Source organism: Bacillus lumedeiriae (assembly GCF_044891285.1).
In the GTDB taxonomy this organism is placed as follows: Bacteria; Bacillota; Bacilli; order Bacillales; family Domibacillaceae; genus Pseudobacillus; species Pseudobacillus lumedeiriae.
In genome coordinates, this window is sequence record NZ_JAUIYO010000019.1 from 1 (window position 1) to 47,551 (window position 47,551).

The window sequence follows — 47,551 nt, forward strand, 5'->3', positions numbered from 1 at the left end:
TCTTTTTATATAGATTTTTTCATTGCTTTTGGTGAGCGGCTAACGGTTGATCGGTCGTCAAGCGTCGTCAGTATGCTGGATAATAGTATGTTTAATCGTTTCAAAGAAATCATGCAGTTGATTCGGTAAGAAGGTTGACTGCTTTAATTTTTAAAACAAGAAATGTTACAATGGAACCGCATAAGTTGTACAATTGTATATTCAGGAAACAGAAATAGTTGTTAGTAAATGAAAGAGTATTTTTTGAGTACTTTGCCTGAATAAGATAGGAGGAGACAAGGATGGATATTGAGCTGAAAAGTTTCAAGAATTTATCCGACTTTGACAATATATTAGTAACGGATGCGAATGGGAAAGTGATCTTTTATGATTTAGCCGATCTCCAGGTGCTAAAAGAATTAGATCAAAGACCCGAAGATTTTATTGGGCAGCATGTCACGGATTCTTACAGAGATTTGACGGCTGAAAATAGTACCATCATGACGGTTTTAAAAACAGGATGGCCGATATGTGATGTGAAACAAGAAATCACAACGAAGAGAGGAAAGAGTATTGTCTCCGTCAATTCTACATACCCAATTAAGAAAGACGATAAAATTATAGGCGCTGTTGAATTTTCAAAGCATTTCTTTGAGAAAGGAAGTATCCAGCATTTAGATAAATACGCACGTCATAAGATTTATCGGAAAAACAATACGGTCTATACGATTGACGATATAATTACGGTTAATTCAAGCATGGAAGCGGTTAAAAGAAAAATCGAAAAAATCGCTAAGACGGATTCAACCGTATTGATCCATGGCAGAACAGGAACGGGAAAAGAAGTCGTTGCCCAAGCCATTCACAATTTAAGCGAAAGATACAACAAGCCTTTCATTTCTCTAAATTGCGGGGCTGTTCCGGCTAATTTATTAGAGAGCACGTTATTTGGAACGAATAAAGGAAGCTTCACTGGCTCAGAAGATATGCCCGGCTTATTCGAGCAGGCGGATGGCGGCACGTTGTTTTTAGATGAAATCAATTCTTTGGAGATCAGTCTGCAAGTCAAACTGCTGAAAGCGATTGAGGAAAAAACCATCCGAAGAATAGGCGGCAAAAAAAACATTATAGTAGATCTGCGGGTAGTTTCAGCAACAAATGAAGACCCGGACATTTTGCTTGAGGAAAAAAGGCTGAGGGAAGATCTATATTATCGTTTAGGTGTCGTTCAGATCGATTTGCCTAACCTGGCAGACCGAAAAGAAGATATTGATGTGCTGCTTGAACATTACGTTAACTTTTACAACAGCCACATGAATATTTTTATTGAGCATGTTCAGAAGGAAGTTGTAGATTGTTTTAAAACGTATGAATGGCCAGGAAACATTAGGGAATTGAAAAATGCGATAGAAACAGCTTTTAATAATGCAAATACGAATGAAATAACGCTGGAAGATATCCCGGCAAGAATCAGAAAATACAACCGCACCATCATAAGCGGTCAGCTAGAGCTTCAAGGGTGCTCTCTGCCAGAAGCCGTGGATGCGTATGAAAAAGGAATTATTGTCAGTGAATTACAAAAATCAAATGGGGTCATTGCGCAGGCTGCCAGACAGCTCGGTATTTCTAAACAATCCTTGAAATATAAAATGGACAAATATAAGTTGAGGTAAAAAGTTTTTACTAAAGAGGAGGAAATTTTCCCCCTCTTTTTGTTTTTTTCAGAAAAGATTTAAAGGTAGTGAGGATTCGACAAAATACCACAAAAGGTCTCGTTATGATTTCTTATAAAAAAATAATACTTAAAAAACCTTTTGTAATGCGCTTGTATTAGTGTTTTATTCATATTATGAAGATCGTTTTTATAAAAATGGCACGATAATTGCATTGATAAAATACAATGCTGAAATTATTATTTTAAAATTACGAATACAAGAGGGAGTGGTTCATCCCAGTAAGACTGAAGGTCCTCCTTAATAATCTATTTGCTGGAATATAAAACGTTAGAATATTTGTTTTAGGAAAGGAAGATGATAAATGAAGAAAAAGAATGGTTTATTCGTACCATCATCTCTGTATCGATGTTGATGAAGACGCATTTGAATACGGTGCCAAAATCTTTGCAAACGCTGTATTTAAGTTTTTAGCGTAAGGCATATGAGAAAAAAGCTTGAAGGAGGATTTTATGAAACCGATTTATTTTCTGGCATTAATTCCTGTCATATTTATATTTGGAGGCCCGTTTTGGGCAAATAGTATTGAACCATACATTCTAGGGATGCCATTGTTCTTCTTCTGGAACTTCTTTTCATTAATACTCGCATCTTTGGTAGCTTTTATCATTTATAAGTTTGATCCGGTGAATAAGGAGAGCGAAGAATAATGAATATAGCAATTATAATTATTTTTGGTTTCTTAGCTTTGTCACTTTACTTAGGAATCCGGGCAACACGAGGCAAAGATATGGATCTTGAACAATGGACAGTCGGCGGACGCGGGTTTGGTCCTATTTTGATCATGATTTTGTTAGCGGGTGAAATTTATTCCACATCTACTTTCTTAGGATCAAGTGGATGGGCATATGGGATTGGCGGCCCGGCTCTATATGGGATCGCATTTGCAGCTTTAGGTTATTTGTTTTCATATTGGATTTATCCAGCTGTTTGGAGTTATGGGAATAAACATAAGTTAGTGTCACAAGCTGACTTTTATGTGAAGAAGTACAACAGCCCGTTATTAGGTGTACTTGTTTCTATCGTTGGTGTTTTAGCTCTTATTCCATTTTTAATTCTTCAATTAAAAGGTTTAGGAATTATCGTTTCAACGACATCATATGGTTCGATTTCACCTACGGTTGCTATTTGGATTGGTGCGATTTCAGTTACTATTTATGTCATGATTTCTGGTGTTCATGGTTCCGTCTGGACAGCCGTTCTCAAAGATATCATGATCGCTTTAGTTGCTTTATTCCTTGGCATTTATGTTCCTCTTCATTACTTTGGAGGAATTCAGCCAATGTTTGAAGCGGTTAATGCAGCGAAGCCGAATTTTCTAACGCTTCCTCATCAGGGAATGGGCGCTTCATGGTATATCTCAACGATTGTTTTAACGACTCTGGGTTTTTATATGTGGCCACAAACATTTGGAGCTGCTTATACAGCACAAAATGCGAGAACCTTCCGTAAAAATGCGTTTATCCTTCCGCTTTACGGAGCATTATCTGTTGGAGCTATCTTTGTTGGTTATGCAGCGATTATCGTCGTTCCTGGTTTACAAGGACCGGAGATGGACCTTGCTTTACTGAAACTATCTATGGCAACGTTTGATCCTTGGTTTGTTGGAGTCATTGGAGCAGCTGGATTATTAACGGCACTTGTACCGGGTTCGATGATTTTAATGAGTTCAGCGACGCTGCTAGCTAACAATGTATACAAGCACTTTGCACCAGATGCACCAGATGCACGAATTATGAAACTTGCTAAGATTTTAGTCCCTGTTTTGGCGCTTATCGCTGTTTACTTTACCTTATCCGGAGGAAATACAATCGTTGCTTTGCTTTTAATGGGATATAACATGGTGACTCAATTATTCCCATCCTTTATTGTCAGTCTTTGGAAAAATAACTTTGTCACAAAACAAGGGGCGATTTCTGGGATCATTGCTGGTTTAGCTACGGTAGGATATACGACACTTACAAAAGCAACGATCGGTGCTCTATTCCCATCTCTGCCTCAAGTGGTTAAAGACATGAACATTGGATTGATCGCCCTTTTAATCAACGTAGTAGTCATGATTGTAGTGAGTCTTGTTACTCAAAAGTCAGTCGTTGCTGCCAAGGAAGAGTTGGAAACAGTTTAATTTTCGTTCCATTAGTAGTTACACATCGATGTAAAAAGTATTGTTCACAAGGGAAGTTGTCTCTAACCCCATTTGGAGTGAACTTCCCTTACAACATTTTTCAAAAAAATGGATGTGTTGCACTCTCGATACATTTCGTGATATAGAGAAGGACTAATGACAGAATCATCTGTCGTTCCCTTCTTTCTTATTGTATTCCTCCTGACAAAAAACCTGCTTTTTTAATATGAAAATTCAGTAAATTTAGATATTTGGCATAATAATTGCAAATGAATAGGTACATGAAGGAGGTGAATGAAGCGGATATGAACAGAAGTTTTTTAATAGAGACAAGGTGGTTATAAAAAAATGTAGAAAAAGGTGTGAGTAAAAGTGAAAAAGAGTACACGTGACAGTCTTACATTTGGTTTTGCGTTATTCGCGATTTTTTTTGGCGCAGGGAACTTGATTTTCCCGCCGTCCATCGGCTTAGCTGCCGGGGACAACTGGGGGGCGGCAATGATCGGTTTTGTTTTGACCGGGATTATCCTTCCGATTTTAGGTATTATTGCTGTTTTAAATTCCGAAGGGAAATTTGAAGTGCTCACAAATCCTATTAGTTCTTGGTTTTACAAGTTTTTTAATGTGCTAGTCATGGTAGGGATTGGAATGACGATTACGATACCGAGAACAGCGGCAACGACGCATGAGCTGGGCATTCACGCCTTATTCCCTCAAGTACCGTCGATTGCTACGATTCTTGTGTTTTTCGCTCTCAATTTTTATTTTGCGATGGATAAATCGAATTTCATTGATAAAGTAGGGAAGTTTCTGACACCGGCCTTAGTCGCTATCCTTCTTTTTATCGTAGTTAAAGGGACATTCGATCCGATTAAGGCACCGGCAGCGACAGGGCTGGAAAACCCGTTTTCTTACTCGTTTATTAACGGGTATCAAACAGGGGACCTTCTAACTGGGCTGCTTTGTGCATCTATTTTTTTCGCTGCTATTGTGGGAAAAGGCTATACTGAGAAGGCTGACCTGCGGAGAATAGCGGTTAACGGCACGGTCATCGCAGGATTGGGGTTATTAGTCGTCTATGGAGGATTACTGTACCTTGGAGCGACAGGCAGCGGAGTGTTTCCGAAAGATATTGACAGCACATCGCTTGTGATCGGGCTAGTTGATCAGCTTCTTGGCACATACGGCACCATCGCTTTATCTGTATGCGTAGCGTTAGCTTGTCTGACAACTGCTATTGGTTTGACAGCAGCATCAGCAGACTTTCTTAGCCAATTAACGAATCATAAAATCAGTTATCGCAATTTCGTCATTATTATTTCTTTAGCAGGCATTGGAGTGGCTACGCTTGGCGTCGAAAAAATTATTGACTATGCGCTGCCGCTGTTCATTGGCATTTATCCGGTATCCATTGTGCTTGTGTTTTTAGGAATATTCCGTAAATTTATTCCGAATGCAGGAGCCTATAGAGGAGCCGTCATTGTTACGATGATCATTAGTATATTCGAAACGTTAGCAATGTCGGGTATTGAGATTAAGCCTGTTACCCAATTTATTTCTTTCATTCCGCTCAGTGCAAGCGGTTTCTCATGGTTAATCCCATCGGTGATTGGTTTCATTGTTGGAACATTCATATACAAATATGGATCATCTAATAAGGATAAGATTGAAAACCGCGCCAGCTGATTTTTCGGGCTATTGTGATTCATAATTGACCCAATACGCAACAATCAGTAATGTGATGCGATCCATTTTCAGATCTAAGATCTGAAAATGGATCTTTTTGCGAAAAAGGAGGAGTAACGATTCTTCTTTTATGTCGTTTTTATCAATGCTTGTATTTTTTGGTACAATAATGATGGTCTATGTATGTGTCCATCCATCAATGTAGATGATGGGGAAGAAAAGCGGCCGTACATCATACCACTTTTTTCATTAATTTTACGTGACGTCTGGGAGGAACCATTATGTCAAAAACAATATATACAAACGGAGCCATTTATACACTCGATACGAATCAGCCGATCGTACAATCTGTCGTCGTGGAAGATGGCAAAATTATAGATATTGGATCACATGCAGATATGACTTTGCAATGGGGAAGAAATGAGGCGAAAGTGATCGACTTACAAGGAAAGATGGTGACTCCCGGCCTTGTTGACAGCCACCTTCATCTTTCAGGGGTCGCCTTTCAATATTTAGATTTGAATTTAATCGGTGTGACTTCTAAGAGAGAAATGCTGGAAAAAATAAAAGAAAGAGCGAATGCCACACCACCGGGGAAATGGCTGTTAGGCATTGGATGGGACGAGAATCTTTTTACGGACGGAACGATCCCGACTATACAAGAGTTAGATCATATTGCTCCTCATTGTCCCGTTTTCTTAAAGCGGGTTTGTCACCATGCGTTTCTCGTAAACAGTAAAGCGCTGGAAATGTGTAATTATCATCCTTCACTGGCTGTTCCAACTGGCGGAAGCATCATTCTCGATCCGGATACGAAAAAACCGACTGGATTGCTGCTGGAGTCCGCTTCCAAGCTTATTACAGAGCGCATACCAGAACGAACATATGAAGAATTAAAGGACGGACTAGAGCAAGCGATGAATCATGCGATACAGCGGGGATTAACGAGTGTTCATACGAATGATCCGCTTTATTTGGGCGGTTTTGATCAAACGTATAAAATGTATGATGAATTATTGAATAAAGAACGAAAAGGGCTGCGCTGCAACCTTCTGATCGATTATCCTTTTCTTAGCCGTCTAAAAGAAAGAGAAATGTATGCGGGATATGGAAATGATCGACTGCAAATCGGAGCAATAAAAATCTTTGCGGATGGCGCACTCGGAAGAAGAACAGCTCTGCTTTCAGCACCTTACCATGATGCACCGGGTCAATATGGGGAAGCGCAGCACAGTCAGGAAGAGCTTTACCAAATGGTAAAAGAAGCAAGAGCGTATTCGATGCCGATTGCTGTTCATACCATTGGCGATCAAGCCGTGGAAAATGTGTTGCAAGTACTCGATCAGTTTCCAAAAGTGAAGCAGCGTGACCGCATTATTCATGTATCTTTGCTGCGGGAAGATTTAATTGAGCGGCTGGCGGACCCAAATCTAGTAGCGGATATTCAGCCAAGATTTTTAGTTGGGGACTTCCCATGGGTACAAGACCGGCTTGGGGAGAAGAGAATTCAGTATTTATATGCGTGGAAATCGCTGCTTGCCGCAGGTGTATTATGCGGAGGGGGATCGGACGCACCAGTAGAGCCGGTGGATCCGCTGCTGGGGATTCATGCGGCTGTGACTCGACGCGCTCCTTCACAGTCTCATGATGGCTGGAATAAAAAAGAAAAAATCTCTATGCTTGAGGCCCTTAAGGTGTTTACGGTGGGCGGAGCTTATGCCACAAACGAAGAACACAAAAAAGGAACGATAGCAAGAGGGAAATTAGCCGATATGACGGTCTATTCGAACAACCTTTTATCGATGAATGCTCCAGATGAACTCTTAAATACCGATATTGAAATGACGGTTATCGGCGGAGAGATTGTTTATCAGAAATAAGCGTTAGAAGAGGATGCCCTGCAAAGAAGGCATCCTCTTTAGATTGTTGATCAATGCCTGCTTGTAGGGGGCAAATTAATCTTTCGGTATGGTTAAGTTAATTATTTAATCAAAAGAAGCATGAAATATCAATAAAATGAGAAACACAAGAGCCAATTTGAAATGTTGCTTTTTATCATTTCTCTTGAATCGTTTCAACCCTGTAAATAAGAGAAAAAATAAAAAAATACTAGCAAGGATTCCGGTAACATTCGTAAAGTCCCATTTAAAATCCGTTATGAATGCTAAATATCCATGCAAAGAAGCCGATCCGGTAGCTGCTAAGGCAAGAGACACATGCCACTTTCTCGTCAGCACTCCGAGAAATTGTAAGGAACTTTTTAATTGAAAGTGTCTCCATTTTATCATTTTTAATCGTTTCCACTTTAATAAAAGAAAAATGGGATAGATGGCAAAAACGGCGAAATACAAGACCATCGACGCAGATCCCAAAGACTCCATTATATCTTTATAATATTCATCTCCCTGTATCATGAACTGCGGATGATTAAAGGAAATAAGTAAAATTCCAATGAAAAATAAACAAATAGTTACGATTAAACAGGCAACGACAGTTCTTCGTTCTTTTGAATTTGGAATATAGCTTGATAAAAAGTAATGGTGTTTTCTTGTATTCTGTTTTGAATTCATCATATATACTCCCTAATCATTGAATGTAAAACGTATTGCCAGTATAGTCTACATACATGAAAATTTGATTAGAACGAGATGAATTTTGGCTAAATGTTTTTTTAGAAAATGGCTTTGTTAAACAATCTGTTGATTTCAACCCCAATCAACAAAGCGGTACAATTAATAATAGTCACTAATACATAGCCTAGAAAACAGCAACGAAGTTTATTTATTTGCATAAAATTACAGTTTCTGAAGATGATCATTAATCCCGTACTTCTGAATCTTTCTCATCAGGGTCGACTGCGGGATACCGAGTAATTTGGCTGCTTCTCTCGTTGTTTTTGCTTCTTGCAGCTTATGTTGAATGAAATCCTTTTCAATCTCGTCCAGATATTTTCTTAATGGTTTATTTACATCTTGGTTATGTTGGACTGTGAAAGAGGAGCCTTTATATTCTTGAATGTTATCGGGGAGTTCGTCAGCTTCGATTTGATCATGGTCCGACATGATTAACGCTCTTTCCACCGTGTTGGACAGTTCGCGGATATTGCCCGGCCATGAATAGGATTGCAGGACAGTGATGGCTTCCCTTGATAACGTTTTATTCATTTTATATTTTTTATTATACACATCGACATAATGCCGCAGAAGTAAAAAGATATCTTCCGGACGCTCCCGCAAGGCCGGAACTTTCATCGATAAAACATTGAGTCTGTAAAATAAATCGGCACGAAATTTGTTTTCCTCTGATAACTTTAACAAATCCTTATTCGTAGCGGCGATGATTCGCACATTCGCACTGTGAAGATATACTTCCCCAATCGGCAAATACGTTTTATCTTGAATTAATTGCAAAATCTTCACTTGCAAGTGTAAAGGAAGCTCTCCAATTTCATCCAAAAAGAGTGTACCGCCTTCGGCCACTTCTACGAGCCCGATTTTTCCTTTCCCAGATGCCCCGGTAAACGCTCCTTTCTTATAACCGAACAATTCTGATTCAAATAGACTTTCCGGAATCGCCCCGCAGTTTACTTGAATAAAAGGCTTATCATGCCGTTCACTTAATTTATGAATATAGTTGGCAAACACGTTTTTTCCACATCCGGTTTCCCCGGTAATTAATACCGAAGCATCCGAGACAGCGATTTTTTCTGCTTGACCGATCAGTTTTTTGAAGTGGGGTGTTTCGCCAATTAATGGATTTGTGCCATCGATTGTTTCGTTTTTAGTTTGTAAGTTCCGAAGCTCTTGTACATAGCGATTCAGAACAGCTTCTACTTCCGCGTGCTGCGTAGTAGAAAGCAAGTCCCGGTTAATGCTTCCCGCATGGGTCACGACCCACTTGATGCCCCCGCGTTCATCCCGAACGATATGCCCGCTGACGAGAAATTTTTGATGGTATCCTTTGATCGTTTGAATGATGGAGATCGACTCGTTTTTTTGTAAAACAAGCCGGTTCACAGAAGGAGAGAATAATCCTTGTTTTTCAAGATCCCAAACATTTTGTCCGATTAATTCCTCCCGCGTTTTTTTTAACATTTCACAGCTTGCTTGGCTCATCCAAACGGTGTTCCCCTTCGCATCTGTTATGTAAAATCCATCATTTAAAGAATCTAAAATTTCCAAAAGATTTTCTTTGTTCACGCCTATCACCGTCCAATTTCTTTTAAAGAATCAATCTTTGATCCATAAACAGATCGTAACAGAGAGAGGAAACGTATTCAATGATCCATTAATAAAAAAGTGAACCGTAAATGGATCAGAAGAAGCGATGTATAACTGAACAGTCTGACTTTTCGAGGAGAAATAGGCAAAATAAAAGGCTTTTTGATGAGAAAACATTTTTTTCTGTTGGCATAGATATTGCAATTATAGAATCGAGCATCAATTTCTTAGGGGAGTGATCACATGTATGCAGATGTAATTCTTCATAATGCTAAGTTTTATACGATGGACGAAACGGTGCCTGTAGCTAATAAACTAGCTATTAAAGATGGGAAGATTGTCGGAATCAACGATCAGGCGGAATCATTTAAAGGCGACGGTACGAAGGTTATGGATTTAGAAAATAAAGCTGTATTGCCTGGTATCATTGAAAGTCACGCTCATCCGTTAGAATATGCCGCTGAGTTATTGAAGCTTGATTTGCGGTATGAGTTCACTCCGACGATTGCCGATATTCTTCAAAAAGTGAAAGAAAAGAGTAAAGAGATTCCAAAAGGAGAATGGATTCTCGGCAATGGGTGGGATGATACGAGACTGAAAGATAAACGGTTTCCAACGATTGACGAATTAAGCGCCGCTGCTCCTGACCACCCGGTAATGTTAAAGCGTATTTGTAATCATAATGCGGTCGTCAACCGCAAGGCATTGGAAGTATGCGGACTGCTGATAAACCCTGCAGATCCTGCAGGAGGACGATTCCATAAAGATCCCGCCACGGGTCAATTTAGCGGGCTTGTCCAAGAAAACGCTGTCACGAAATTTGATGTACCAGCTTTTTCTGTAAGTGAACTGAAAAAAGCAATGGAACAAGCCCAGCAGCATTTCTTGAAATGGGGAGTAACAACCGTTCACGATATGGCCGTTAAGAAAAAGGAAATGCACATTTATCAACAAATGATCAATGAAAACACGCTTGTTTTAAAAGTGCGGCTCTGGTTATGGGCCTTAACGCAAATGGGCTGGGACGGAGTACAGGAAGAAACATTCACTATGGGAATTGAAAGTGGTTTCGGCAATGATCGTCTGAACATTCAAGGGCTCAAGTATATGCTTGACGGCAGTGTCGGCGGAAAAACAGCCGCTGTTTCAGAACCATTTGAGAACGATCCAGATAATATTGGGATTACGTATATGGATCAGGAAACAATTAATTGGCACGTTCGTAAAGCGATAGGCAACGATTTACGGGTATCTATTCATGGAATCGGTGACCGGGCGATCGAAATGGCGCTACAGGCTATTGAACAAGGCGGCGGACCGGAACAAATCAAATCCATGAGACACCGAATCGAACATGTTGTTCTTCCGACAACCGATCATTTAGAGAGAATCGCTAGAAATGATATCGTAGCTGCTTCTTCCGTAGGGTTTATTTATTCGATTGGCGACAGTTACTTAAGAAACTTGGGGGAGGAACGGACAAAGCGAATTTTCCCGCATGCTTCATTTAAAAAATATGGCATTTCTGCACCTGGAAACTCTGATATGCCGGTCTGCAGCGGGAATCCGTTATACGGGATTTATTCAGCAGCAGCCCGCAAAACAATTGAGGGGCAGCGGCTCGGCACAGAAGAAAAAATTAGTGTGGAAGATGCCATTAAAGCTTATACGATAGATGCTGCTTACAGCGGGTTTGATGAGAAAATCATCGGCAGTTTAACTGTCGGCAAATATGCTGATTTGATCGTACTTGATCAAGATCCTTTCGCTGTACGAGAGGACGACATAAAAAATATCACTGTTCAACTGACGATGGTTGAAGGAAAAGTCATGTATGAGTGTAAAGACGGCCAGGACGCCTTTTATACGAATGAAGAAGACAGAAAACTAGAATATTCAAAACTTTAAGGAGAAAGAGTTATGTTATTAATTTCACTGCCGCATGACATGGATGATCAATATGTTAAACAATTGGCCGATTTGGTTTATCCGATGGAAGTAGCCGTTGAGCCGGATTTAATGAGCCTGAATGTTCCGCTTGATAAGGTTGAAATACTCCTTACATACGGAGCGCAGGTCAATGAAACAACTTTGGAGTTAATGAAGTCACTGAAATGGATTCAAGTGTTTCAAGCGGGTGTGGAACAGATTCCGATGGAGGAACTGATGAAACGGGGGATTCTATTAACGAACATCCAAGATTTTCACAGCATCCCTCTTTCTGAGTATGTACTTAGTATGATTTTGTACTTCACCCGCGATATCCGAAAATATGAAAAGTCTCAAAGAATACAAGAGTGGAATCGGAAAGAAATGGATCAAGAAATATATGGCAAGACGGTAGCGATTTTTGGAGCGGGACGAATCGGTCAATTCATCGCGGAAAGATGCCGATTGCTGGGGATGAAAGTAATTGGGGTCAATACGAGCGGAACGATCAAGCCTCATTTTGATGAAATGTATACGATGGAACAAAAAATAGACGTGCTGCAAAACAGTGATTTCGTTGTTCTGCTTCTACCCGCAACAAAAGAGACGTATCACTGCTTTGGTAAAAAAGAATTCGAGGCGATGAAGAAAAGTGCATATTTCATCAACGTTGGCCGGGGAACATTAGTCAACGCAGAAGAACTAATCGAAAGTTTGAATAATAAAGACATTAAAGGAGCAGCGATTGATGTCACAGAACCGGAACCGCTGCCGGCCGATCATCCGCTTTGGAATGTGGAGAATTTGATCATTACACCGCATATCGCGGCGGTATCTAATCGCTTTTTTGACCGTGCCATTGAAAAGGTCGCTTTAAATTGGGAGGCATACAAACGAAATGAACAGCCTCCTTACTATATTAAGTTAGCAAAAGGATATTAATAAAATCCTTAATTCACAGATTAAAGGAGAGAGAAACCATGGGAAAAACGTATAAAGAAGAAGATGCTATCCAAGTAAAAAAATTTAAAAACTATGAGGAAGAGCGTTTGCACTGCAAACAGCGGCTGGCCGGCGCCTTCCGGATTTTGGCCCGCCGCGGATTTGATATGGGAGTAGCCGGCCATATTACTGTTCGCGATCCGGAGTTTACTGATCACTTTTGGGTGAACCCATTTACGACGAGTTTTAGCCAGATCAAAGTTTCTGACCTTCTTCTCGTCAATGATGAGGGCCGAATCGTTGAAGGGAAGAAGCCAATCAATCGGGCGGCTTTTGCGATCCATTCTCAAATTCATGCAGCGAGACCAGACGTAGCCGCGGCTGCCCATACTCATTCTCCGTATGGAAAAGTATGGTCAACGACGGGAAGACTGCTTGACCCGATTACGCAGGACAGTTGTGCATTTTATAAAGATCATGGCCTTTTTAACGATTATACCGGTGTTGTTCATGAGCTGGATGAGGGAAAGCGGATCGCGCAGGCACTGGGGGATTATAAAGCGGTCATTTTACAAAATCATGGATTGTTAACGGTCGGCCAAACAGTAGAGGCCGCGGTTTGGTGGTTCATTTTCATGGAAGAAGCGTGTAAGACACAAATCATGGCAGAACAAATCGGCAAACCGATTTTAATTGAAGAAGCCCATGCGGAGTTAACAGCTAAACAAATTGGATTCCCACTTGCAGGAGTAGGCAACTTCCATCCGTTGTACGATCAGATTTTAAAAGAAGAACCGGACTTCTTGGGGTAATCAGACGGCTCCCGGTTACTTACAAGGACTTGCTTTTTTGAATGACCGGGAGCCATAGAAAGGCGTTTGATCAATAGGATCATTCATTATTTTACTAAAGCAGCATTACAGAAGGGGACGAGAATATGATCCATTTAATTAATGAACAATTAAAAACAATAGAAGTATCTGGCATACGTGCCATTGCAAACAAAGCAGCAGCGGATCCAGATATTATTAATATGACACTGGGACAGCCGGATTTTCCTACTCCTGAAAAAATAAAATCAGCTGGAAAAAAGGCTATCGACGACAATTATACGACTTATACACACAACGCTGGTTTGCTTCAATTAAGACAAGCAGCCAGTGAGTACATGAACCGGCTGTATGGTCTTTCTTATCGCCCAGAGGATGAGGTGATTGTAACGATCGGCGCGAGTGAAGCGATTGATGCAGCCTTTCGTGCCATTTTAGAAGAAGGCAGTGAGGTTATTATCCCAGCACCGGTCTATCCGGGATATGTACCCACGATTACATTATGCGGCGCGGTACCCGTTTACATTGACACGAGGGAAACAGGCTTTAAAGTGACGGCTGCCATGATCGAGGAGAAACTCACGGAACGTACCCGCTGCATCGTTCTGTCTTATCCGTCGAATCCAACGGGATGTACACTCGATCAAGAAGAGATAGCGAAAATAGCTCATCTGTTAAAAGATAAGGATATCTTTATTTTGTCTGATGAAATCTATAGCGGACTCGTTTATGATAAAGATCATCATTCAATTGCCTCTGTTCCGGAATTGAGAGAAAAAACGATTCTAATTAATGGTCTTTCTAAATCACATTCGATGACGGGATGGAGAATCGGCTTCGTTTTCGGTCCTGCTGAGATTGCGGGTGAACTATTAAAAGTCCATCTATTTAATACGGTTTGTGCCAGCACAATCAGCCAATATGCGGCTATTGCAGCGTTAGCTGAGGAAATTGATGAAGTGGCACAAATGAAAGTAGAGTATAAAAGAAGACGGGATTACGTGTATGAACGTGCCGTTTCTATGGGGTTAGATGTAGTAAAGCCAGAGAGCGCGTTTTATTTATTTCCATCTATTAAACAGACGAATATGACCTCCCTTGACTTTGCTCTTCAATTATTGGAAGAAGCAAAAGTAGCCGTCGTACCAGGCAGTGCTTTTTCTGAGCTTGGAGAGGGCTATATCCGCCTGTCTTTTGCTTGTTCGATGGAGGAGCTGGAAGAAGGATTCAATCGGATAGAAAGATTTTTGAAAAAAATCGGTGTGCATGCAGCCGTTCATTAATCTGCCGGAGAGGTGGGGTATTTTGATCACGTGCTATAGCCGAACTGCCCGAATCCGCCGTGTAAGATGAAGTTGATTTAAAAAGATCTGGCCTCACCCTTAATATATCAGATGTGACGGATACTCATTCTCTGAACAGCAGGTATACGGTTGTGAGGCTGGACGCTTTAGCTGGGGCTTCTTATTTCCATAATGGGTGTATGGCTGCGTTTTTTATACTGAATATTTTAAATATTTTAACGGCATTTAGCTAATCAGTAACGACATTTTAGAAAGAGAAAAGAGGCGTTGTTTATGAAGCTTTATCACTTATTAGTCCTGGTTCCGCTTCTTGGAATGCTAGGCGGCATTGGGTTCGCCAATAGGGTCACACCTTATGTGTTTGGTTTGCCATTTTTGCATTTTTGGCTTGTTTTATGGGTGATTCTTACATCTTTTGTATTAATGATTATTTACCGAATGGATGAGGGTAAGAGGAAAGGGGATCATCAATGAATATTTCAATTTTTATCATAATAGGGTTTCTTCTCATTAGTATTTATTGGGCGATCCGTTCGAGCTATTCCAGTAAAGGACAGAAAATGAATATGGAACAATGGGCCCTTGGAGGAAGGGGAATGGGCACGTTAATTACATTCTTTCTTCTAGCAGGGGAGTTCTTTACGACGTTCTCTTTAACTGGACTAGCTGGAATGGCCTATTTCGGCGGGGTCTCGGCCTATTATTTTATGTGTTATATTGCGCTCGGCTGTGCGTTAGCATATTTTATCCTTCCGTTTATTCGAAAATACGCTCAGCAGAATCAGCTTATCTCGCAAGCAGACTTTTTTTCTTCAAAATATAAAAGTCCACTGTTAGGCGTTTTCGTTACCCTAGTCGGTGTGACCTCGATGATTCCTCTAATGGTCATCGCATTTAAAGGGCTTGGTCTGATTGTTTCCGAAGCTTCATACGGAAAAATATCTCCTTCTTTAGCGATTTGGGCTGGAGTCATCTCTGTTGTAGTGTATACAACCATTTCAGGTCTTCATGGTTCGTCGCGTGTGGCTTTAATCAAAGATATATTAACCTTTTCTGTGCTTGCTTTTATCGGACTTTATTTGCCTTTTCATTATCATGGCGGCATTCAGCTGATGTTTCAATCTATTCAGGAAATTAAACCGGAATTACTTATCTTGCCTGATCGGGGAATGAGTATTTCTTGGTTTGTATCGACTGTTTTATTCAGCACAGTAGGATTTTATATGTGGCCAAATGCTTTTTTATCTGTCTTTGCAGCGAAAAGTGACCAGGCTCTTCGTAAAAATGCAATTATGATGCCGTTTTATTCGCTTTTGCTGCTATTTTCATGTCTAGTGGGATTTGTAGCGGTTTTACAACTTCCTGGTTTACAAGGGGCAGCGGCGGATCTGGCTTTATTAAAACTGGCTATTCAAACATTTGATCCGTGGTTTGTTGGGATTATTGGTGCTGCTGGGTTATTATGCGCGCTCGTTCCTTGCTCAATCATTTTGATCACAGCTTCCACGATGTTGTCAAAAAATATCTTCGCCTTCTTTTTGCCGATGACAGAGACGCAACAAGCTAAATCAGCCAAATTTTTACCAATCGTTTTAGCTTTTATTGCCTTATATTTTGCTTTGCACGGAGGAAATACTTTATTAACTATTTATTTAATGGGATATAGTTTTATTACACAGTTATTTCCTGCTTTCATTTGCAGCCTATTCAAAAATAACTTTGTAACAAAACAAGGGGCTATAGCTGGAATGATAGCGGGAATGGGCACAGCGGCTTATGTCCATATCACGAACACAACAATAGGCGGCCTTTTCCCATTGATGCCACAGTTTATTAAAGATATTAACATTGGAGTGTTTGCTTTGGCGGTAAATTTTCTAGTGATGGCTACAGTGAGTGTATTGACAAAAAGGGTTCCTGCAATGGATGAACAAAGCAGTCAAGCAGGATAAATAGTTAATGGAGCTGTTCTAAAGTCATCTAACCGGTGACTTTAGAACAGCTTTTTTTAGGAATACGTTAAACAGACTTCTAGATGCTTATCCCATACCATTCTATCGACATTTCCAATTGTCACCTTTTTCAATGAAATAAATATAATGTAGTAGCAGCTTGTGTGCGTGTGCAATAGTTTATGTGCACGTATTGCAAGTTTATGCGCGCTGTCTAGTGGAGTAATCATGATTCCTCATTCGCTCCTGTCTATGTAGTCTGCAGCTCAACTCCTAAAAGTATCCATCACTCAAACCCTATTCAAGACAGGATGGTACGGGCTTTTTTCTCCTGTTCCTTCTTTTTTCACATGCGATTTTTTCTTTTAACAAAAGAATAAAACTGCGGGGGTAAAAGCCGGAGAAGTGGATATATTATATAGAAATGGGAAAAGTGAGGTTTGAACGGCGCCATACATAGAAAAGAGGAGGTGGAAAAAGAAAGATGGCACTATTATTCCTTCTTGCAGGGACACTGTTTTTGGGGCTGTATGTACGGCAAAAAAGACAGTCATCAAACTATAAAATAGATCGTGGGATGCTGATTGTAAATAACAGGTTCAATGAAGTGAACATTCCATTAACAGAGATTGTAGGAGTAGCTAAAATCGGAAAAACAACGAAGCGTTCTTCCGGATTAAAGAGGGAAATACTTTTAGGCAGACACGAATATGTTGCGGTATTTACTCGTTCAAATGTTTCTTATCTTTTAAAAGTACGAAATGCTAAAACGCTGATCCGGGGATGGAAAGAACAAAATCCACAAATGCACAAGAAAGCAAAGGTTATATGAGCGGCTTCTGCATAATAGAGAAGAAAACAGCCCATTCAAAATTAACTTGTTAGACCCTGCCACCGCCACGTATCATATACGTAAGTAGGAAACATTCGCTGCACGCATTCGATTGTGAGTGAGGGTCGGACTTTTTTTGAGTCACTTTTGTAGGATTATAAACGATAGAAAATTGGAAAGCAGCTAAGCAGTTTAGTAAAACGAGCGGGAGATGACTCGTTTTATTTTTTTGTCCACATAATTGTGTTATTTTATACTATTTTAGTTCAAAAAATATGTGCACAAGAGCGGAAATGTGGAAAAGTTTTTATTTACAAAATCGTGCAAAGCTGATAGGTTAAACATGACAAATCATATACAACGAAAAAGAGGGGTATATATGGCATTCTTTATGAATGAAGACGCAGCTGTTGAGTGTACGGCTACCGATACGGAATATTGCTGGAAAAAGAACATGATTAAAGTTGAAAACGGGTTTTTAATCAGTAAAGGTCCTATTACGAATGTACGTATTCCTATTCACCACATTGATACAGTTGTTTATTCAATGAATCCAATGAAGCCGACAATTATGCCTGGATTGAGAATTATCGGCAGAGGAGCTACGCTTGCAGAAATGGATATCCCTGGAGAATACATTGAAAGTGTTCAAGATTGGCTGCTTCGTGTCATTGACCGGCAGGCTGACGCTTAATCCCGCGGTATACCCGCGGGGATTTTTTATTTTATTAAAAGTTCCGCGAAGATTAAAGGATGATATAACGATAAAAAATAAAAGACTGTCCAAGAAAAGGTAGCTTCACCTGCTTTTGGACAATTTTTATATGATAGAGAACATTTGTTTGATATAATAGAAGCAGTTCAGAAGAAAGGATGTTTGCAAGTGAAAGGTTCATCTCATTTAGCGATTGGGGGAGCCGCAGGATTAGGCACTGCGCTTTATTTACAAACGGATCCGCTTACGACTGCTTCATTAATTGGCATTGGTGCAATCGCTGGTCTTGCGCCGGACTTAGATGTGAACGGAAAACTATCTAACCGGATTACAGTATCAAAGAAATGGCTTATTTTATTTTTTGCAATTACCGGCATATTTTTAATCGGTTACAGCTATTTAACATTAACAGGCTTCACCCAGTCGGCAGGTTTTATTGTTGGAATCTGTCTAATGGTTTTGCCGCGGCTATTTATCAAACAGCGGACGATGCTTTTTATAACAGGTGCTGTTTTAGGAAGTGCTGCTTGGTATGCGGATATTTTTTGGCTGTTGTTACTAAGTGTATTTATCATTGTTTCGTCATTTTTATCTCATCGCTCGTTAACTCATTCTTTCATAGGTGCCACGTGCTTTGCAGCAATTGCTTGGCAGTTCCAACAAAGCGTCGGGCTCGAAGGAAGTTTCCTAACGGCTACAGCTGCCTATCTAAGTCATTTAGTGGCGGATATGAAAATATGGCCGGTAAATAAAAGGGGCATTAAGTGGTTTCAGCCGTTGTTTAATAAGGAATTCTAACATTACATTGAGTGTATAGGGAATATGTGTAGTTTATCTTTTTCTATTACCTGGGCATGATAAATCAATTCAGGAATTGTTACACACTTATAACCATTTTTATCTAAGTAAGTTAATATTGTATCCAAGGCTTCTACCGTTTGGGTGCGATTACCGCCAGCATCATGAAGGAGGATAATGTCACCGGATTTTACATTTTTAGTGACATGGCTGCTAATTTTATTTGCAGATGGACGCAGCCAATCTTTAGGGTCTTGATGCCAAGACCACATGACAACTAAGTAATTTTTTTGAACGGCATTACGAATAACTGAGTCATTATATACATCACCAACTGGACGAAAAAGTGACGTCTCCTTTCCTGTAATATTTTTTATAGTTTGAGCGGTTAAGTCCAGTTCAGTTTTTAATTTTTTAGAATTAGTACTTTTATCGTAAATATGATTATATGTGTGATTGCCAACTGCATGATTCTCTTTTACAGTTCTTTTTAAAATATGGGGAAACTTATCAGCATTTTTTCCAGTGACGAAAAAGGTTGCTTTTGCATTATGCTTGGCTAAGATATCAAGGATTTGTGGAGTATACCTGGGATCTGGCCCATCATCGAAAGTGATTGCAACAAGTTTCGTTTGTGCATTCACTTCCCATACAACATGTCCGGACTTTTCAAATTTATCACGGCTGCTTGTATGGGCTTGCGTCCATACAGAAGTGGAAAAATAACTAATCAAAAGAGTACAGACAAAGAAAATAGATCTAATCAAACATAATCCCCCCCTAGATATGAGAAATAATATGAGTTAGTTTATGTATTTTAAAAAATAACAACCCCCTTTGCTTATGGTAAAAAATACATTTGTTCAATGGGAGAAGTATCCTGATTTTGTAAGGAGTCATAAGTAGATTACATTATGTGGAAAGTTCAAAAAAAGAAACCAAACTCTGCTTGCGCAAGAGGATAATCACTGCTATACTAATCCGGACACAACATTTAGTGTTTGCTTTTCATTTAAATCAATATTTAGTGTTAAATAGTAAAGAGGTGCTGTTGCAGCTTAATAGGGAATTCGGTGAAAGACCGAAGCTGTCCCCGCAACTGTAAGTGTAGACGATCGCGGCTGAACCCACTGTCTTACGACGGGAAGGAACGCGAAAGGAAGAAGCACGAGCCAGGAGACCTGCCTTTTTATAGCGTTTGATCTTCTTCGGGAGTTGGGAAGGCAGCGCGAGGAAAACGAAAATCTCTTTCATACAGACATTCTTTTTTATACATTCAGAATCAGTCTGTTCAATTTTTTATTTAAGAGTGCCTTTCTTCGCCCTGATCCCATCTTTCATTTGGAAAGATGGTTTTTTTATGGAAAAAATCACTTTCTAAACTATTTATTTGTTTAGGAGGAATAAACATGATTGAGACAGTACAGAGCATTGCGGAAGAGGTTCTTGAGGAAATTCAATCGGAATTTCCAACTATTGGACTAGCGGACTATCAGAAAAAAGTGAGAGACACGTTGCATACGAGAGAAGAGTGGACAGAAGAACAAACACAACAGCTGCTTCTCCATGCAGCGGTCGAGCGGATCACAAGCGAAGAGCCCAATTGGACATTTATAGCGGCTCGTCTGTATTTAAAACAGCTTTACAAACAAGCCGCCAAAACGCGGGGAGAAGCAGGAAGTGCGTATGGAAACTTTCTAGAGCTTATTCATTTGTTAATCAAAGATGGAGTATATGATTCGCAGTTAATCGCTGCTTATACGGAAGATGAGATCAATGAATTAGGGAAAGTGATCGATCCGGACAAAGATCAATTATTTACATACATCGGAATTGTTACGTTAAGTGAGCGGTATTTAGCTCATACGCTGAACAAACAAACGGCAGAGCTCCCACAGGAAAGATGGCTTATGATTGCGATGACTTTAATGATGAACGAACGCAGGGATCAGCGTTTACAGTACGTCAAAGAAGCGTATTGGGCACTTTCTAATTTATATATGACAACAGCTACTCCAACGCTTGCTAATGCGGGCAAGTCATACGGTCAGCTGTCCAGCTGTTTCATTGATACGGTCGACGACAGTCTGCAGGGCATTTTTGATGCGAATACAGATGCGGCAAACTTAAGCAAAAACGGTGGGGGCCTTGGCATTTATCTAGGGAAAATCCGCAGCCAGGGAAGTGATATTAAAGGGTTTAAAAATGTAAGCTCGGGTGTGATTCCTTGGATGAAGCAGCTAAATAATACAGCCGTGTCGGTTGACCAGCTCGGTCAGCGGCAAGGGGCGATCGCTGTCTACCTGGATATTTGGCATAAGGATATCTTTTCGTTCTTGGAAACTCGATTGAATAACGGAGATGAACGCCGTCGAACACATGATTTATTTACCGGTGTATCGATACCAGACATATTTATGGAAGCAGTAGACAATCGAGGAGACTGGCATTTGTTCGACCCGCATGAAGTCAGAAAAGTCATGGGTTATTCTCTTGAAGATTCATTCGATGAAAAGCAAGGAGAAGGAACGTTTAGAAAGAGATACATGGAATGTGCCTCACATCCGCAACTTAGCAAAAAAACCGTGCCGGCCATCGAGATTATGAAAGCGATCATGATTTCTCAGCTGGAAACTGGTACGCCTTACATGTTTTATCGGGATACGGTCAATCGGGCGAATCCGAATAAGCATGAAGGGATGATTTATGCAAGCAATTTATGTACAGAAATTTGCCAAAATATGAGTCCAACCGTTGTTGTAGAAGAAAAAACGGAAGATGGAAAAATCATCATTACGAAAGATCCCGGCGATTATGTGGTGTGTAATTTATCGTCCATTTCATTAGCCCGGACAGTGATGGATGGTGTACTTGAGCGATTAATTCCGATTCAAGTGAGAATGCTTGATAACGTCATTGATATTAATACGATCCCTGTTTTACAGGCGCAGCTGACGAATCAAAAATATCGGGGCATCGGGCTCGGAACATTTGGATGGCATCATATGCTCGCTTTAAAAGGATTGAGCTGGGAGTCGGAAGAAGCGGTACAGTATTGTGATGAATTATATGAACAAATTGCCTTTTTAACGATTCAGGCAAGCGCGGAGCTGGCGGAGGAAAAAGGAGAATATCCAGTCTTTCGAGGTTCGGACTGGGAGAACGGCGTGTATTTTGAACAGAGAGGATACGGAGGTTCAAAATGGCAGCAGCTGAAAGAAAAAGTAAAACAGTCTGGTATGAGAAACGGCTATTTGCTCGCGGTCGCTCCAAACTCATCTACGGCACTCATTGCCGGTTCAACAGCGGGAATTGATCCTATTTTTCGTAAAGAGTATATGGAAGAGAAGAAGAATTATAAAATACCAGTCACTGCTCCTGATTTATCAGCTCAAACGACTTGGTATTATAAGTCTGTTTATTTCATTGATCAGCATTGGAGCATTCGCCAGAATGCCAAGCGCCAGCGCCACATTGACCAAGCGGTGTCATTTAATTTATATGTGCGCAATGATATTAAAGCAAAAGCATTGCTGGAGCTGCACATCGATGCGTGGCAGTCAGGATTAAAGACAACGTATTACGTGCGGTCAACCGCGTCGGATATAGAGGAATGCGAAAGTTGCCATTCGTAAGGGGGAAAATAGGATGAAACTTGCTAAAAGAAAGATCATTGATCACAGTGCGCCTAACCGTTCAACGGCGATTATTAATGGAAGCAGCTCAAATATTTTAAACTGGGACGATGTCCGCTTTAGCTGGGCATACCCAAAATATAAAAGAATGCTGGCCAACTTTTGGACACCGTTTGAAATTAATATGACAAAAGACCGTCAGCAATTCAGTGAGCTGACACCTGATGAAAGGAATGCCTTTTTGAAAATCATCGGGCTGTTAGCTTTGCTTGACAGCATTCAAACCGACTATGCCGGCAGGGCGGCTGATTATTTAACCGATTCAAGCTTACATGCTTTAATGATTATCCTTGCCCAGCAGGAAGTCGTGCACAACCATTCCTACAGCTATGTATTATCAAGTGTGGCTGATAAGAAAACACAGGATGAAGTCTTTGACTTTTGGCGGACAGAGCCAATTCTTCAGGAACGTAATGCTTTTGTCACAAAAGGGTATGAAGCGTTTGCGAATGAACCGACTGTTGAACATTTTCTGAAGTCTATCATTTATGATGTTATACTAGAAGGCCTATTCTTTTACTCAGGGTTTGCCTTTTTCTATAATTTGGCCCGCAATCAAAAGATGATCGCGACAAGCACGATGATTAATTACATTAATCGCGATGAACAGCTTCATGTCGGATTGTTTGAAAAGATTTTTAAAGAAGTGCTGAACGAATATCCAGAGTACGATACAGAAGAGCTGCACGCGTATGGACAGGAAGCGTTTCGCCAGGCAGCCCAATTAGAAATTGAATGGGGCCGATCAATTATTGGTCATAAAATAGACGGCATTCAAATGAACGAATTGGAAAGCTATATTAAATTTATGGCAAATAAACGTGCGGAACAGCTTGGTTTTTCTGCTCCGTTTGCAGGTTACCGGACAAATCCTATGCGCTGGATCGTTGCTTATCAAGAAGTGGATCTCGGCAAAACAGATTTCTTTGAACAAAAGTCCCGAGCCTATACGAAGACGAGTGAAGCGAACGGGTTTGATGAATTGTAAATAAGATAAGCGAGAGGTTGACTCAAAAGTCCATCCCTCCACTAGCCATGTGTGGCTAGTGGAGGGACTTACACACTTTGGAGTTAACCTCTGTTTTTGTTGTTGGAAAAACAAATAAGTGGTTCTAATTTTAAAAGTTTCGGGTAAAAATAAAAACAAAGCATTGACAGATTTTTATATCTGTTATACATTATAAAAACAAAAAATATATTGTTATATAACAGAAGGAGGAGAAAGGATGGAAATGCACTGGGAAGCCTATGAACAGTACATGGAAACGTGTAAAAATTATGAAATGGAATCGATTAGCTTTTATCAATTTATTGAGCATTTAACAGAAGAACAGCTGCAGGAATATTGTAAGAATGACATTTAAATAAAGGAAGTGGTTATGACGGATACTTTAGTGGAAGCAATAAATGAACCCCCGCGGGCAAAAGTATATTCATTTGCAGGCGGGGGCTTTTTATATTATTCTGCTTCTTCCGTTTCTTCAGCAGGAAGATGTTCCCCGCAATACACCGCTACAAGATTTTCTTCCTCTTCCTCCAATTCAAAATCGAGGACATTGCCAGTGGCCCGGTCATGCAGGTGGTAATGAATGACCTTTTCCTCGTCTCCATCCACTAAATAAAGAACACGGATATAAAATCCTGCCTCTGAATACAGTTCATCGTCTTCATCCACATTTGCGTATAGTTGAAATTCAAATCTTTCCCCAGTGAGCATTCCGAATGGGTCTTCCAGCCATTCCACTGTATGATGTGTAATATTCATTTCGTTATCCGTCCTTCGAAAGTAGTATAAGTCTGATTTATTTTAACACAACTTTCCTGCAGCGGCATCATGGATTCTTTCGCCTGAAAATGGAGGTATGATTACGGGAAAATTGGTCTACACTTAGTAATGGAATTTACAGGAAGTACTTTGAATTCCATCATCGTTTATTATAATAAATGAGGGGTACACACAAAAGAAATTGAAAGAAAGCGAAGGAGCGAAAAATGAAGCTGTTGTTCAAGTATCTTATGTCTATTCTCATTGTAGCTGCGATTGCTGTGTCTCTTTGGCTTTATTATCCTACTTATCAAATTCAGCAAATGAAAGAAGAAGCCGCCCCAGCGTCTGCTCAGGCAGCGCTGTCTTATGTTGATTATTTCGGCAAACTTGATAAAGATACATTGACTCATCTAGCAATTGGTGATTCGATCATCGCTGGTTTTGGTTCAGAAAATAATGTAAGCTTCGTTAGTTATTTTTCCTATCTGTTAGGGGAACAAACAGATAAAACGGTCATTTTAGAAAACAAAGGGATACTAGGGATTAATAGCTCTGACTTAAATGCGCGTGTACAAACAGGAGAATTTGATGAACAAATAAAAAACGCGGATTTAATTACAATTAATGTCGGCGGCAATGATATTTTGCAAACTCTGGATGACGGAGACTATCAAAATGTAGTCCGCAACTTTCAGTCGATGCAAGCAACATTTACAAAGAATTTAACAGACATATCCAATAAAATAAACACAATGAATCCAGATGCGACTATCGTATTTTTAGAAATGTATAATCCGTTAAAGCAAGATCATGAATTATATTCTGTAGCTGATCAATTGCTTCCGAAATGGAACGTAAAGATATATGAAATTGCGCATCAATTCAACCATGCGATCGTACTCGAAACGACAAAAGTCATCAATGCCCATCATTTGCAATACCTTTCCGATGATGGAGTGCATCCAAACGCCCTCGGTTATGAAGCGCTCTCCGATCAAATGATGGAACAATTACAAAAGAAACCCTTTGCCAAATCAACAATCTAAAAGCAGATCGGGGCATCTGCTTTTTTTCTGCTGTTAGACATATTAACTATAAAGGAAGCGTATAGTTCATTGTATCAGGCGACAGATAGATTTTTTCATTTCGGGAGGGGACAAGTTGAAAAGGGGCTTATCTATTTGGAAACGGGCGGTAACTGTATTCACTCTCTTATCTTTTCCTTTCTTTCTGACACTTTGGCCGGTTTCACAAGCATCAGCTACTATTAATTACGGGGAAGAAGCTGCTGCAATGGCAGAAATTCTCATTGGGAGCCCGTACAAGTACGGAGGGATATCACCTGAAGGGTTTGATGCGAGTGGTTTCACTCAGTATGTCTACAAAGAAGCGGCCACAAATATGAACATCCCGAGAACAAGCGTTGCCCAATATAAAATAGGAAAGGCAGTAAAACAAACAGATCTGCAATTTGGAGATCTTGTATTTTATGCCACAGGTGCAAAGGGAAAAGTTTCTTTTGTTGCTGTTTATAATGGCAATGGTACATTGATCGGAGCAACATCCAAAGGGGTCAAAAAGATAAAAATGAGCGATAAATATTGGAAAGACCGCTACATTGGAGCGAAGCGCATAATCAAGTAAGAAAAAGCAAGATGAGGGCCTGTCACCTGCCCTCATCTTGCTTTTTTGTATTATCAATAAGTCAGTTACTAAAAGCCATCTTCTAATGGTGAAAACGGGATATGCAGTTGATTCTCTATGTTACGCAGCCTCTGATTTAATCTGTTCAAGCGTCGAGTATGGCGTTCGTCATTTTGATTGAGTCGATTAATCTCTCTATTCATTCGGTTGATTTCATTGTTGATCCGCTGAATTTCCTGATTAAGCCGGTTTAATTCTCTCATTTGCTGTCTATTTTCTTGTTCAAGTGCAGTGACCCTTCTTTCTAGTGCAGGGGGCTGTCTGTCAGCATCAAGTTCATCTTGCGGCTGGATATAAGAGTAGCCTGTATACTGACTAGTTGGCTGCGGAACAAAATTAGGATAAAAATAATATGGATTCATCTCGTTCGATCTCCTTTATTTTCATTAACAAGGTCCATCTTCCTTATACCATACGCGAAAAGCCGCAATATGGCAGGGCTAAAGCCTAATAGAGTTCCTTTATACGAAGCTGGAAAAATACGGGTGAAAAGCACATTTACAGGAGGGAAGCGTAAGATGAAATAAAAAAGAAGTGAGGGACTTTCATGAAAAACAAAATAACTATTATACAAGCTGTTTTTATGATTATGAGGGGATTGGAACTCCCTGATTCTGGAAATCATTATCATAAGTATTATCAAGCTTTGTTAGAGGAAATCAAGCGAGGAAGAATATCTGTTATGAAAAACGAGGGAAGAGACTGGGTAGATGAACAGGCAATTAATGTTTTTATACAGGAATTAATCATAAAGAGAAAACAGAAAAAAGCAGAAGAAAACCGAGCTTTTTATATTGATGAAGATGGTCAATTTCAAATAAATGATACATTCTTTTCCACAGAAATCTTTTCAACCGAAGCTGAAAAAGCGATTGTCACCATCCAATCACTTATCGCCTTTTATAAAAATAAGGAGTGCACGAGTGAACAAGCGATTCATGAGATTGCAAAGATTGTCGGTTATCAATAATGTATTTTAGTTAAATTTTAATGGTAAGAACAAACCAAGCGGAATGAAAAAGGGGGATTTCCGAATGAGGAGTCTCCTTTTTGTTCACTTTTTTATAAACTTGTATAAAATATGAAAAGAAAAAGAGAGGATAAGTGAAATGTTAATAAAATCCCCTCTTTATTTATCTGAAAATTTAGTGTATTCTTGATGTTAGATATTTATCAAATTTTGGATCTCAATATATGAGAAATTGGGGGAAAAAGAGTGAAAGAGGGAAGACATTTCGTTTGGATTTTGGATGATGAATGGAATAACCATGAATTAGAAAAAAATATTTATAAGCAGCATGGATTTGATGTCCAAATTACGCGATCAGAGAATTTAGAACGGGATCTTCCGCTCTATGCTCCATATGCGGATGGAGTAGTGGCGCAAGTTGGGTTTTCATGTGGAGCTGAGATCATCAATCAGCTGCAATCATGCAAAGTGATCTCTGTGACAGGGATTGGATACAATCACGTTGATCTAGAGGCCGCTGCCCAAAGAGGGATTGTCGTTTCTAATGTCCCAGATTATTGCTTAGAGGAAGTGTCTAATCATACAATTGCCCTTATATTAGGAGTCACACGCCGATTATCCTCGTATAATCAAAAAGTAAGAGCTGGAAAATGGGATCCAATGGATACATTGCCGATTCGTCGTTTGAGTGAAAACACGATAGGCTTGCTTGGCTTCGGGCGCATTGCTCGAATGGTTACTGAAAAGCTAAAGCCTTTCGGTGTTCGGGTCGTAGCCCACGATCAATACGTTCCGGCGGAAGTTTTTGATACATATGGAGTTATTCCTGTATCGTTGGACGAATTGCTGCAGCAATCTGATATTTTAAGTCTGCACGTGCCGCTCACACCAGAAACGAAACATTTGCTTCATTATGAGCGTCTTAAAATGCTGCCTAAAGGGGCATTTGTCATTAACACGTGCCGTGGCGGTGTGATCAATGAGAATGACTTAAAAACATTAATTGAAGAAGGGCATATAGCGGGAGCGGGACTGGATGTGCTGGAAGAAGAACCACCGTCACCAGATTATCCGCTGCTAATGATGGAGGAAGTATTTATTACTCCACACGCTTCTTATATGTCAGAAGAATCCCTCACTCAGCTAAGAGAAAGAGCATGCCAGGCTATTATAGATGGGGTCCAAGGAAATCCTCTTCCTTATGCAGTGAATCAGCCGAAAGTAAAAGTAGAATAAATATGGACTAGAGTATTTTAATAGATAGAGGTCACAGCTATTTGTAGTGGTGTGACCTCTTTTTGTTGTGTTTGGAAATCCCGGCATATGTCCATCAAATTAAAGGAGACAAAGAACGAAGAATTAATAAATTCTCCCTCTTAACTCTGATCGATTTCTTGAGTTTCTCCATTTGTTAGCTGCCGTCTAACATGTTTAAAGTAGTTAACCCTTGTTTTTTAAACACATGAATTGTTAGTATCAATAGGAAAAGTTTGAGTAAAAAAGGGGGACAAAAAGAAAGATGAATAAACCGATGGTTGCATTAGCTGCAGCGGCGATCATGCTGACAGCTTGTAATAGTAATGGAGCAGATGAAAAAAGTAACGAGGTGATAGGAAAAAGCGGACAGTCTATGTTAACAACGGATAAAGAAAAAGAAAATGAACCGCAAGAAGAGGGACAAAATCAACCTAAAGAAAGCGAACGTCAAGGAGAGTGGGCGTCATTGCCTGAATATGATGAGATTATGGGGCATGTCGATCACCAAAATTATACTTTTCAAACGGTGACAGATGACGAAGGGAAACGCATTCTGCTTCTGATTGATGAGAACAATGAAATACAATATAAAACCATATTTATTAAAAATGACAGCCGCCTTAAAATTGTTAAAATGAACGGAGGCGGGCAAATTTTTAATGGAGTTATTTAAAAAGCGAGCTTATTTTGCAAGCTCGCTTTTTGTATGTATTTATGATGAAGTTTTTAGATTTTCTTCGATGGCCTCGATAAATTTCTGTACGGCAAACCCGAGATACTTATCAGCTCTGTAAATAATGCCGATTTCCCGGGAAGGCGGGTCATCCGTGATTTTAATTAAACGTAAAGCGGGATCATTGAGCGACTTTGATAAGGGAAGCGGCTGGAGAGTGGCCCCGATATTTTCTTTCACGAAGCGGAATAGGGAAGGACCCGTTGTTGTTTCGACGACGACATTTAAGTGAAAGTCGTATTTCTGGCAGTGATCCTCTAACAGCCGCCTCCCTAAAAATTGTTTTGGATACATCACCATGGGTATGTTTTTTAATTGTGTCACGCTGATGGAATCATAATGAGCGAATTCATGATTTTCTGAAACAACTAATACATATTCTTCACGATAAAGAGGGAGCGTGACTAATCGGCTGTCCGGCATAAAGAGAAGAGTAATGCCGAGATCTACTTCATTATCAAGGACTTGTTTCGTAATTTCTACAGTAGAAGCGAAGATGTTCAATCGGATTTTTGGAAACTTTTTATAAAAATCAATCAACAATGGGGTTAAGCGGTAATCCAACTCTGCCGGCAGTACACCGACTGATACATTTCCTCCTTGATACTGACGAAGCTCCTCAATTTCCTGAAAGGCATTGTCGAGATTTTGAAACATTCCTCTGCAGTGCTTGAGAAGAACCGCACCCGCCTCTGTTAATGCAATTCGTTTTCCGATCCGGTCAAACAAAGGAGTTCCTATTTCTTGTTCGACGGCTTTAATCTGTAAACTAAGCGTAGGCTGGGAAATCCCTAGCTTTTCTGCTGCTTTTGTAAAATGCAGTTCTTCACAAAGAGTCATGAAATATTCTAATTGTCTCAGTTCCATATGAATGTTTTTCTCCTGTAATCATTTGATTTACCAATGATTATAATTGTTTTTATTGAATTGTTCAATCAAACATCTTCATGTAAGATTTCATGTATAATCCGTCAGAAAAAGGTGTGAAGAAGATGAAAAAAACTGGGACAGGCCTGATCGTGATCGCTCTATTTATGATGTCTTTAAACATTCGTCCGGCAATTAATTCGATTTCTCCCTTACTAGAAACATTACGAAGCCAGTTAGGGATCAGTGCATCAGCAGTCAGTCTGCTTACTGTTATTCCTGTACTATGTATGGGGATTTTTTCTCCAGTGGCCGCCAAATTAGGCGGGCGTTTCGGTATTGAACGGACGTTATTTGGAGCCTTGATTCTCATTGGATTAGGGACATTTTTACGTTTTTTTACAAATTCTGCTTTCTTTTTGCTTAGTACTGCCTTTGTAGCAGGGGTTGGTATTGCTGTGATGGGACCGTTAATTTCTGGTTTCATTAAACAGCACTTTTCTAGCCAAGTGCCAAAGATGATTAGTGTGTATTCAACTGCGATGACACTCGGTGCAGCGCTTGCATCTGGTTTAGCTGCGCCGATTCAAGGCAGTACGCACTCTTGGCGGGCAGCGCTTGCTATTTGGGGGGTGTTAGCTTTAGCGGCGATACCACTCTGGTGGCTTTTCGTGCTGCGGCGTGTGGAGCGAACAAAGAACGAATCTGCTTCACAGCTATCATCGACCCTGCCGTGGAACCACCCAAAAGCTTGGCTATTAACGTTCTCGTTCGGATTTTCAGGAATGATCTTTTTTTCGATCACCGCGTGGCTTCCACCAATTATACAAGACATGGGATATAATAAAGCCTACGCCGGCAGCATACTGACCATCTTTGCTGCCGTGCAAATTCCAGCCAATCTATTGCTGCCTATGCTCATTAAAAAGTACCCATCACGTCTATTGATGCTGCTGTTTTTTTCTTGCTTAGAATTAGTAGGCTTCTTAATGATTTACTTTTCCGCACAGCCTGAAGCAGCAGCTATTTTCCTTGGAGTCGGTGCCGCTGCTTTATTTTCACTTAACTTGATGCTTCCTATTGATGCAACAGCGAACGCACAAGAAGCCGCTTCCTGGTCAGCAATGATTCAAGCAGTTGGTTACATCATCAGCGCAGCAGGACCGCTCATCCTTGGCTGGCTTTATGATGTAACAGGCAGCTTTTCATTTGCTGTTATCGGTCTCATCATTATTACATTAGCATGTATGATCGTTCAATTTTTCGCTGCATCTGGAAATACGCAGGAGAAAATACAGATCGACCTGCAATCAAGAGATGCCTTATAATACTCAGGCCTCGCCTTGTATATTCAAAGGAAGAATATACAAGGCGAGGCCTGATATTTTTGTTTTGCTATTGAGTATCTATTTACAAACATGGCCATGTTTATCACTATAGTTGATGTTGCCGCCTTGTTGACTAGAGGGGAAATCAACAGGTGAGTTTACAAAGCCGAAAAATTAGAAATTTTGCTTCTTTAGTTTTCTGCATGAACTTGTTAAGATAGAAGGGAATTGTCATATAAATAATAGGAGTGAAAAAATCATGAGTGTACATAAAGCCATCTCGCGTCATGCGGAAAAACAGAACGAACTTTATAATAAATTTGCCGTTTTGGATCAACGCCGGGAAGAGTATATTCAACAGGCGATCGAGCTATGTAAGGCAGGAAAAGAGTTTACGACAGACCAAATTAACGAAGTTACTGAACGAATCAACATTCTTGCTAATCAAAGACTGATTCCTACTCGTAAACGTGTTACACCAGAAATGGTTCGTTCTTATGTGGATTCATCGAAATAATATAGGATGATTCAATTTATGCCCCCTATGGTGAATGTAGACAGGGGGTGTTTTTAATCTTAGGAAGTGTTTTCCGGCGCAGTAGAAATAAATCTTGCTGCACGGAAAAGAGCGGCATCTATTACCTAGAATTTTAATTAATAATGGTTAAACATTGTGATATAGTGAGACTTATAAGCAGTGTAAAGGAGATGTTAGTTTTATGTATATCAATCAAAACGTCGAGATTGTAACAAACGGGGAGGTATGTGCAAAATAAATTTATGCATAAAACCTCCCAAAGGTTACTATCTAACTTTAGGAGGAAATGAAGTTGAATAATATTCATATGAAAAATCTAGGACTTACTGAAAAATTTATACAGGAGTCTAAAATATATAAAGATCTTTTTATTGGTCGAGTTTCATCGCAATATAAAAATTTATATAAGGTGATTACGGAAAAAGGTGAGATTACAGCTGAGATATCAGGGAAATTTCGCCATAGTGTAATAGAAATGTCTGAATATCCTGCTGTTGGAGATTTTGTTATGGTCGATAGAACAGATAATTCACAGGGAAACGGAATTATTCACCATATCCTTACACGGAAAAGTGTTTTTGCGCGTAAAGCGGCAGGTTCTAAGGAGGATATTCAGATTGTCGCTACAAATATTGATACGGTTTTTGTTTGTATGTCACTGAATAATGATTTTAATCTTCGTCGACTAGAGCGTTACATTTCTATCGCTTGGGACAGTGGTGCAATACCGGTTATTGTACTTACAAAATCAGATTTGTGTAAGGAAATAGGGGTAAGGCTTAATGAAATATCTTCTATTGCAATAGGTGTAGAGGTGCTTGTTACAACAAGTACTTCTGATGAAGGGTATCAATCATTAAAAAGATATCTTTCTAGTGGGAATACAATAGCGTTTATAGGATCATCTGGAGTTGGAAAATCTACTTTAATAAATTGTCTTCTTGGTCAAAATAGATTAGATACAAATGGGATAAGAAGTGATGATAAGGGCAGGCATACTACTACAACGCGTGAGTTGATTATGTTGCCGAATGCAGGTGTTGTTATAGACACTCCGGGTATGAGGGAGCTTGGGATTATTAGTGCGGATTTAACGAAATCCTTCACTGACATTGATGAACTTGCTTCTAATTGTAGATTTAACGACTGTACTCATAAAAATGAGCCAAACTGCGCAGTACAAAAAGCAATTAAAGATGGAAGTTTATTAGTTGAAAGGCTAGAAAGCTATTGGAAACTTAAAAGAGAAGCTAAGTATGATAGCTTGAATTCCAAAATGATTGAAAAAGAAAAGATAACTGAAATGTTTAGCGGTATGGGTGGAATAAAAAACGCTAGGAAGTTCATTAGAGAACAAAACAACAAAAAAAGAAGATGAGATGAAGTCTAGAAATGGTTGTAATGACGACTTGGGGTAACGGCTCAATGTTGAGCTATGATAAGCTTTCTTATTATATTTCCGCAATCGGAGCGCTTTAATGAAATAACGAAAAAAGCCCAATTTCTTAAGATTAATACTAAGAAATTGGGCTTTTAATATTGGAATTTCCTTAATGTTATAAGTATGCGGCTCCTGATGCTGCCACTAAATGATCGTATATTTAGATAGAGTTTTTTGTAAAATGGGGTTTTTCTTCCTTTAGATAGATGTGCAACAATTATGAAGCATCATAGCGGTAAACACATTGATAAAAATGAGAAACTGTGGTAAATTTATATAGATGCACCACTAATGGATTTTTGTATTTATTATCCCTATTTTAATTATACATCATAAAATCCTTTTCAGTCAACCCCTATTTTTATTTTTTTAAAGGAGTGTTTGATATGGACATGGAAATTCGCCAGGAGCAAGAACGAGTGAACAGTGTAATGAAGACAATTACAGAGCAAATCAATAGATTGGAGGGCGAAACTTCCAGACGCCGGATGGAAGTTGTAAATATCCGCAAACACTTTTGGGATGAAGTAAAGGTTAACACTGATACCTTTGACGATTATCTTGAAACGATTATCGGCTTGAGACAAGAAGCTCAAGCTCTGTCTGTGAGTCAAAGCACCCACAGACAAGCATCGAAGAAATTATCCGCGCTCCGGCGTATGCAAGGGATGCCCTATTTCGGTCGAATCGATTTCATTGAAGAAGAAACTTCAACGGCGGAACGAATTTATATCGGCATCTCGACGCTCACAGATACAAGCGGAGAAAATTTCCTTATTTATGATTGGAGAGCTCCGATTTCCAGTGTTTACTACGACTATCAGCCTGGTCCCGCTAAGTATGCTACACCTGGGGGGATTATCCATGGCATACTGGAGAAAAAGTGGCAATACCTTATCCGCGGCGGCGTTATCCAATCTATGTTCGACACGAGTCTCACTATTGGTGATGAGATTTTACAGCAGGTGCTTGGTAAAGGAACAGACAAACATATGCATAGTATCGTAGCCACCATTCAACAGGAGCAAAACCGGATCATCCGGCACGATCGCGGGCGGATGCTTATTGTGCACGGCGCTGCTGGCAGCGGTAAGACATCGGCGGCTTTGCAGCGGATTGCTTATTTACTCTATAAATACCGGGATAGATTGAATGCCGATCAAATCATTCTTTTTTCGCCTAATTCGATGTTTAATAGTTACGTTTCCAATGTGCTGCCAGAACTCGGCGAAGAGAATATGCAGCAGGTCACATTCCAGGAATACTTGGATCATCGGCTAAAAAGTGAGCTTCAAGTTGAGAATCCTTATGATCAATTAGAATATGTTTTGACTGCGGTGGATACCCCATTATATAGAACAAGAATTGCGAGCATCCGATTTAAGGCTGAGATCTGTTTTTTTGAGGCGATCAAATCATATAGAGAGTCACTGGAATTATCCGGAATGGTATTCAAAGGGATTAACTTTAGAGGCAAGACAATAGTTACTGCTAAACAAATTGCGAAAAAGTTTTATAGCAGCGACACCTCGCTTCGCTTTCATAACCGACTTGAAAAATTAAAGGATTGGCTGATTAAACAAGTAGATGAAGCCGCGAAGCGCGAATGGACTAGGCCTTGGGTACAGGAGGAAATCGAACTGCTTAGCAATGAGGATTACCATAAAGCATATACCTACTTAGCGGAAAAACGGGGTTTTAAAGGAGAGTCGATTCATGATTATGAAATCGAGCCTGAAGCGTTAGCCCGTTTGATTGTTCGCCAGAAGTTAAAGCCGTTGCGAAAGCGCATCAAGGCATTTCGTTTCATCAACATTAAGGGAATATACAAGCAGTTTTTTACTGATCCTATCCGGATCAAACAGTGGATCGACGGAGAAGTCCCCGAGGAGTGGCCGAATATTTGCAGATCGACTGTGAAAATGTTGAACGAAGGTAAACTATTTTACGAAGATGCTACTCCGTTTTTATTAATGAAAGAGCTGATTCAAGGCTTTCAGACGAATAGCTCGATCAAACATGTACTTGTAGACGAGGCACAAGATTATTCTCCGTTTCAATTCGAGTTTTTGAAACGTTTGTTTCCTGCGGCAAGAATGACTGTACTTGGTGACTTTAACCAAGCTATATTCGCCCATGCCAGCGACATAGTCGATTTCGACATGCTTACTGGATTATACGGTCCGGATGAAACAGCCGCGATCAACTTGACCCGCAGTTACAGATCCACCAGACCGATCGTCGAGTTTACACGCGGACTTGTACCTAATGGTGAACGGATCGCAGCTTTTGAACGCGATGGCGAGAGACCTATATTGACGCAATTTTCGGATCGAGCTGAATTGCATCGTTCTATAGCCTCCAAAGTTGCAGACTTACGGAAACGGCAGTATAGCACAATAGCGATTATATGCAAATCTGCAGCGGAAAGCGCTGCTGCATACGATTCCTTGAGCGGCATTGAAGACATGAAGCTTGTGAAGAGCGGATCAATTGAATACGAGCAAGGTGTTGTCGTCATACCGGCGTATTTGGCCAAAGGTATCGAATTCGACGCAGTGATTATTTATGACGCATCAGCGGAAGTATACGGAGATGAGAGCCTGCGCAGATTATTTTACACTGCCTGTACCCGGGCTATGCATCACTTGCAGCTATACAGCGTAGGGGAACCGAGCCCCTTTTTGCGCGACGCTGCGCCAGAGAGTTTCATTCTGAGATGACGTAACAAGGGATGGCTGTGTGCTGTTTTCGCGTTATTAAATGGAGAAATCCAAATTTTAATGATCATTTATGTTTAGTGATGAGAGAAGCAAAAGACATGAATGCTGCAATGGTGGCAGGACATTAAAAAGAAAACGGATGATCTTCTCTATATTCTTTTTCACACGCTATTTAATGTACGAAAATAGCGTGTTTTTTATTGTTATTTCACTATTGTTCTCCAAAAAATAACTTGTTGGATTGTGTTTGCTAGAGAAAAAATCTTAAATAAATGAAAAATTCAATATGTGCAAAATTCAAATAAAAAACCTTGAAACACACAGCCTGCAAAGAACAAACTCATTTTTTCAAACCGTTACATATGAAGATAACGGGTAGTTGGTTTTTTCCTTTTTTAGTGTAAAATTACACTAAAAAAGGAAAAAGGAGCTGGTGTTGTGAATAAAGATCAGTTGAGTGATATCATCTCAGAAAAGTTAAAATTGATTCGAACGGAACGGGGCTATACACAAGAAAAGATGGCCGAGGTGCTTGGTATTTCCAAAAAAACGCTTGTCCAAATTGAGAAAAACCGTACGGATGCAGGATGGACAATAACGGCGGCTGTTTGTGCGTTGTTCCGCGAAAGCAATATTCTTCAGTCAGCACTCGGTGGTGATCCAGTGGAACTAGCAGAAATGGCGGCGCACAGCTATATCCGCCGCGCTAAAGATAAAACGCTCGGCGGCCGTGTCTGGTGGCGGGAAGTGAATGAGCAAAACGGTTTTCGTCTGCAGCAAAACATCATCAGCAGCCACTACCGCATTCTTGATTCAGATGATTACCGGCTGTTCAGCGCATACGACAAAGAGGAGGTATTGGCTGAATGGCAGCACCTGATCCAGGTGAAGGGAGACAGCCGCCATGACTAAAAATAAAAAACGGCTAGTCATTTTTATGTCTTTCATGATTCTTGTGGCTGTCGTCTTATGGGTGCTTAGTGCACTTTTCGGTTTGCCTTGGAAAGAAAAAGCCATTGCCGATAAAGTAGAAAAACATTTGGAAAAAAAGTATGAGAAGGATTTTGAATTGAAAGAATCTTATTTTAGTTTTAAAGACGGCACATACGGCGGAATTTTCTATCCGGAAGAGGATCCATCCATGGAGTTTCATGCAGGGGAAGGGTATGCGGAGTATAAATATGTCGATATGTACCCGGAAGTCTTATGGGCACACCAGCTGCAGGAAGAGATCGATCCAGAAGTAAGAAAGGTTTTCCCAAACGTAAAAAGCGTGCATGTCAGTTACGTTTCGTATCAAAGCTTGGACAAAGTGAAAGGGCCGGATATTCCCCGTTACGATGAAGCAGATGCGGCATTATTCCCGAATATTGAATTAGAAGAGACATTTACTAATTCTAAAGAACAGTGGAGCGCGATGGCTGGTCTCATTCACAGCGTCCAAAGCCGAACAGCCGCATCAGAGGTATCATTTAATTTTATCGAAAAAGAGACGAATACAGAAGCGTTTGTTTTGTGCCCGCCGAAAAGTACAGCAGTGATTACTAATGCACAGCAGGCGCAAAAGCATTGCTCTATGCGCCGCTATGACTTAGAAACAAGTTCATTGGTAGAATAGGGTTATACACGTGAATGAACTTTTTCGCCTTGGACCCACACTTCACGAATGTTTTCTGGACGAACGAGATACATGATCTTCTGGAAGACGTCGTGTAAATCTTCGTTTGAATCGTAAATCGGCAGTTTGGCCGATGGTAAGGCAGTGTCGATGATTTGTACATCCCATGCATAGTTTTCTGTTAAGCGGCCAATCGGCAGGCTTAAACTTTCACCGCCGCCAGCCGTTGCGAAATAGAATGCTTCATTAATGGTGATGCGTGAATGTGGTACGCCGCGTTCGTCGGCAGGAAGAGCTGTATTCACACCATCTTCTAACATTCTCGATGAGATGACAGCTTGTCTCGCATTATCGAAAAGACTAGGTGAGAATCCGCCGGAAATGTCGGAGCCTAAACCGATTTCGACGCCTTTTGAATGCAAATGAGCGATGGGGATGACGCTGTTGGCAAAGTAAGCATTGGAGATCGGACAATGGCTCACAGCAGTACCCGTTTCGGCAAATAAAGCGGCATCATCATCATTTAAGAAATTGCAGTGCGCCATGACAGATTTATCACGCAGCAGACCAAAATCATGTAAAGCGAACGCATCGTTCTTATGAAAGCGGTCCTGCACATACCCATGCTCCCAATCACTTTCACTGCAGTGCGATTGGACGTAAGCATCATATTTCTCGGCTAATTTTCCTAACCCTTTTAACGCATCATCGGTACAGCTTGGAATAAAGCGGGGCGTCACGACTGGATACACACCTTGCTTCGTTGATTTTGCTAATTCTTTCACAGCTAAAATAAATTCCTCCGTATCCGCTAATGCGGTTTGTGTATCCGCGTCCCGATAATATTCTGGCGTTTGTTCAATATTATCCATCACCACTTTTCCAACCAAGCCGCGCTGTCCTTTTTCAGCGCATAGTTTGGCTAGCAGTACACTCGCTTCTTTATGAACAGTAGCAAAATACAGTGCCGTTGTTGTGCCGTTTGCGAGCAGGGTGCTGACGACGTCTTGATAAATATTTTTCGCAAAACCTAAATCGGAAAACTTGGACTCAATTGGAAATGTATATGTATTTAACCAATCATACAGCGGAATATCTAAAGCCGTTCCTGCTTGAGCCCATTGCGGTGCATGAACATGCAAATCGACAAAGCCAGGCAAGAAATATTGGCCGTCCGCTAAACGATGAAAGTTGTCTTCACCTTGATAAAGATCCAATAAAGCCTCGTAGTCAGCATCTTCTGGGGCAACGGCTCTTTCAATCATTCCGTCAGCATTAATACAGAAAAGATGATCTTTTAAAATTTGTACTTCTTCCGGCGACTTGCTGGAAAAAGCAGTTCCCTGGAAAACTTGGGTATATTTTTTCATGAGTTTCACCCTTAATGTTTGTATTTATATAGTTATATTTTACATTATAAAATAAAAAATAAGCTTTATGTTCTTTATTGTAGGAATAGCGTCAGTAAGATCAAAGGTTATTATTCACTCCAATTTAATATATGTAAGAATGTATTCACATCGTCGTACACCTTCTCATGCTTTTTATCTAAGGTAATGATGTGGTCAGATTGTTCATGCCATTTTAATTGTTTATCTTCTGTCGTTACAGTATCGTAAATAATTTGAGCACTCTTTTTGTACAAGCAATCATCTAAGCTGCCCTGTAAAACTTGCACCCCGTTCCAGCCAAATGAGCATCATCCTGATCTAAGCTATCAGTTTCTAATGGACTTAGAATTTTGCTTTATCGTTCCTTACAACCATCGGTTTGGGCTGATCTGTTCGATGTTGTGGAATCAGATTTTGAAAATTAATCTAAGACTAGAGGTTTTTAGTGCAGCTATAGAAAAATACAAATAGCAAAAATCATTATGTGCAAAATTCAAATTTAAAACAAAAATAAACTAGTATTCAAAGTCAAATCTTCTCAACCTGGAAAGAAAATTCAACTGTTCTTAAAAAAGAAAGACTAGAGTATTTAAAAGACATATTCAAATGCGGTTTTAACCACGCTATTCTTAATCCTCTTATGCAGCTACTTAAGCTTATGAAACTCTAGTATATTTGGAAACTTCTGTTATAATTTATCGAGTAGTATAAATATTTCCACAAATGGTTGAGGGAGAGAAGCTATTTATGAAAAAAATTAAACGTATTCTTGCTATAGCTGTAATCACAGGAGTAATGTTTTCCTCAAGTCCATCAGCTGCCGGTGCTGCTAACTTTACCATGCCTGGTTTTTCTGATGTGTCTGATCTTTATAGAGATGCGGTGGAATACTCCTGGTGCCATAATATTGCAAGAGGGATAAGTGAAAAACAATTTGGTATTGCTCAACCGCTTAAACGTGTGGACGGAGCTATAATGATTGCAAGAAGTATAGACATGGATATTGAAGCGACATGGGAAACACCATTTATGGATCTTCCAGAACGTGCAATTTCAGCTGTATCAGCTCTTTATGAAGCAAAGATCATGAATGGTAAAACAGCAACATCATTTGCTCCTAATGAAACGATGACACGCGGGGAGATAGCTCTTATTCTGTCAAAGGCATATAATCTCCCGCCAACAACTGAAAAAAGTACCTTTACAGATGTGACAGAAAGGTACGAAGATGCCGTCAACCGACTCGTAGCATCAGGTATTATACGAGGGAAATCACCAACTCGTTTTGGTGTTCAGGATCCTTTGACCAGAGGGGAATTAGTAATCATGCTTTATAAAGCGGAACCACTGTTCAAACAAAAATCTCCTTATGGTGAACTGCCTTCTTCAAATGGAGGATTGACCCTACAATTAGATAAAACAAGTTACAGCGAGTCAGAAGAAAAGATGGCACTGACAGTGAAAAATACGAGTAGGTTAACCTATCATTTTGATTATCATTTTTCGTTAGAAGTAAAGGGAGAAGACTCGTGGTATAAGGTACCATTCAATAAAGATATCGTTCCTCCAGCTGTGATGAACGAAATACGACCAGCTGAAAGTTATGAACAGATGGTCTATGGCTATATTTACAAATTGAAGTTTAAAGAAGGAGAGTATAGATTGATTCAGAATTTCTGGCAAGAAGACGGAACAGAAATAATTTTAGCCATTCCATTCGAAATAACTGGATGAATTGAATTTTGGGTTTCTTTTTCTTGTGAAATTAGAAAAAATAAATAAATATGAATGAAACCGATAATTATTATCAATACTATGATTAGACGATCAGCCAAAGGAATGATTGCCCTAAAGCAATGAAATCTCAGATACAAACGTTTTACAATCTGTTTCTTCACTAATGGATGTTTGTTTTTCTTTATGACTTACTACATAAATAGAATCAGCACCACATTTATTTCCTTTGTCCCAATATTTACAGTTGTTCACTTCACAAAAAACATCTTGAGCCATAGTATCCCACTTTAAAATTGTTAACCTTAACAATTTTAAAGTGGGATACTTTTTTCTTTTGTATTATTTTAGCCATTCCGTTGTTAGTTGATTGACTTCTCTCATCCCCAAAGATGGGCTGTCGCCCTTGGTGGGTTTTCCCGTTCGGAAAAGCTATAATATCAACATTTTTGGTGCATACTTTAAGAAGTTTTAATTAGATGAAATGGGGATTTGACGATGGGGATTCGAATTATAGCATTAAGTGTTTCACTGCAACAACTAAAGGACGAGGATGTGTGGTTGAGGGCACATATCGATCTTTGTTATAAAGAACGTGTAAAGAAAAGGAAATATCTTTGTCTGTAAAAGGAGAGAAAATAATGAAAAATTTTTCCGAGATTATTCATATAGGCGAATTAATAGCTGTTTCTAAGGTTTTTCAATTAAATACTTATCAAATGGTAACATTACTAGAAAATGGTTTAATGGAAGTATTCGAGACTAAGGAAGCTTTTTTCGAACAATATGGAAAGAAGGAAACGTATGGAGAATTAGATTGGTGTGAGTTGAATAACGGAAAAGTATTTACTAAGCCGAAATAGGAAGGGAACGGAAATCAACTCCTCCGCTTACCTTCCAAACGATCTCAATTTTTATCGAATTGGTCTACAATCTGAGCGCTATTCTGTTTAGAATGGTTTTTTAGACTTTCTTCTTTAACTAAACTGCTCGTTACATCCCTGTCTCTTGAGAAATAAAATACATATATCCCACCATATAAAAGATGTAAATAACAAAAGCACCAATAACGGCATATAACGGCTTGATCCAGTTAGTCAGTAAGAAAATGATTCAGTTCATCGAAAAATGGGTTCGAAAACACTTTTCACTAGGAGATGCTTAAATGAAGGAACTAAAGTTATTTACAGCCATTTATATTCCGGAAACACCTTTTGTAAATGGCGTGCTGAAGCCAAAGAAAACAAAGAGGTATAACTTTGAATCGCTTGAAAGCCAAAAAATAGCGGATACTCTGTATCATTTTATTTATAAAAAAGATGAAAAACAAATTCACAGCTATTACTTTATCGGGGACTTAGACGATATGTTAGAAAGATATTTATTTGTAGAAAACAATGACTTATACGATGAATATATTTCACAGTTTTGGGGCGGCGGGCAAAGGTACTGGGAGAGCGGAATGGACACTTATTTAGATGTTGCCAGTAACGGCGAGAATATTCTTGATAAGTTAACCGAAGCATATAACAACAGTTTTTATGAAGAGGATGAACCTACACCTTTGTGTCATATATTTGGGCAGCAGATGTGGCATGATCACGCCTATCTTATAGCTAACCGAATAGCTTTAATCGAACTGAGGGAGGCCATTGATACTGCTTTAAAGCATGGAGAAACAAGAGTAGGTTTATCTCCTTCTGACGGCGAGGGATATGATTTATTTATTAAATGTGTTGAAGATGACTTTGACTGGGAAGCGTTAGACATGCCGTATCATGATAGAGAATGTTATGTACCTGATGATGTGACAGGTCTTCCTCCGCATAAAGCTTTTAAGAATTATAAACGTCATTTACGTTAGATTGCTGTGAGGCGATAAATGGTCAATCAAGCGCGTGCAACACCGTCTCCATTAAGAAACGGTGCTAATAATAAATATGAAATCTATTGCAAACGAAGAAGGGATTTATTCGAAAAACACACTTGGATATTCAACAACTCCTGAAACATGAGCAAGAGTGCTTTCTTTCAATTCCAACACCATAAATGCTTCATCTGGTACTTCGAAAGGTGCGTGGATTCCCCATATGGAAGCTTTTTTGAAGCCGAACTTTGGATAATATTCTGGATGCCCCAAGACAACGACAGAATGGTATCCAAGGTTTTTGGCTTCTTTCAATGCTTCGAGAATTAACCGTCTTCCTATTCCTTTATTCTGATACTCTGGTAAGACAGAAACAGGTGCAAGAGCAAGTGATTCTGCGATTTGCTTGTCATTATTAATTTTTATGCTAGATAACAGAATATGCCCGAGGATTTTGTTATGATCTTTATCAAGTGCCACTAAAGATAACTTTGGAATGAATGAGTTGGATTTTCTAATTCGAGAAACCAACTGATGTTCTTTTCCATCACTATGTTCTGCATGAGCAAATGCGCGCTCTACAACTTTTTCGGTTAATGCATAATCTCTGTTTTCTCCTGCCTGATTGTTAGGTTCAACATTTAACAGCTCCTGTTCTTATTCACTTCGATCATGCCTATATTACATCATATTTTCTTATTCAATTAAACTTGCTGTATTAAATACTCTTTTTAAATGTAAGGTTGTGATGCTTAAGGGCCCTTTTAATCGGAAGATAAGTCATTTTTTCTTACTAATTATTTTTGAAATGAAAATCATAAACAAGATTAGATATACAAAACTAGCTAATTCTGACAGGCTTTTCATTTTTAGAAACTTTGTTAGTCTTTGAAGAAGAGTCTTTAACCAATGCCAATAATAAAATCATACTAATAATACAAGCTGTACCAACCCATTGGAAAAAACCAAAAGGTTCTTTTAACCAAAAAACCGTTGTTAAAACTGCTGCTAGTGGTTCAATACTGCCTAGAAAGCTCGTCTCTTTAGGTGAAAGACTTTGTAAACTTTCTATATAAAACCAAAATGCAAGCATAGTACCAAAAATAATAGCGGCGACTAAGTATAAATACGTTTCTAGAGTTAAACTTTTAGCGTCTATTTGCCAAGGTGGATGAATAAAACTTAATGCCAAGCCGCCGATAATCATGGCCAGCCAACAATGACAAGCGAATCGTATTGTTTCAGTAAAGGAAGGGCATATAAAGTATAAAATGCTAAAGCTATTCCAGATAAAACACCCCAAACGATTGCGGGTGTTGGTACAGATAATTGAGAGATTGAGCCGTTTGTTAATAAGAAAAAGCACCCAGCTAAAGCCAGCGAAACAGTCAACAAATCTTTTCGTGTAAGCACAGTTTGTTTGCGGAAGATTAAGTATACGATAATCATTACGGGTGCTAAATATTGTAATAACGTTGCAACGGCTGCGTTTCCATGTTTAATAGAAGCCATATATGTGTATTGAACGGCAAGCATACCGAGTAACCCGAAAATAATTAATTGAATGGCGATCCTTCTAGTTTTCCAAACACCAAGTATCTGTGTACGTTCTTTTCCAAAAAATTGAACTGTCAAGAGCAAAAAACCAGCTATGAGTAATCGAGTCGTCACAAACCAATCTACATCAATTCCATATTGAAACAGCTTTTTTGATACTGTGCCACCCACTCCCCAAAACAATGCTCCTGTTATAACAAGGAGTATGCCCTTTCTTCTATTCATGATTGATTCTCCACCTTTAAATATAAAAATATCGTTATAATACTTTATATGATAAGGAGAAGATTCCCAAAATAATACTTAAATCGAATGAAAAAATACAACGATATTGAGGTGGTAGTATGCAAATAAAAGATTTTATAGTTGACCAAAGTTTAAAAGAATTGACTGAACATCGTACAGTTGTGTTGCCAATTGCATGTTACGAAACAATAATTAGCCAAAATATAAATGGATATACACCACTTCATTGGCATGATGAATTTCAATATGTTCTCGTTGTAAAAGGAGAATCAATTTTTCAAATAAATGAAGAACATATTACTGTTCAAGAAGGCGAGGGGCTATTTATAAATAGTGGCTGCTTACACATGGCAAAAGATAAGAATGATTCGGGTTGTGCCTATATTTGTTTAAATGTTTCTCCAAGTTTCATTTTGTCACAAGAACTTTATACAACTTATATAAATCCCTATATTCAAGCGACTAATTTACCATACGTACACTTGGATGCAAAAGAAATTTGGAAGAAAAACATTTTAGATGCTATTGTAAAAGTCAATCAATTGATACAACTAAAGCCGTCATACTATGAAATTGATATCACTATTCAGTTAGCGTTAATTTGGAGAAACTTAATTATAAATGGTTTTCAATTAGAGTATGAACAGATGGAAACATTAAAGAATCATCGAATGAAGCAAATGTTAAATTGGATACACACACATTATGCTGAAAAAATCTTTTTAGATGATATTGCACGTGCTGGTCAATTGAGCCGTTCCGAATGTTGTAGATATTTCAAAAGAATTTTAAAGAAAACACCATTGAATTACGTCACCGATTATCGAATTCAAAAAAGCTTAATTTTACTTCAACAATCAGAATCCAATGTTACAGATGTTGCCTATCAAGTAGGTTTTAATAGCACGAGCTATTTCATTGAACGGTTTCGAAAGTCAATGAACATGACACCTTTAGCATACAAAAAATATAAAATGGCTGATTCATTTTATGGAAAGGGCACTTAAAGTAACGGGTGCTTTTCTGAATCCAAAAACCCCCAATTCTCAGCATTAAATAGAGAAATTGGGGGTTTTGAATATAATCGTATAGTCAACAAAATGAAACCATTTATGCTTATTCTTCTTTAATTACCAATAAGACACCAGTGAAAATTAAGATCGTTCCAAACCAAAATGCCAGTCCTATTTGCTCTCCTAATAACAGCCAGCCTAGAAACGTACCTACAATTGGCTGGAAGAAGAAGAACAGCCCGCCGCTCGAAGCGTTTAATAGTTGTAAGCCTTTATTCCAAAGCAGAAAACCACAAGCTGTAGAAATGATACCTAAATAAATCAAACCTCCCGCTATGCTTGGTTCAAATATAGCAGCAACATCTACTTCTCCTAGACGTGTTACGACGAATGGCATTAAAAGAATGACTGCAATACATGCAGTGTAGGTCGTCACAACAATTTGCGAATAGTGACTCGGGATTTTTTTAACTAAGACAGACATGAGAGCCCATGTTAACGCGGCAATCAACAATGAGAATCCACCTAATTGCTGCGTCATATCAACGTGTCCATTACCTACAATAATCGCTACACCGATCGTAGCAAGGATCATGGAAATACTCTTTTTATAGGTCATTTTTTCTTTTAAAATCCAACGGGCAAAAAGCACCATAAATGCCGGTGTGGTCGAAGTAATAATGGCCCCCATTTGAGCAGTCGATAACATCGTGCCAATTTCCTGCGTCACAATGGATATCGTGTTGCCGATTAATCCAACTAAAAAGATAATAAGCCAATCTTTTTTTGCGATTTTCCATTTCTGCTTAGTGAATAAAGCGATGATGGCCAATGCGATCACGGCGATCACATAACGCAGCCACACTAATTCAAGAGGGGGGACAACATCTACAACTACTTTTACAACGACATACATCCCGCCCCAAATACTAGCAGCGAGAGAGAGAAATAAAGAACCTAATAATTTATTTTTCACTTTTTATCCTCCGTATTCATAGACATTCCATGCTCTTAACGGAGAATCAATCATTCAACCGTTAAGGAAGAAGGATTGCAGGTACATCATTTTCGAATAATGAATTATAGATCATTTATACTCAGCTCGATTCTTTGTCGTATTTTTTTATAGTATAAAATATTACAAAAGTAAATACCACAGAAACATCATGTAATGCGAACGACTTGAAATTCCTCAGCCATCATATTGGCATCATACAGATCATCACAACAGGCCAAGTTCCTTCAAAAAATCTTGTTTATGAACCTAAAGTTGTGGTACTATTTTCCTGATGTCAAGAAAATACATAGGAGGAAAATGATGAATAAGGTTATTGGATTGATTGTATCTTTAGTTTTAATGATTACACTGCTGCCTTTGCAGCGGGCAGAAGCAAGTCCTGTAAATAAACATTATACTGTTAATGCAGGTACAAAGTTAATCAGCGTACGTGAAAAACCGAGCCCAAAAGCAAAAGTAGCAGGTTCTCTTAAAAATGGGACTGTTGTATTTGTTTATAACACGGAGCCAGGCGGATGGTCGAAAATTAAGTATAATGGGAAAGCCGGATATGTAGCTTCAAGTCAATTGAAAGATCGATCAAGCGGGAAAATCAGCAGAAATCAAGCGAAACAAATTTTGATAAAAACTAACAAGATTAATACACGCATCGCTGGAGTAAGGGATCTGCCGGAGATGGATCGAACCGTAAATGGCGTGACATATTATTGCTTCGATGTATATGCTCTAACTGAAGGTTTTGCTGCTAGCAGTTATTTTGTGAGTTCTAAAGATGGAAGAGTACTAGATTGGTCATCGTTTTAAAATGTAGTTCGCTCATAAAAGAAATGTTTTCAACACGTCATACAGGCGTGTTTTTTTATTCTGTGTAAATCAATTAAAATAAATAAGTACCTTAAATAGAGTATAGGGGGAATAGACCTTGCTTGATATTATTTTTGGTACGCTATTAATTGGCTTTCTAATCTTGTTACAGAATAAAGTATTTTAAATTTATCATTTATTCTGAATAGAAGTTTTGCATATGAAAAGCACAGC

At 39.3% G+C, this 47,551-nt stretch carries 45 protein-coding genes, 1 pseudogene and 1 riboswitch; of the genes and pseudogenes, 33 read left to right on the forward strand and 13 right to left on the reverse strand.

The window, feature by feature from the left end; translation table 11 throughout:
- The first annotated feature begins 281 nt into the window (after positions 1 to 281).
- From QYG89_RS15250 to QYG89_RS15270, 5 genes are all read left to right on the forward strand, one after another.
- Positions 282 to 1,652, forward strand: a complete 1,371-nt coding sequence (locus QYG89_RS15250) for a sigma-54 interaction domain-containing protein (RefSeq protein ID WP_404318859.1) — start codon at positions 282 to 284, stop codon at positions 1,650 to 1,652.
- A gap of 512 nt (positions 1,653 to 2,164) precedes the next feature.
- Positions 2,165 to 2,362, forward strand: coding sequence for a DUF3311 domain-containing protein (locus QYG89_RS15255; protein ID WP_404318861.1), 198 nt, complete (start codon positions 2,165 to 2,167; stop codon positions 2,360 to 2,362).
- A complete protein-coding gene (locus QYG89_RS15260) occupies positions 2,362 to 3,837 on the forward strand; it encodes a sodium:solute symporter family protein (protein ID WP_404318862.1) in 1,476 nt (491 codons plus the stop codon). Before QYG89_RS15255 ends, QYG89_RS15260 begins: the two co-directional genes overlap by 1 nt.
- A 372-nt stretch (positions 3,838 to 4,209) precedes the next feature.
- Positions 4,210 to 5,523, forward strand: coding sequence for a branched-chain amino acid transport system II carrier protein (brnQ, locus tag QYG89_RS15265; RefSeq protein ID WP_404318864.1), 1,314 nt, complete (start codon positions 4,210 to 4,212; stop codon positions 5,521 to 5,523).
- A 281-nt stretch (positions 5,524 to 5,804) separates the two neighbouring features.
- Positions 5,805 to 7,403: an amidohydrolase gene (locus QYG89_RS15270; protein ID WP_404318866.1), complete on the forward strand. Its 1,599-nt coding sequence runs from the start codon at positions 5,805 to 5,807 to the stop codon at positions 7,401 to 7,403.
- 105 nt (positions 7,404 to 7,508) lie between these two features.
- Here the strand turns inward: QYG89_RS15270 and QYG89_RS15275 are convergent, their stop codons facing one another.
- Entirely contained in the window at positions 7,509 to 8,093 is a 585-nt protein-coding gene (locus tag QYG89_RS15275) for a hypothetical protein (RefSeq protein WP_404318868.1), read from the reverse strand.
- A gap of 225 nt (positions 8,094 to 8,318) precedes the next feature.
- Positions 8,319 to 9,722 (reverse strand): sigma-54 interaction domain-containing protein, encoded by a 1,404-nt coding sequence (locus QYG89_RS15280; protein WP_404318870.1) that lies wholly within the window; start codon positions 9,720 to 9,722, stop codon positions 8,319 to 8,321.
- Positions 9,723 to 9,986: 264 nt separating this feature from the next.
- Here QYG89_RS15280 and QYG89_RS15285 point away from each other — a divergent pair, with 264 nt between their 5' ends.
- The 9 genes from QYG89_RS15285 (at position 9,987) to QYG89_RS15325 (ending at position 19,045) form a co-directional block, all read left to right on the forward strand.
- The gene (locus tag QYG89_RS15285; RefSeq protein WP_404318872.1) at positions 9,987 to 11,651 is read left to right on the forward strand and encodes an amidohydrolase; all 1,665 of its coding nucleotides are present in this window, start codon (positions 9,987 to 9,989) and stop codon (positions 11,649 to 11,651) included.
- Between the two features lie 12 nt (positions 11,652 to 11,663).
- On the forward strand, positions 11,664 to 12,614 hold the full coding sequence (locus QYG89_RS15290) for a D-2-hydroxyacid dehydrogenase (protein WP_404318874.1): 951 nt from the start codon (positions 11,664 to 11,666) through the stop codon (positions 12,612 to 12,614).
- A 38-nt stretch (positions 12,615 to 12,652) separates the two neighbouring features.
- Positions 12,653 to 13,426: a class II aldolase/adducin family protein gene (locus QYG89_RS15295; RefSeq protein WP_404318876.1), complete on the forward strand. Its 774-nt coding sequence runs from the start codon at positions 12,653 to 12,655 to the stop codon at positions 13,424 to 13,426.
- 125 nt (positions 13,427 to 13,551) lie between these two features.
- Positions 13,552 to 14,727, forward strand: coding sequence for an aminotransferase A (locus QYG89_RS15300; RefSeq protein WP_404318878.1), 1,176 nt, complete (start codon positions 13,552 to 13,554; stop codon positions 14,725 to 14,727).
- A 294-nt stretch (positions 14,728 to 15,021) separates the two neighbouring features.
- The gene (locus QYG89_RS15305) at positions 15,022 to 15,222 is read left to right on the forward strand and encodes a DUF3311 domain-containing protein (protein WP_404318880.1); all 201 of its coding nucleotides are present in this window, start codon (positions 15,022 to 15,024) and stop codon (positions 15,220 to 15,222) included.
- On the forward strand, positions 15,219 to 16,700 hold the full coding sequence (locus QYG89_RS15310; protein WP_404318881.1) for a sodium:solute symporter family protein: 1,482 nt from the start codon (positions 15,219 to 15,221) through the stop codon (positions 16,698 to 16,700). Before QYG89_RS15305 ends, QYG89_RS15310 begins: the two co-directional genes overlap by 4 nt.
- 484 nt (positions 16,701 to 17,184) lie before the next feature.
- The gene (locus tag QYG89_RS15315; protein ID WP_404318883.1) at positions 17,185 to 17,532 is read left to right on the forward strand and encodes a hypothetical protein; all 348 of its coding nucleotides are present in this window, start codon (positions 17,185 to 17,187) and stop codon (positions 17,530 to 17,532) included.
- Positions 17,533 to 17,911: 379 nt separating this feature from the next.
- Positions 17,912 to 18,226: a hypothetical protein gene (locus QYG89_RS15320; RefSeq protein ID WP_404318885.1), complete on the forward strand. Its 315-nt coding sequence runs from the start codon at positions 17,912 to 17,914 to the stop codon at positions 18,224 to 18,226.
- Between the two features lie 189 nt (positions 18,227 to 18,415).
- A complete protein-coding gene (locus QYG89_RS15325; protein WP_404318886.1) occupies positions 18,416 to 19,045 on the forward strand; it encodes a metal-dependent hydrolase in 630 nt (209 codons plus the stop codon).
- A gap of 2 nt (positions 19,046 to 19,047) precedes the next feature.
- Here QYG89_RS15325 and QYG89_RS15330 read toward each other — a convergent pair whose 3' ends face one another.
- Positions 19,048 to 19,812 (reverse strand): polysaccharide deacetylase family protein, encoded by a 765-nt coding sequence (locus QYG89_RS15330; protein WP_404318888.1) that lies wholly within the window; start codon positions 19,810 to 19,812, stop codon positions 19,048 to 19,050.
- A gap of 259 nt (positions 19,813 to 20,071) precedes the next feature.
- Positions 20,072 to 20,248, forward strand: a riboswitch (cobalamin riboswitch).
- Between the two features lie 206 nt (positions 20,249 to 20,454).
- Here QYG89_RS15330 and QYG89_RS15335 point away from each other — a divergent pair.
- From QYG89_RS15335 to QYG89_RS15345, 3 genes are all read left to right on the forward strand, one after another.
- Entirely contained in the window at positions 20,455 to 22,680 is a 2,226-nt protein-coding gene (locus QYG89_RS15335; RefSeq protein WP_404318890.1) for a ribonucleoside-diphosphate reductase subunit alpha, read from the forward strand.
- A 13-nt stretch (positions 22,681 to 22,693) separates the two neighbouring features.
- On the forward strand, positions 22,694 to 23,728 hold the full coding sequence (locus QYG89_RS15340; RefSeq protein ID WP_404318892.1) for a ribonucleotide-diphosphate reductase subunit beta: 1,035 nt from the start codon (positions 22,694 to 22,696) through the stop codon (positions 23,726 to 23,728).
- Positions 23,729 to 23,966: 238 nt separating this feature from the next.
- On the forward strand, positions 23,967 to 24,104 hold the full coding sequence (locus QYG89_RS15345; protein ID WP_404318893.1) for a hypothetical protein: 138 nt from the start codon (positions 23,967 to 23,969) through the stop codon (positions 24,102 to 24,104).
- 95 nt (positions 24,105 to 24,199) lie between these two features.
- On the opposite strand, the gene QYG89_RS15350 is transcribed toward QYG89_RS15345, so the two are convergent.
- A complete protein-coding gene (locus QYG89_RS15350) occupies positions 24,200 to 24,505 on the reverse strand; it encodes a DUF6509 family protein (RefSeq protein WP_404318895.1) in 306 nt (101 codons plus the stop codon).
- A gap of 227 nt (positions 24,506 to 24,732) precedes the next feature.
- Here QYG89_RS15350 and QYG89_RS15355 point away from each other — a divergent pair, with 227 nt between their 5' ends.
- Positions 24,733 to 25,554: a GDSL-type esterase/lipase family protein gene (locus tag QYG89_RS15355; RefSeq protein WP_404318896.1), complete on the forward strand. Its 822-nt coding sequence runs from the start codon at positions 24,733 to 24,735 to the stop codon at positions 25,552 to 25,554.
- 115 nt (positions 25,555 to 25,669) lie between these two features.
- Positions 25,670 to 26,152: a C40 family peptidase gene (locus QYG89_RS15360; protein ID WP_404318899.1), complete on the forward strand. Its 483-nt coding sequence runs from the start codon at positions 25,670 to 25,672 to the stop codon at positions 26,150 to 26,152.
- A 68-nt stretch (positions 26,153 to 26,220) separates the two neighbouring features.
- Here QYG89_RS15360 and QYG89_RS15365 read toward each other — a convergent pair whose 3' ends face one another.
- Positions 26,221 to 26,574, reverse strand: a complete 354-nt coding sequence (locus tag QYG89_RS15365; RefSeq protein ID WP_404318901.1) for a hypothetical protein — start codon at positions 26,572 to 26,574, stop codon at positions 26,221 to 26,223.
- 185 nt (positions 26,575 to 26,759) lie between these two features.
- On the opposite strand from QYG89_RS15365, the gene QYG89_RS15370 reads away from it, so the two are divergent.
- From QYG89_RS15370 to QYG89_RS15380, 3 genes are all read left to right on the forward strand, one after another.
- Positions 26,760 to 27,182, forward strand: coding sequence for a hypothetical protein (locus tag QYG89_RS15370; protein WP_404318902.1), 423 nt, complete (start codon positions 26,760 to 26,762; stop codon positions 27,180 to 27,182).
- A 246-nt stretch (positions 27,183 to 27,428) separates the two neighbouring features.
- Positions 27,429 to 28,418, forward strand: a complete 990-nt coding sequence (locus QYG89_RS15375; RefSeq protein WP_404318904.1) for a C-terminal binding protein — start codon at positions 27,429 to 27,431, stop codon at positions 28,416 to 28,418.
- 283 nt (positions 28,419 to 28,701) lie between these two features.
- Complete coding sequence (locus QYG89_RS15380; protein WP_404318906.1) at positions 28,702 to 29,112, forward strand: hypothetical protein; 411 nt, start codon at positions 28,702 to 28,704, stop codon at positions 29,110 to 29,112.
- Between the two features lie 39 nt (positions 29,113 to 29,151).
- On the opposite strand, the gene QYG89_RS15385 is transcribed toward QYG89_RS15380, so the two are convergent.
- Positions 29,152 to 30,039 carry a LysR family transcriptional regulator gene (locus QYG89_RS15385; protein ID WP_404318908.1) on the reverse strand — a complete coding sequence of 296 codons (888 nt, stop codon included), beginning with the start codon at positions 30,037 to 30,039 and terminating at the stop codon, positions 29,152 to 29,154.
- A gap of 125 nt (positions 30,040 to 30,164) precedes the next feature.
- Between QYG89_RS15385 and QYG89_RS15390 the strand changes: the two genes are divergently transcribed.
- The 6 genes from QYG89_RS15390 to QYG89_RS15415 all read left to right on the forward strand — a co-directional run bounded on the left by QYG89_RS15390 (position 30,165) and on the right by QYG89_RS15415 (position 37,687).
- Entirely contained in the window at positions 30,165 to 31,367 is a 1,203-nt protein-coding gene (locus QYG89_RS15390; RefSeq protein WP_404318910.1) for an MFS transporter, read from the forward strand.
- A gap of 259 nt (positions 31,368 to 31,626) precedes the next feature.
- The gene (locus tag QYG89_RS15395; RefSeq protein ID WP_404318912.1) at positions 31,627 to 31,884 is read left to right on the forward strand and encodes a DUF2533 family protein; all 258 of its coding nucleotides are present in this window, start codon (positions 31,627 to 31,629) and stop codon (positions 31,882 to 31,884) included.
- Between the two features lie 307 nt (positions 31,885 to 32,191).
- The gene (gene rsgA, locus QYG89_RS15400; protein WP_404318914.1) at positions 32,192 to 33,283 is read left to right on the forward strand and encodes a ribosome small subunit-dependent GTPase A; all 1,092 of its coding nucleotides are present in this window, start codon (positions 32,192 to 32,194) and stop codon (positions 33,281 to 33,283) included.
- Between the two features lie 449 nt (positions 33,284 to 33,732).
- Positions 33,733 to 36,069, forward strand: a complete 2,337-nt coding sequence (helD, locus tag QYG89_RS15405; protein ID WP_404318916.1) for an RNA polymerase recycling motor HelD — start codon at positions 33,733 to 33,735, stop codon at positions 36,067 to 36,069.
- Between the two features lie 438 nt (positions 36,070 to 36,507).
- Positions 36,508 to 36,981, forward strand: coding sequence for a helix-turn-helix transcriptional regulator (locus tag QYG89_RS15410; protein WP_404318919.1), 474 nt, complete (start codon positions 36,508 to 36,510; stop codon positions 36,979 to 36,981).
- Positions 36,974 to 37,687, forward strand: a complete 714-nt coding sequence (locus QYG89_RS15415; RefSeq protein WP_404318921.1) for a YfjL-like protein — start codon at positions 36,974 to 36,976, stop codon at positions 37,685 to 37,687. Before QYG89_RS15410 ends, QYG89_RS15415 begins: the two co-directional genes overlap by 8 nt.
- A gap of 2 nt (positions 37,688 to 37,689) precedes the next feature.
- Here QYG89_RS15415 and guaD read toward each other — a convergent pair whose 3' ends face one another.
- Both guaD and QYG89_RS15425 read right to left on the reverse strand, forming a co-directional pair.
- Positions 37,690 to 39,057, reverse strand: coding sequence for a guanine deaminase (gene guaD / locus QYG89_RS15420; protein WP_404318923.1), 1,368 nt, complete (start codon positions 39,055 to 39,057; stop codon positions 37,690 to 37,692).
- Positions 39,058 to 39,167: 110 nt separating this feature from the next.
- Complete coding sequence (locus tag QYG89_RS15425) at positions 39,168 to 39,365, reverse strand: hypothetical protein (RefSeq protein WP_404318925.1); 198 nt, start codon at positions 39,363 to 39,365, stop codon at positions 39,168 to 39,170.
- Positions 39,366 to 39,825: 460 nt separating this feature from the next.
- On the opposite strand from QYG89_RS15425, the gene QYG89_RS15430 reads away from it, so the two are divergent.
- Positions 39,826 to 40,812, forward strand: a complete 987-nt coding sequence (locus QYG89_RS15430) for an S-layer homology domain-containing protein (protein ID WP_404318927.1) — start codon at positions 39,826 to 39,828, stop codon at positions 40,810 to 40,812.
- Positions 40,813 to 40,926: 114 nt separating this feature from the next.
- Here the strand turns inward: QYG89_RS15430 and QYG89_RS15435 are convergent, their stop codons facing one another.
- Complete coding sequence (locus QYG89_RS15435; protein ID WP_404318929.1) at positions 40,927 to 41,091, reverse strand: DUF1540 domain-containing protein; 165 nt, start codon at positions 41,089 to 41,091, stop codon at positions 40,927 to 40,929.
- 362 nt (positions 41,092 to 41,453) lie between these two features.
- On the opposite strand from QYG89_RS15435, the gene QYG89_RS15440 reads away from it, so the two are divergent.
- The gene (locus QYG89_RS15440; protein WP_404318932.1) at positions 41,454 to 41,675 is read left to right on the forward strand and encodes a hypothetical protein; all 222 of its coding nucleotides are present in this window, start codon (positions 41,454 to 41,456) and stop codon (positions 41,673 to 41,675) included.
- A gap of 302 nt (positions 41,676 to 41,977) precedes the next feature.
- Positions 41,978 to 42,676: a hypothetical protein gene (locus QYG89_RS15445; protein ID WP_404318934.1), complete on the forward strand. Its 699-nt coding sequence runs from the start codon at positions 41,978 to 41,980 to the stop codon at positions 42,674 to 42,676.
- A gap of 105 nt (positions 42,677 to 42,781) precedes the next feature.
- Here QYG89_RS15445 and QYG89_RS15450 read toward each other — a convergent pair.
- The 3 genes and pseudogenes from QYG89_RS15450 to QYG89_RS15460 all read right to left on the reverse strand — a co-directional run bounded on the left by QYG89_RS15450 (position 42,782) and on the right by QYG89_RS15460 (position 44,461).
- Positions 42,782 to 43,317 (reverse strand): annotated as a pseudogene (locus QYG89_RS15450) (GNAT family N-acetyltransferase).
- Positions 43,318 to 43,520: 203 nt separating this feature from the next.
- Complete coding sequence (locus QYG89_RS15455) at positions 43,521 to 43,982, reverse strand: EamA family transporter (RefSeq protein WP_404318936.1); 462 nt, start codon at positions 43,980 to 43,982, stop codon at positions 43,521 to 43,523.
- Positions 43,883 to 44,461, reverse strand: coding sequence for a DMT family transporter (locus tag QYG89_RS15460; protein WP_404318938.1), 579 nt, complete (start codon positions 44,459 to 44,461; stop codon positions 43,883 to 43,885). Before QYG89_RS15460 ends, QYG89_RS15455 begins: the two co-directional genes overlap by 100 nt.
- A 119-nt stretch (positions 44,462 to 44,580) precedes the next feature.
- On the opposite strand from QYG89_RS15460, the gene QYG89_RS15465 reads away from it, so the two are divergent.
- A complete protein-coding gene (locus tag QYG89_RS15465; protein ID WP_404318940.1) occupies positions 44,581 to 45,489 on the forward strand; it encodes an AraC family transcriptional regulator in 909 nt (302 codons plus the stop codon).
- Positions 45,490 to 45,598: 109 nt separating this feature from the next.
- On the opposite strand, the gene QYG89_RS15470 is transcribed toward QYG89_RS15465, so the two are convergent.
- Positions 45,599 to 46,471, reverse strand: a complete 873-nt coding sequence (locus QYG89_RS15470; RefSeq protein ID WP_404318941.1) for a DMT family transporter — start codon at positions 46,469 to 46,471, stop codon at positions 45,599 to 45,601.
- Positions 46,472 to 46,813: 342 nt separating this feature from the next.
- Here QYG89_RS15470 and QYG89_RS15475 point away from each other — a divergent pair, with 342 nt between their 5' ends.
- Positions 46,814 to 47,317: an SH3 domain-containing protein gene (locus tag QYG89_RS15475; protein ID WP_404318942.1), complete on the forward strand. Its 504-nt coding sequence runs from the start codon at positions 46,814 to 46,816 to the stop codon at positions 47,315 to 47,317.
- Positions 47,318 to 47,551 lie beyond the last annotated feature (234 nt).

What these genes read in the sequence shown, in the direction of transcription:
- QYG89_RS15345 (WP_404318893.1), top strand. Translation starts at nt 23,967, where the DNA reads ATGGAAATGCACTGGGAAGCCTATGAACAGTACATGGAAACGTGTAAA.
- QYG89_RS15285 (WP_404318872.1), top strand. Translation starts at nt 9,987, where the DNA reads ATGTATGCAGATGTAATTCTTCATAATGCTAAGTTTTATACGATGGAC.
- QYG89_RS15250 (WP_404318859.1), top strand. Translation starts at nt 282, where the DNA reads ATGGATATTGAGCTGAAAAGTTTCAAGAATTTATCCGACTTTGACAAT.
- QYG89_RS15275 (WP_404318868.1), bottom strand. Translation starts at nt 8,093, where the DNA reads ATGAATTCAAAACAGAATACAAGAAAACACCATTACTTTTTATCAAGC.
- QYG89_RS15260 (WP_404318862.1), top strand. Translation starts at nt 2,362, where the DNA reads ATGAATATAGCAATTATAATTATTTTTGGTTTCTTAGCTTTGTCACTT.
- QYG89_RS15370 (WP_404318902.1), top strand. Translation starts at nt 26,760, where the DNA reads ATGAAAAACAAAATAACTATTATACAAGCTGTTTTTATGATTATGAGG.
- QYG89_RS15310 (WP_404318881.1), top strand. Translation starts at nt 15,219, where the DNA reads ATGAATATTTCAATTTTTATCATAATAGGGTTTCTTCTCATTAGTATT.
- QYG89_RS15465 (WP_404318940.1), top strand. Translation starts at nt 44,581, where the DNA reads ATGCAAATAAAAGATTTTATAGTTGACCAAAGTTTAAAAGAATTGACT.
- QYG89_RS15415 (WP_404318921.1), top strand. Translation starts at nt 36,974, where the DNA reads ATGACTAAAAATAAAAAACGGCTAGTCATTTTTATGTCTTTCATGATT.
- guaD (WP_404318923.1), bottom strand. Translation starts at nt 39,057, where the DNA reads ATGAAAAAATATACCCAAGTTTTCCAGGGAACTGCTTTTTCCAGCAAG.
- QYG89_RS15355 (WP_404318896.1), top strand. Translation starts at nt 24,733, where the DNA reads ATGAAGCTGTTGTTCAAGTATCTTATGTCTATTCTCATTGTAGCTGCG.
- rsgA (WP_404318914.1), top strand. Translation starts at nt 32,192, where the DNA reads ATGAAGTTGAATAATATTCATATGAAAAATCTAGGACTTACTGAAAAA.
- QYG89_RS15365 (WP_404318901.1), bottom strand. Translation starts at nt 26,574, where the DNA reads ATGAATCCATATTATTTTTATCCTAATTTTGTTCCGCAGCCAACTAGT.
- QYG89_RS15440 (WP_404318932.1), top strand. Translation starts at nt 41,454, where the DNA reads ATGAAAAATTTTTCCGAGATTATTCATATAGGCGAATTAATAGCTGTT.
- QYG89_RS15340 (WP_404318892.1), top strand. Translation starts at nt 22,694, where the DNA reads ATGAAACTTGCTAAAAGAAAGATCATTGATCACAGTGCGCCTAACCGT.
- QYG89_RS15390 (WP_404318910.1), top strand. Translation starts at nt 30,165, where the DNA reads ATGAAAAAAACTGGGACAGGCCTGATCGTGATCGCTCTATTTATGATG.
- QYG89_RS15290 (WP_404318874.1), top strand. Translation starts at nt 11,664, where the DNA reads ATGTTATTAATTTCACTGCCGCATGACATGGATGATCAATATGTTAAA.
- QYG89_RS15255 (WP_404318861.1), top strand. Translation starts at nt 2,165, where the DNA reads ATGAAACCGATTTATTTTCTGGCATTAATTCCTGTCATATTTATATTT.
- QYG89_RS15445 (WP_404318934.1), top strand. Translation starts at nt 41,978, where the DNA reads ATGAAGGAACTAAAGTTATTTACAGCCATTTATATTCCGGAAACACCT.
- QYG89_RS15460 (WP_404318938.1), bottom strand. Translation starts at nt 44,461, where the DNA reads ATGAATAGAAGAAAGGGCATACTCCTTGTTATAACAGGAGCATTGTTT.
- QYG89_RS15335 (WP_404318890.1), top strand. Translation starts at nt 20,455, where the DNA reads ATGATTGAGACAGTACAGAGCATTGCGGAAGAGGTTCTTGAGGAAATT.
- QYG89_RS15305 (WP_404318880.1), top strand. Translation starts at nt 15,022, where the DNA reads ATGAAGCTTTATCACTTATTAGTCCTGGTTCCGCTTCTTGGAATGCTA.
- QYG89_RS15435 (WP_404318929.1), bottom strand. Translation starts at nt 41,091, where the DNA reads ATGGCTCAAGATGTTTTTTGTGAAGTGAACAACTGTAAATATTGGGAC.
- QYG89_RS15320 (WP_404318885.1), top strand. Translation starts at nt 17,912, where the DNA reads ATGGCATTCTTTATGAATGAAGACGCAGCTGTTGAGTGTACGGCTACC.
- QYG89_RS15350 (WP_404318895.1), bottom strand. Translation starts at nt 24,505, where the DNA reads ATGAATATTACACATCATACAGTGGAATGGCTGGAAGACCCATTCGGA.
- QYG89_RS15270 (WP_404318866.1), top strand. Translation starts at nt 5,805, where the DNA reads ATGTCAAAAACAATATATACAAACGGAGCCATTTATACACTCGATACG.
- QYG89_RS15430 (WP_404318927.1), top strand. Translation starts at nt 39,826, where the DNA reads ATGAAAAAAATTAAACGTATTCTTGCTATAGCTGTAATCACAGGAGTA.
- QYG89_RS15315 (WP_404318883.1), top strand. Translation starts at nt 17,185, where the DNA reads ATGGCACTATTATTCCTTCTTGCAGGGACACTGTTTTTGGGGCTGTAT.
- QYG89_RS15380 (WP_404318906.1), top strand. Translation starts at nt 28,702, where the DNA reads ATGAATAAACCGATGGTTGCATTAGCTGCAGCGGCGATCATGCTGACA.
- QYG89_RS15395 (WP_404318912.1), top strand. Translation starts at nt 31,627, where the DNA reads ATGAGTGTACATAAAGCCATCTCGCGTCATGCGGAAAAACAGAACGAA.
- QYG89_RS15295 (WP_404318876.1), top strand. Translation starts at nt 12,653, where the DNA reads ATGGGAAAAACGTATAAAGAAGAAGATGCTATCCAAGTAAAAAAATTT.
- QYG89_RS15300 (WP_404318878.1), top strand. Translation starts at nt 13,552, where the DNA reads ATGATCCATTTAATTAATGAACAATTAAAAACAATAGAAGTATCTGGC.
- QYG89_RS15385 (WP_404318908.1), bottom strand. Translation starts at nt 30,039, where the DNA reads ATGGAACTGAGACAATTAGAATATTTCATGACTCTTTGTGAAGAACTG.
- helD (WP_404318916.1), top strand. Translation starts at nt 33,733, where the DNA reads ATGGACATGGAAATTCGCCAGGAGCAAGAACGAGTGAACAGTGTAATG.
- QYG89_RS15475 (WP_404318942.1), top strand. Translation starts at nt 46,814, where the DNA reads ATGAATAAGGTTATTGGATTGATTGTATCTTTAGTTTTAATGATTACA.